Source organism: Streptomyces sp. NPDC001100 (assembly GCF_053598575.1).
The window spans coordinates 1-56640 of record NZ_JBSFKO010000027.1 but is presented as its reverse complement, the minus strand read 5'-3'; the positions used below and the strand labels follow the sequence as shown (position 1 = coordinate 56640).

Annotated in this window: 51 protein-coding genes (1 of these 51 only partly in view); 27 read left to right on the top strand and 24 right to left on the bottom strand. The window is 70.1% G+C overall.

Annotated elements, in window-relative coordinates:
* On the top strand, positions 1-724 hold the 3' portion of the coding sequence (locus ACWDEW_RS32450; protein ID WP_246090762.1) for an SMP-30/gluconolactonase/LRE family protein. The gene continues 311 nt to the left of window position 1, outside the view; the window shows 724 of its 1035 coding nt (coding positions 312-1035); the start codon falls outside the window, past its left edge; its stop codon occupies positions 722-724.
* A gap of 316 nt (positions 725-1040) precedes the next feature.
* On the opposite strand, the gene ACWDEW_RS32445 is transcribed toward ACWDEW_RS32450, so the two are convergent.
* Genes ACWDEW_RS32445 through ACWDEW_RS32425 form a run of 5 tightly spaced genes read right to left on the bottom strand, consistent with a single transcriptional unit; the run spans position 1041 to position 5658 of the window.
* Positions 1041-2051 carry an alpha/beta hydrolase fold domain-containing protein gene (locus ACWDEW_RS32445; RefSeq protein WP_427168745.1) on the bottom strand — a complete coding sequence of 337 codons (1011 nt, stop codon included), beginning with the start codon at positions 2049-2051 and terminating at the stop codon, positions 1041-1043.
* Positions 2041-2439: a metal-sulfur cluster assembly factor gene (locus ACWDEW_RS32440; protein ID WP_427168744.1), complete on the bottom strand. Its 399-nt coding sequence runs from the start codon at positions 2437-2439 to the stop codon at positions 2041-2043. Before ACWDEW_RS32440 ends, ACWDEW_RS32445 begins: the two co-directional genes overlap by 11 nt.
* Positions 2436-3512, bottom strand: coding sequence for an amidohydrolase family protein (locus ACWDEW_RS32435; protein WP_427168743.1), 1077 nt, complete (start codon positions 3510-3512; stop codon positions 2436-2438). Before ACWDEW_RS32435 ends, ACWDEW_RS32440 begins: the two co-directional genes overlap by 4 nt.
* Positions 3509-4000 carry a GlcG/HbpS family heme-binding protein gene (locus tag ACWDEW_RS32430; RefSeq protein ID WP_427168742.1) on the bottom strand — a complete coding sequence of 164 codons (492 nt, stop codon included), beginning with the start codon at positions 3998-4000 and terminating at the stop codon, positions 3509-3511. The genes ACWDEW_RS32435 and ACWDEW_RS32430 overlap by 4 nt, the downstream gene beginning before the upstream one ends.
* Positions 3997-5658 (bottom strand): GMC family oxidoreductase, encoded by a 1662-nt coding sequence (locus ACWDEW_RS32425; protein ID WP_450517487.1) that lies wholly within the window; start codon positions 5656-5658, stop codon positions 3997-3999. The genes ACWDEW_RS32430 and ACWDEW_RS32425 overlap by 4 nt, the downstream gene beginning before the upstream one ends.
* A gap of 459 nt (positions 5659-6117) precedes the next feature.
* Here ACWDEW_RS32425 and ACWDEW_RS32420 point away from each other — a divergent pair, with 459 nt between their 5' ends.
* From ACWDEW_RS32420 to ACWDEW_RS32410, 3 genes are read left to right on the top strand one after another with little or no spacing between them, the layout of a single operon-like run.
* Positions 6118-7416: a Rieske 2Fe-2S domain-containing protein gene (locus ACWDEW_RS32420; protein WP_450517485.1), complete on the top strand. Its 1299-nt coding sequence runs from the start codon at positions 6118-6120 to the stop codon at positions 7414-7416.
* Between the two features lie 7 nt (positions 7417-7423).
* Positions 7424-8392, top strand: a complete 969-nt coding sequence (locus ACWDEW_RS32415) for a PDR/VanB family oxidoreductase (RefSeq protein ID WP_450517484.1) — start codon at positions 7424-7426, stop codon at positions 8390-8392.
* Positions 8389-8817, top strand: a complete 429-nt coding sequence (locus tag ACWDEW_RS32410; protein ID WP_120049487.1) for a nuclear transport factor 2 family protein — start codon at positions 8389-8391, stop codon at positions 8815-8817. Before ACWDEW_RS32415 ends, ACWDEW_RS32410 begins: the two co-directional genes overlap by 4 nt.
* Before the next feature lie 29 nt (positions 8818-8846).
* On the opposite strand, the gene ACWDEW_RS32405 is transcribed toward ACWDEW_RS32410, so the two are convergent.
* A complete protein-coding gene (locus ACWDEW_RS32405; protein WP_246090756.1) occupies positions 8847-9542 on the bottom strand; it encodes a TetR/AcrR family transcriptional regulator in 696 nt (231 codons plus the stop codon).
* 127 nt (positions 9543-9669) lie between these two features.
* Positions 9670-10416, bottom strand: a complete 747-nt coding sequence (locus tag ACWDEW_RS32400; RefSeq protein WP_450517481.1) for an SDR family NAD(P)-dependent oxidoreductase — start codon at positions 10414-10416, stop codon at positions 9670-9672.
* 360 nt (positions 10417-10776) lie between these two features.
* On the opposite strand from ACWDEW_RS32400, the gene ACWDEW_RS32395 reads away from it, so the two are divergent.
* Positions 10777-12486: an MFS transporter gene (locus tag ACWDEW_RS32395; protein ID WP_450517479.1), complete on the top strand. Its 1710-nt coding sequence runs from the start codon at positions 10777-10779 to the stop codon at positions 12484-12486.
* A gap of 160 nt (positions 12487-12646) precedes the next feature.
* Complete coding sequence (locus ACWDEW_RS32390; RefSeq protein WP_430379344.1) at positions 12647-13066, top strand: nuclear transport factor 2 family protein; 420 nt, start codon at positions 12647-12649, stop codon at positions 13064-13066.
* 28 nt (positions 13067-13094) lie between these two features.
* Here ACWDEW_RS32390 and ACWDEW_RS32385 read toward each other — a convergent pair whose 3' ends face one another.
* Complete coding sequence (locus ACWDEW_RS32385) at positions 13095-13907, bottom strand: IclR family transcriptional regulator (RefSeq protein WP_450517477.1); 813 nt, start codon at positions 13905-13907, stop codon at positions 13095-13097.
* Between the two features lie 115 nt (positions 13908-14022).
* Between ACWDEW_RS32385 and ACWDEW_RS32380 the strand changes: the two genes are divergently transcribed.
* Both ACWDEW_RS32380 and ACWDEW_RS32375 read left to right on the top strand, forming a co-directional pair.
* Positions 14023-15243, top strand: coding sequence for an FAD-dependent monooxygenase (locus ACWDEW_RS32380; RefSeq protein ID WP_450517475.1), 1221 nt, complete (start codon positions 14023-14025; stop codon positions 15241-15243).
* A 212-nt stretch (positions 15244-15455) separates the two neighbouring features.
* The gene (locus ACWDEW_RS32375) at positions 15456-17150 is read left to right on the top strand and encodes a thiamine pyrophosphate-binding protein (RefSeq protein ID WP_430379341.1); all 1695 of its coding nucleotides are present in this window, start codon (positions 15456-15458) and stop codon (positions 17148-17150) included.
* Positions 17151-17283: 133 nt separating this feature from the next.
* Here the strand turns inward: ACWDEW_RS32375 and ACWDEW_RS32370 are convergent, their stop codons facing one another.
* The gene (locus ACWDEW_RS32370; RefSeq protein WP_450517473.1) at positions 17284-18534 is read right to left on the bottom strand and encodes an acyl-CoA dehydrogenase family protein; all 1251 of its coding nucleotides are present in this window, start codon (positions 18532-18534) and stop codon (positions 17284-17286) included.
* A 232-nt stretch (positions 18535-18766) separates the two neighbouring features.
* Here ACWDEW_RS32370 and ACWDEW_RS32365 point away from each other — a divergent pair, with 232 nt between their 5' ends.
* The gene (locus ACWDEW_RS32365; RefSeq protein ID WP_162951926.1) at positions 18767-19249 is read left to right on the top strand and encodes a VOC family protein; all 483 of its coding nucleotides are present in this window, start codon (positions 18767-18769) and stop codon (positions 19247-19249) included.
* Positions 19250-19389: 140 nt separating this feature from the next.
* Positions 19390-20682: a PucR family transcriptional regulator gene (locus ACWDEW_RS32360; RefSeq protein WP_162951925.1), complete on the top strand. Its 1293-nt coding sequence runs from the start codon at positions 19390-19392 to the stop codon at positions 20680-20682.
* A 106-nt stretch (positions 20683-20788) separates the two neighbouring features.
* On the opposite strand, the gene ACWDEW_RS32355 is transcribed toward ACWDEW_RS32360, so the two are convergent.
* Positions 20789-21820 carry an AraC family transcriptional regulator gene (locus ACWDEW_RS32355; RefSeq protein WP_120049476.1) on the bottom strand — a complete coding sequence of 344 codons (1032 nt, stop codon included), beginning with the start codon at positions 21818-21820 and terminating at the stop codon, positions 20789-20791.
* 270 nt (positions 21821-22090) lie between these two features.
* Here ACWDEW_RS32355 and ACWDEW_RS32350 point away from each other — a divergent pair, with 270 nt between their 5' ends.
* The 4 genes from ACWDEW_RS32350 (at position 22091) to ACWDEW_RS32335 (ending at position 25623) form a co-directional block, all read left to right on the top strand.
* The gene (locus ACWDEW_RS32350) at positions 22091-22972 is read left to right on the top strand and encodes a dioxygenase family protein (protein WP_381066822.1); all 882 of its coding nucleotides are present in this window, start codon (positions 22091-22093) and stop codon (positions 22970-22972) included.
* On the top strand, positions 22969-24042 hold the full coding sequence (locus ACWDEW_RS32345) for a maleylacetate reductase (RefSeq protein ID WP_450517470.1): 1074 nt from the start codon (positions 22969-22971) through the stop codon (positions 24040-24042). The genes ACWDEW_RS32350 and ACWDEW_RS32345 overlap by 4 nt, the downstream gene beginning before the upstream one ends.
* 286 nt (positions 24043-24328) lie before the next feature.
* Positions 24329-24928, top strand: coding sequence for a flavin reductase family protein (locus ACWDEW_RS32340; RefSeq protein WP_120049473.1), 600 nt, complete (start codon positions 24329-24331; stop codon positions 24926-24928).
* Between the two features lie 116 nt (positions 24929-25044).
* Positions 25045-25623, top strand: a complete 579-nt coding sequence (locus tag ACWDEW_RS32335; protein ID WP_120049472.1) for an NADPH-dependent FMN reductase — start codon at positions 25045-25047, stop codon at positions 25621-25623.
* 174 nt (positions 25624-25797) lie between these two features.
* On the opposite strand, the gene ACWDEW_RS32330 is transcribed toward ACWDEW_RS32335, so the two are convergent.
* Complete coding sequence (locus tag ACWDEW_RS32330; RefSeq protein ID WP_450517468.1) at positions 25798-26364, bottom strand: TetR family transcriptional regulator; 567 nt, start codon at positions 26362-26364, stop codon at positions 25798-25800.
* Between the two features lie 96 nt (positions 26365-26460).
* Between ACWDEW_RS32330 and ACWDEW_RS32325 the strand changes: the two genes are divergently transcribed.
* The 5 genes from ACWDEW_RS32325 to uidA all read left to right on the top strand — a co-directional run bounded on the left by ACWDEW_RS32325 (position 26461) and on the right by uidA (position 32128).
* Complete coding sequence (locus tag ACWDEW_RS32325) at positions 26461-27711, top strand: MFS transporter (protein ID WP_450517466.1); 1251 nt, start codon at positions 26461-26463, stop codon at positions 27709-27711.
* A gap of 14 nt (positions 27712-27725) precedes the next feature.
* Positions 27726-28049 (top strand): hypothetical protein, encoded by a 324-nt coding sequence (locus tag ACWDEW_RS32320; RefSeq protein WP_450517465.1) that lies wholly within the window; start codon positions 27726-27728, stop codon positions 28047-28049.
* 491 nt (positions 28050-28540) lie between these two features.
* A complete protein-coding gene (locus tag ACWDEW_RS32315; protein WP_450517463.1) occupies positions 28541-29743 on the top strand; it encodes a glycoside hydrolase family 1 protein in 1203 nt (400 codons plus the stop codon).
* Positions 29744-29769: 26 nt separating this feature from the next.
* Positions 29770-30591 carry an SDR family NAD(P)-dependent oxidoreductase gene (locus ACWDEW_RS32310; protein WP_430379333.1) on the top strand — a complete coding sequence of 274 codons (822 nt, stop codon included), beginning with the start codon at positions 29770-29772 and terminating at the stop codon, positions 30589-30591.
* 58 nt (positions 30592-30649) lie between these two features.
* Entirely contained in the window at positions 30650-32128 is a 1479-nt protein-coding gene (gene uidA / locus ACWDEW_RS32305) for a beta-glucuronidase (RefSeq protein ID WP_450517461.1), read from the top strand.
* Between the two features lie 11 nt (positions 32129-32139).
* Here uidA and ACWDEW_RS32300 read toward each other — a convergent pair whose 3' ends face one another.
* The 7 genes from ACWDEW_RS32300 to ACWDEW_RS32270 all read right to left on the bottom strand — a co-directional run bounded on the left by ACWDEW_RS32300 (position 32140) and on the right by ACWDEW_RS32270 (position 39189).
* Positions 32140-33078, bottom strand: coding sequence for a dioxygenase family protein (locus ACWDEW_RS32300; RefSeq protein WP_359814658.1), 939 nt, complete (start codon positions 33076-33078; stop codon positions 32140-32142).
* 11 nt (positions 33079-33089) lie between these two features.
* Positions 33090-34157 (bottom strand): maleylacetate reductase, encoded by a 1068-nt coding sequence (locus ACWDEW_RS32295; RefSeq protein WP_359814660.1) that lies wholly within the window; start codon positions 34155-34157, stop codon positions 33090-33092.
* Positions 34157-34753, bottom strand: a complete 597-nt coding sequence (locus tag ACWDEW_RS32290) for a nuclear transport factor 2 family protein (protein ID WP_381066879.1) — start codon at positions 34751-34753, stop codon at positions 34157-34159. The genes ACWDEW_RS32295 and ACWDEW_RS32290 overlap by 1 nt, the downstream gene beginning before the upstream one ends.
* A gap of 124 nt (positions 34754-34877) precedes the next feature.
* Positions 34878-36368, bottom strand: coding sequence for an aldehyde dehydrogenase (locus ACWDEW_RS32285; RefSeq protein ID WP_381066882.1), 1491 nt, complete (start codon positions 36366-36368; stop codon positions 34878-34880).
* Between the two features lie 145 nt (positions 36369-36513).
* Positions 36514-36921 carry a YybH family protein gene (locus tag ACWDEW_RS32280; RefSeq protein ID WP_381066884.1) on the bottom strand — a complete coding sequence of 136 codons (408 nt, stop codon included), beginning with the start codon at positions 36919-36921 and terminating at the stop codon, positions 36514-36516.
* A complete protein-coding gene (locus tag ACWDEW_RS32275; protein ID WP_450517458.1) occupies positions 36918-37883 on the bottom strand; it encodes a PDR/VanB family oxidoreductase in 966 nt (321 codons plus the stop codon). The genes ACWDEW_RS32280 and ACWDEW_RS32275 overlap by 4 nt, the downstream gene beginning before the upstream one ends.
* A 10-nt stretch (positions 37884-37893) precedes the next feature.
* Positions 37894-39189 (bottom strand): Rieske 2Fe-2S domain-containing protein, encoded by a 1296-nt coding sequence (locus ACWDEW_RS32270; RefSeq protein ID WP_450517456.1) that lies wholly within the window; start codon positions 39187-39189, stop codon positions 37894-37896.
* Positions 39190-39502: 313 nt separating this feature from the next.
* Between ACWDEW_RS32270 and ACWDEW_RS32265 the strand changes: the two genes are divergently transcribed.
* Both ACWDEW_RS32265 and ACWDEW_RS32260 read left to right on the top strand, forming a co-directional pair.
* The gene (locus ACWDEW_RS32265; RefSeq protein ID WP_450517455.1) at positions 39503-40144 is read left to right on the top strand and encodes a TetR/AcrR family transcriptional regulator; all 642 of its coding nucleotides are present in this window, start codon (positions 39503-39505) and stop codon (positions 40142-40144) included.
* Between the two features lie 117 nt (positions 40145-40261).
* A complete protein-coding gene (locus ACWDEW_RS32260; protein WP_450517453.1) occupies positions 40262-40684 on the top strand; it encodes a GlcG/HbpS family heme-binding protein in 423 nt (140 codons plus the stop codon).
* Positions 40685-40915: 231 nt separating this feature from the next.
* Here the strand turns inward: ACWDEW_RS32260 and ACWDEW_RS32255 are convergent, their stop codons facing one another.
* Positions 40916-42100: a cytochrome P450 gene (locus ACWDEW_RS32255; RefSeq protein WP_450517451.1), complete on the bottom strand. Its 1185-nt coding sequence runs from the start codon at positions 42098-42100 to the stop codon at positions 40916-40918.
* 213 nt (positions 42101-42313) lie between these two features.
* Between ACWDEW_RS32255 and ACWDEW_RS32250 the strand changes: the two genes are divergently transcribed.
* Positions 42314-43726 carry an IS4 family transposase gene (locus tag ACWDEW_RS32250; protein ID WP_450517449.1) on the top strand — a complete coding sequence of 471 codons (1413 nt, stop codon included), beginning with the start codon at positions 42314-42316 and terminating at the stop codon, positions 43724-43726.
* Between the two features lie 118 nt (positions 43727-43844).
* Here the strand turns inward: ACWDEW_RS32250 and ACWDEW_RS32245 are convergent, their stop codons facing one another.
* Entirely contained in the window at positions 43845-44726 is an 882-nt protein-coding gene (locus ACWDEW_RS32245; RefSeq protein WP_450517447.1) for a LysR substrate-binding domain-containing protein, read from the bottom strand.
* A gap of 71 nt (positions 44727-44797) precedes the next feature.
* Between ACWDEW_RS32245 and ACWDEW_RS32240 the strand changes: the two genes are divergently transcribed.
* The 3 genes from ACWDEW_RS32240 to ACWDEW_RS32230 are packed head-to-tail and all read left to right on the top strand — an operon-like array spanning position 44798 to position 47384.
* Entirely contained in the window at positions 44798-46003 is a 1206-nt protein-coding gene (locus tag ACWDEW_RS32240) for a thiolase family protein (RefSeq protein WP_450517445.1), read from the top strand.
* A complete protein-coding gene (locus tag ACWDEW_RS32235; protein ID WP_430379321.1) occupies positions 46000-46695 on the top strand; it encodes a 3-oxoacid CoA-transferase subunit A in 696 nt (231 codons plus the stop codon). The genes ACWDEW_RS32240 and ACWDEW_RS32235 overlap by 4 nt, the downstream gene beginning before the upstream one ends.
* Positions 46692-47384: a 3-oxoacid CoA-transferase subunit B gene (locus ACWDEW_RS32230; protein WP_450517442.1), complete on the top strand. Its 693-nt coding sequence runs from the start codon at positions 46692-46694 to the stop codon at positions 47382-47384. The genes ACWDEW_RS32235 and ACWDEW_RS32230 overlap by 4 nt, the downstream gene beginning before the upstream one ends.
* Before the next feature lie 461 nt (positions 47385-47845).
* Here ACWDEW_RS32230 and ACWDEW_RS32225 read toward each other — a convergent pair whose 3' ends face one another.
* The 3 genes from ACWDEW_RS32225 to ACWDEW_RS32215 form a co-directional block, all read right to left on the bottom strand.
* Positions 47846-49537 carry an MFS transporter gene (locus tag ACWDEW_RS32225; protein ID WP_246090750.1) on the bottom strand — a complete coding sequence of 564 codons (1692 nt, stop codon included), beginning with the start codon at positions 49535-49537 and terminating at the stop codon, positions 47846-47848.
* Between the two features lie 169 nt (positions 49538-49706).
* Positions 49707-50186, bottom strand: coding sequence for a MarR family winged helix-turn-helix transcriptional regulator (locus ACWDEW_RS32220; protein WP_246090749.1), 480 nt, complete (start codon positions 50184-50186; stop codon positions 49707-49709).
* A gap of 127 nt (positions 50187-50313) precedes the next feature.
* Positions 50314-50928 carry a TetR/AcrR family transcriptional regulator gene (locus ACWDEW_RS32215; protein WP_359814684.1) on the bottom strand — a complete coding sequence of 205 codons (615 nt, stop codon included), beginning with the start codon at positions 50926-50928 and terminating at the stop codon, positions 50314-50316.
* A 273-nt stretch (positions 50929-51201) separates the two neighbouring features.
* Between ACWDEW_RS32215 and ACWDEW_RS32210 the strand changes: the two genes are divergently transcribed.
* Positions 51202-54894, top strand: coding sequence for a family 78 glycoside hydrolase catalytic domain (locus ACWDEW_RS32210; RefSeq protein ID WP_450517439.1), 3693 nt, complete (start codon positions 51202-51204; stop codon positions 54892-54894).
* Positions 54895-55589: 695 nt separating this feature from the next.
* On the opposite strand, the gene ACWDEW_RS32205 is transcribed toward ACWDEW_RS32210, so the two are convergent.
* Positions 55590-56264, bottom strand: a complete 675-nt coding sequence (locus ACWDEW_RS32205) for a GntR family transcriptional regulator (RefSeq protein WP_120049453.1) — start codon at positions 56262-56264, stop codon at positions 55590-55592.
* A gap of 208 nt (positions 56265-56472) precedes the next feature.
* Here ACWDEW_RS32205 and ACWDEW_RS32200 point away from each other — a divergent pair, with 208 nt between their 5' ends.
* Positions 56473-56610, top strand: a complete 138-nt coding sequence (locus ACWDEW_RS32200; RefSeq protein WP_450517437.1) for a hypothetical protein — start codon at positions 56473-56475, stop codon at positions 56608-56610.
* Positions 56611-56640: the final 30 nt, after the last annotated feature.

Genomic DNA, 56640 nt, shown 5'->3' with positions numbered 1-56640 from the left:
CAGCACGGTGCTCGTGGCCGGGCAACCGGGCGACGCGTTCAGCGGCATCACGCGCGGTCGCGACGGCACCACCTACTACAACGTCGCCTCTGACGACGACTCCCGGGCCGGTGTGTGGAAGCTGCCCCCGGGTGGCACCCCGCGCCGCATAGCCGCCCTGCCCACCGACGGACTCGCCAACGGCCTGGCCCTCGACCCCGCCGGGCGCACCCTGTACGTGGCCGACAGCAGCAAGGGCACCGTATGGGCCGTCCCGGCCTCCGGCGGGAAGGCGACCGCCTGGCTGACCGATCCCGCCCTTGCGCCCGACCCGTCCGTTCCGTTCGGCGCGAACGGGCTCCGCTTCCACCGGGGCGCCGTCTGGGTCTCCAACAGCGCGCACGGCACTCTGCTGCGGATCCCGGTCACCGCCGCCGGCGCCCCCGGCCGCATCCACACCGTGACCAGCGGCCTCACCAGCGTCGACGACTTCACCTTCCTCAACGACCGCTCCGACGTGGTGTTCGCCGCACAGAACGGCCTCAACCAGGTCGCGGTCGTCCATCCCGACGGGACCAAGGAAACCGTCCTGACCGCCTCGGACGGCCTCGCCTCACCCACCTCCATCGCGCTACGCGGAGACCGGATCTACATCACCGACGCCGGTTTCGCCGAGCCCCACGACGCGAAAGTGCAGCGCGGAACGATCAACCCCGCCGCCCTGAACTGCGGTCCGGCCGCCTGAACACGCCACCGCTGGCGGCGTGTTAGTGACGGCGTTCACTGTCAACTCGGTGGACGCCGTCACCGCTGTCATCCGCCGCCGAGGTGAGACCCTCCGAAGTCACCCGGCCGGCGGGCCTGTCGCGCGCCCTCTGGCCGGTCCGGAACGGGAAGGCTGCGATGAATCGGCCCGGCAGGGGCACCGCTTCACGAAGGTCTCCGCTGCTGCGCCGGACTTTCCGGGTACTCCCACACGTGACGGCCCCCGGAGATTCCGGCGGCGGTCGGCGCGAGCCGGGACAGGGCGCTGCCGATGCCGTAGTAGCGCAGCTGGTGTATCAGGCGTTCCAGGGATCGGTTCGCAGATGGCGGTCGAAGAAGCGCTCGATCAGCGCGGGGGTCAGCCGCACGGAGTGCTCGGTGTCCGCAGTGCGGGAGGAGAGCAGGGTGGCCGTCATGGGGTTCAGTTCCCAGCCGCCGGTGTTGAGCAGGCCGTGGTCGGCGCCGTGCACCAGCAGCAGGTGGGACTCGGCGCCCGCGGCGGCCAGGGCGTTGTGGAGGCGGCGGCTCTGTGCCGGGCCGATGAGGAGGTCGGCGTCGCCGTGCAGCAGGAGCACGGGTGGCACCCGCGCGTGGACCTGCCGGGCCGGGCTGGCCTCGACCGCGGCGGCGGCCCTGTCCGAGGGAGGGCCACCCAGCAGACCCCAGGCCGGATCGGAGGCGTCCACGCCCAGCATCCCGCCGGGTAGCGCGTCCTCATCGAGACGGAGCAGGTCGGTCGGGGGATAGCCCGCCACCACCGCGCCTACGCCGGACGCCGCGGGGGAGCCGTCGGCTTCGGTGGCGAAAGCCGCGAGCAGCGCGAGGTGGGCACCGGACGAACTGCCCCACAGACCGACCGACGCCGGGTCCAGGCCGTGCGTGTCCGAGAGGTCGCGCAGATGGCGCAACGCGGCCTGGACGTCGTGCAGTTGCGCAGGCCAGAGGGCGGCCTCGGAGGAGCGGTACTCGATGTCCGCCATGGCGTATCCGCGTTCGGCGAAGAGCCGGGACAAGCGGGGCCCGTAACCCCGGCGTTGGTGGCGCCAGCCGCCGCCCGCCAGCCACACGATCAGGGGAGTGGGGGCCGTCGTGGACGGCGGGAGATACAGATCCATCCGCAGGTCCGCGCCCGGTGCCGAGCCGTATGCGATGTCGCGCACCACCCGGACGGGAGTCGGGTCGACCCTCTCGGGCGGGAGCGGTGCCCGGCTGAGCCCTTCCATGAAGCGGCCCATGACAGCGGCGTTGTTCGCCGACACGGCCGTCAGGTCAAGGGCGAGCGACTGCTGCGGGGTCTCACTGGTCACCGGCTCGTCCTGTCCTGGTCACGGCGAGGAGGGGGAGGGTACGGCGCTTGTATTCACGGTGTTCGTCGAGCCGTTGCCGGTAGTGCGGTGCGAGCTTCTCCGGGGTCCAGTCGAAGTCGTCCGCAAGCCGCACGTCCACCGCGGACACACCGGTCAGAGCCGTGAGCCGGACCTGAGCCTCGGCCGCGAAGGAGCCGATGAGCACACAGCTCGGCTCGGTCACGCCGACGGTGACCGCGACGCGCTGACCGCCGGTGCCATCATCCTGCACGTGAATATCACCGACGAGTCCCATGTCGTCGAGGCCGGCGGGGACTCCCGCGGTGATGCTGCACGGATCGAGTATCTCGTTGAGTGCCGCGCGGACCTGGGCTTCCGTGACCGTCATCGGGCACCGGCCAGGGCGTCGTCGGCCGGGGCGACCCGTCCGCCCCAGGGCTCTTTGAGTTCGGTGGTGTCGAACTCGTCGCCGCGGATGCGCTCGCGGAGGTCGTTCTCGTCGATGCCGTGCATCCGCAGGAAGTTGCGGCCGAGGATGTCGGCCTTGATCTCGTTGGTGAGGTCGGGCAGCCCGTACTCCTCGATCAGGTCACGGGGCATCTCGAAGTTCCAGAACGCCTCGATCGCCGGCCGGGGGTGGACCGCGTCGCAGCCGGTCGCCCAGATGATCCGCTCGGCGGCACCGGCCTGCAGGAAGGCGCCCAACGCCTGGGCGAAGCGGCCAGGTGCGTAGACCGCCATGAAGGACGTGGCCTCCAGGTTGACCCATACGTTGCGGAAGGACTCCAGCTGAAGGGCCGTCTCCTCGACGAAGGCCATGCCGCCGTGGACGACCTCGAAGGTGAGGTCCGGGAAGGCCAGCGCGGCTGCCTCGACGTCACCCATCCCGAGAGCGGAGGTCGGCCCCGGCCCCACCGGGAGCGCCTTGTGGATGGCCACGACCTTCAGACCGTGCTGCCGGGCCCGCTCGAACAGCGGGAAACAGATCTCCGGGTCACCCATGTCCAGCGCGGTCACCCGGCCCTCGACGACATCGATCGGATAGAGCTTGAGCGCGTTGACCCGGTGCTTCTCCACCAGCTCGTCCACCCGGTCCAGGGCGCCGGGGCGCAGCGGGGACACCGCGCCGTAGATCAGCACGCGCTCGGGCCACTTCTCGCGCATCTCCAGCCCGACGCCCAGCGCCGAGCCCCCGTCCCGGAAGTGGCCGTAGATAGGCGTCTCGTGGTACGCGATCACATCGGTCTGGCTCTCCGCGAGCAGGGCCCGGCCGATGATGTCCGCGCCCGCCCCCCGCATGTAGGTGGAGCGCTCCAGGGTGTACGCGGGGCCGCTGACCCGCTTGTGCAGGCCGTAAAGGTGCTCCCCGATGGCCGCCCCGATGTGCGGGTTGACGCAGTTCTCGGGCCGGAAATTGTAGTTGTGGGCCACGCCCTCGACGACGAGGAAGTCATCGATCACGGTCGTTCTCCTTCACGTGCCGGGGACATCCCGGGAGTTGCGGGTGCAGCGGGGAGCACGGCCGCTCGGTCGAGCAGGTCCCCCAGGCCCTCCAGGGCGCGGGAGGCGAGTCGCTCGTCGGTCTCGGCGTCGGCACCGCCGACGCCGACGGCGCCGATGACCTCGCCGTCGTCCACGGTGATGGGCACACCGCCCGGCACCGGCAGGAGCTCGGCGTCGACCAGGTGCACGGGCGCGTGCGCCATCGCGGGGGACGCGGCGAGAGCGGCGAACTTCGAGGTCGGCAGGCCGGTGACGGCGGCGGTGTAGGCCTTGCGGCGCGCGGTCTCGATCCCGATGCGCCCCACTCCGTCGTCGCTGAGCAGCACCTTGATGACGCCGCTGCGGTTGACGACCGCCACGCAGACGCGCGCGCCCTCGGCCCGGGCCGCCTCCAGCGCGGCCTCGGCCGCCCCGTGAGCGACGGTGTACGACAGGGCTTCCCTCATCCCGCGCTCCTCTCCTGAAGCGCGGCGCCGGAGGCCGCCGGGATTCCCCGGATCAGGTCCGACGCCTTCTCGGCGACGGCGATGACAGTGGCGTTGATGTTCGCGCCGGGCACGCTCGGCAGCACCGACGCGTCGACGACGCGCAGTCCGTCGACGCCGCGCACCCGCAGCTCGGGGTCGACGACGGCCGCCTCGGAGGTGCCGATGGCGCACGTGCCGCAGGCGTGGTTGGCGGAGTAGCCGGTCTCCCGGAAGTAGCGCTCGAAGTCCTGGTCGGTGCGCACGTCGGGGCCCGGCGCGAGCTCCGCCCGGATCATCGGGGCGACCTCGGGGCTGCGCAGGACGGCCAGCGTGGTGCGCACGGTCTCCCGCAGCGCGGCGACGTCCTCCGGCTCGGTGAGCAGGTTGAACGTGATCCGCGGCGGGGCGGCCGGGTCGGCGGAGCCCAGCCGTACCTCGCCGCGGCTGCGGGGGGTCGCGACGGCGTTGAGGGCCACGCAGTGACGGTTCTTCAGCGGCCGTATGCCGGGGAACCAGGGCCGGGCGTCGAAGCCACCGCCCAGGATGCCGAGGAACCCGTCGGGACGGTCGAGGTCGGGACGGGTGCGGACGTAGGCGGACAGGAACTCGGGCATTCCGGCCAGCGGGCCGCTCCCGGCCAGCAGCCAGCGGACCGCGCCCAGGACCGCCCGGTCGGCACGCAGGTGCTCGTGGAAGGTCACCGGGTCCTTGACGTCGAACAGCACGGGCGCTGCCGGGTGGTCCTGCAGGTTGGCCCCGACCCCGGGAAGGTCCAGCGCCGTATCGACACCCAGCCCGCGCAGCTGGTCCGCCGGACCGATGCCCGAACGCATCAGCAGTTGCGGTGAGTTGTAGGTGCCGGCGCACAGCACCACCTCACGGGCGGCGCGGATCACCCGACTGCGTCCGCCCTTGACGACGCGGACACCGCTCGCACGCCCTCGCTCCAGGAGGACCTTGTCCACCAGCACTCCGGTGAGCAGGGTGAGGTTCGGCCGCTGCCGCAGGACGGGGCGCAGGTAGGCGGCGGCGGTGCTGTGGCGGCGGCCGCGGCGGATGGCGGTCTCGTTCTGCCCGGCTCCGGTGGGATCCCCGCTCTGGGTGTCGTCGGGGAACTCGATGCCGAGCGAGCGGGCGGCGCTGTCCAGACGCCGGCCGAAAGGACCGCGCCGGACAGTGGTCGACACGGTGACGGGCCCGTACCCGCCGTGGTGCTCGGTCTCCCCGCGCCAGCTGCTCTCCGAGCGGCGGAAGTACGGCAGCAGGTCGTCCCAGCCCCAGCCGGTCGCACCGGACTTGACCCAGTCGTCGTAGTCGAGGCGGTGTGCGCGGACATGGGTCGAGCCGTTGATCGATCCGGTGCCGCCGACCAGCCGGCCGCGCGGGACGGGGATCCGCCGGCCGTTCAGGCCCGGCTCGGGCTCCGACTCGTAACCCCAGCTGATGTCCTTGCGTTTCGACAGCAGTCCGACCCCGAGGGGCAGCCGCACCAGCAGGCCGCGATCCGCGGACGGGCCGGCCTCGATCAGCAGTACCCGTGTCCCGGGGTCCGCGGACAGGCGCGCGGCGAGGACGCACCCGGCCGTCCCCGCGCCGACGACGACGTAGTCGTATTCGGTGCCGCGCCCGGCGCTCATGCGGAGGCTCCGGTGGGGGGTCGGGACATCTCGCTCTCCTTCGGCTCTGGACGAACGCACGCTTAAGGAGCTGCGGAAAATCGCGGGGGAGGCGGTCGCCGGCTCGGCACGTTCTCAGGTGTGGGCCCGAGGTGCTGGCTCGGTCCGCGAGCGGCTCGTCACCTCGGTGCCGCACCACCGTAACAAGGCGTCCGGCGATCCGACAGAGGTCTGCAAGTAATTCATCAAACGAGGTCAGAGCCATTGACAGTTTTTCATCAGACCCGTACAACGGCATGAACGCCCTGTGGGCGCCAACCGCTCGCCGCGCCCGTCCGAGCGTGCCGCAAGAGCCGCCGCACGCACCTGGGACGACGCCTCGCGACCGTACGAAACGGCCTCGACCGCGGGTTGTCCGAGCCTTCGAACGGCCCTCATACAAGCGTCCCCGCTGCCTCAACGCCGAGGAGATGGATCCACATGACCGACACGACCGTGCCCGACACGGGAACCGGCTACGGGCGCAAGCCCTCCTCGCACGACGCCCGTCTGACCGAGGTCGGCCCCGGCACGCCGATGGGCGAGGCGCTGCGCCGTCACTGGCAGCCGATCGCCAGCTCCACCGCCCTGACCAGCGACGTTCCCCACCGTGTCCGCATGCTGGGTGAGAACCTGATCGTCTTCAGGGACGGCCAGGGCCGCCCCGGTGTCGTCTTCGAGCGGTGCGCACACCGCGGCAGCAGCCTTTTCTACGGCCGCATCGAGGAGGACGGCATCCGCTGCTGCTACCACGGCTGGAAGTTCGACGTGCAGGGCCACTGCCTGGAACAGGCCTGCGAACTCGACGGCGGCCGCCGCCGCGACCTCGCCCGCCAGCCCTGGTACCCGGTGGAGGAGGCCTACGGCCTGGTCTTCGTCTACATGGGCCCGCCCGAGCTCAAGCCCCCGCTGCCGCGCTATGACAGCCTTGAACCCCTGGGCGAGGGCGAGAGCTACCACACCAGCTGGATGGTGCCCGGCGCCGAGGTGATCGGTCTGGAGCAGGACTACAACTGGCTCCAGCTGTTCGAGAACGCCGTCGACCCCGTGCACGCGGCGTGGCTGCACTCCAACCACAGCGGGTTCCAGTTCCAGGGCACCGGCACGACCGGCTTCCCCGAGCACTACTACGACCCCTCCACGGCCGCCGAGCGCACCACCTACCACCGCACCGGCAACGGCGTGAAGTACATCTGGCGCTACCAGGACGACCTGGGCGCCGACGGCGCGAGCGTGGACCTGGAGTGGTCCGTGGAGTGCATGCTGCCCAACATCATCGCCCTGCCCGACTTCATCCGCTCGACCCCCGACGTGCGCTGCGACATGCTGATCTGGGTGGTCCCGGCCGACGACACCCACCACCGGCTGGTCTTCTCCGTCCGCTCCGCCGATCCCGAGCGGGCCACGTCCTTCATGTTCGGCATCAAGCAGAACGGCAAGGACGGCTGGCTGCTGAGCGAGGAGGAGAAGCAGCGCTTCCCCGGCGACTACGAGGCCCAGTGGTCGCAGGGCCCCATCACCCAGCACTCCGAGGAGACCCTGGCTCCGTCCGACAAGGGCGTCGTCATGCTCCGGCGCCTGCTGCGCACGATGATCGACGACGTCGAGGCCGGACGCACCCCGCTCGGCGTCGCCACCCCCGGCGAGCCGGTCCGCCACGTGGAGGCCGGCCTCGTCACCCGGCCCCAGGCACCCGCGGAGACCGACCGGGTGGCCGCGCCCACGGCAGCGGGGGCGTGACCGAAGCGTGAGCACCACCTCCTGGACGGACGTGGTCGTCGTCGCCCGCTACGACGCCACGCCCAGAATCGCGGTCTTCGACCTCGCCCGCGCCGACGGCGCCGACCTGTGGGAGTACGAACCCGGCGCCCACATCGACGTAGAGGTCGGTGAAGCGGCACTGGTCAGGCAGTACTCCCTGTGCGGGCCTCCCGGCCTCCACAAGCAGTACCGGATCGCGGTCCTCGACGAGGCCGCCTCGCGCGGCGGATCACGCGCCATGCACGCCCTCACCGAAGGCGACACGCTGCGCATCGCCGCACCGCGCAACCGCTTCGGTCTGACGTCCGCACGCCAGCACCTGCTCCTCGCGGGCGGCATCGGCATCACCCCGCTGCTGTCGATGGCCCAGATGCTCGACACCACCGGGGGCGACTACCACCTGCACTACTGTGCCCGCAGCCGGAGCGAGGCCGCCTTCCTCGCCGAGCTGGAGGACCATCCGCGGGTCACCCTCCACTTCGATGACCAGGCACCCGAGCAACTCCTGGATCTGCGGCGCGACGTGGGGGCACCCGCCCCCGACACCGCGGTCTACGTCTGCGGTCCCGGCGGGTTCATGGACTACGCGCTGGGGCGGGCAGCCGAGCTGGGATGGCCCGCGTCCGCCCTGCACAAGGAGCGTTTCAGCGCCGCGCCCCCACCCGCCACCGAACCCGACGGGACAGAGGTGGGCGGGTTCACCGTGCGCCTGTCCTCGACGGGAGCGGAGTATGCCGTCCCCGAGGACCAGAGCGTCCTGGACGTCCTGCTGGCGAACGGGGTCGAGGCGCCCTACTCCTGCGGGCAGGGCATCTGCGGCGAGTGCATCGTACGGGTGCGGGCCGGTGAGCCCGATCACCGAGACGACATCCTGACCGACGAGGAGCGCGCGGAGGGCCTGTTCACCCCCTGCTCGTCCCGGTCGAGATCCCCGATCCTGGAGCTCGAACTGTGATCGACTCACCGACACACGCGACAGTGGAGACCGCGCGCTCTGTCCCGGCCACTGTTGAGGACGCCGAGGCCGCCTGGCTCGCCGCGCAGACGCTCCCGGACCCGGAGCCGGCGATCCGTGCCCTGCTGCGTCCCGACTGCGTGATCGTGCACTCGGCCGTCGGCCACATCCACGGCGCGGACGACTGGCTGGCGTACGCCAGGCGCATGGGCCGCACCAGCCAGGTGGACACCTTCGACGTGACCGTGCAGAGGTTCGGCACCACGGCCGTGGTCAGCTGCCTGCAGGAGATGCGGGTCGCCTACGTCCCCGACCTGCCCCCGTTCGTCGTACAGGCCGCCGTCACACGCGTCTGGGTGCGGTCCCCGGAGGGCGGGTGGCAGCTGGCGCATTTGCAACTGGCCCGGCGGCTGCCGCCGGGCTGAGCATCCCGGCCCCGTGAAGACGGTGGCCGTCAGTCCTGGGGCTCGCCGTTCACCGGCGGGCCTTCGTCCTGTGGCGCTTCGGCGAGTGCGGAGATGATCTGACCCACCTGGTTCGCGTAGTGGTCGATGAACTCCGGTGAGGCAGGGTCCTGCTGGACGAGTTCACGAGCGATCCACGGGATGGCCACCGGAGCGATCGAGGCGGCGAAGAAGACGAGGGCCACGGCCCCCACGTCGAGGTCACTGCGGAACTCACCGCGCGCCTGCCGTTCGCGGAGTTCCTCGACGTGCTTGAACAACTCGGCGGCTCGCTCGTCCTCGGCGGGCGGGCGTGTGCCGGGGTCTTCGCGGGTGACCATGTGCACCCACCCCGGGTCCTCGTGTGCCCAGTGGACGTAGCGCCGCACGGCCTCCGCGAAGGTGTGGGTCTGGCTGACCCGCATGGACTCCTCGAGCCACTGCTCGCTCAGTGCCTCGTACAGCCCGCGTTTGCCCCCGAAGTAGTAGGTGATCAGCTGATGGCTGACGCCGGCCGCCTCGGCGATCCGTACGACCCGGGCCCCGTCGAAACCATGGGTGCCGAACTCCGTCGCGGCGGCGGACAGGATGGCCCGCCGGGTGCCCACCGGGTCCCGCTGGCGGTCGGGATTCTTGGGGGCCCTGCGGCGCTGCTGTCGGCCCGACGGTGCTTCCGGCTTTCCCGACGTCGTTTCCTCCGCTGTCACACGGCCGACCTTACCGGCGCTCTCGTTGGACGGGCCAACTACCTGCGGCCCCGTGGTGCTCGCGGCCGGAGCCCCCGTCGCCGGTGGTCACCGGTGCTTCGCGTCCGGTCCCGGGGCAGGAGATGTCTCAGCGGCGCGTGCTGCCGCCGTCCGCGACGATGATCTGCCCGGTGACGAACGCGGCGTCGTCGCAGGCGAGGAAGGCCACGACTCCCGAGACATCGGCCGGTATCTGTACACGTTTGATGTTCTGGATCTGGACGGTCTGCTCGAAGAAGAGCTCGCTCGTCTTCTCCGCGGCCGCGGCCGTCCGCACCAGACTCGCCGCGACGCCGTTGACGGTGATGTCATGAGCGGCGAGGTTGGCGGCCAGCACCGAGGTGAGGCCGTTCAGCGCGCCCTTGGCGGAGACATAGGAGACGAAGAGCGGCGGGGGAGTCCAGTAGCTCGAGGACGTGATGTTGATGATTCGTCCCGACCCGGACTTCTTCAGGTCCGCCAGGAACGCCCTGGAGGTCAGGAAGGGGCCGTCCACGTTGACGGCGAAGGTGCGGCGCCAGTCGTCGTAGGTGACGTGGTCGATGTCGGCCAGCAGGATGACGGCGGCGTTGTTCACCAGGATGTCGGTGGCGCCGAGCTCACTTCTCACCCGAGCGGCAAACTCGTTGATCGCGTCCTCGTCGGAGATGTCGACCTCGTCACTGAGGAACCGCTGACCGGTTGCCGCAACGAGTTCCCGCGTCTCGTCGGCCGGATCGACGTCCGCGACCGCGATGTCCGCGCCCTCCGACGCGAGTCTGCGAGCGATCTCCTGCCCGATTCCGGCACTGCCCCCGGTCACGACGGCGGTCTTGCCCGCCAGTCTTCCAGTCATGGCTCATTTCTCCTTGGCCGGCGCTCGAACGGAAGCGGAGCGACACACAGCGTCCTGGGGATTGTGCGCGTCGAGGCTGCGGCCAAGGTCGGCCTGTTCGTCCAATGAACATGTCCATTGAGTGCGACGGGGGTCGTTCCTACCTTGTCGCTGCTCGGCTGGTTGGCCACCGGGACGAGCGTCCTGAATCAGAGCCGTTCGAATTCAGTTTTGGTCGATGAGCCACGCGGAGGCGCTCCGCAAGGCCTCAGGGCGGTTCGGCAGCGTGTTGCCGGGATGACCGCGACAAGAACACCCACAGCGAGATCCGGCAGCGGACGCCGGTTCCGACAGTTGCGCCCTGCGCGCGAGGAGTCATCCATGGTTCAGACCGACACACCCAGTGCGGCACAGGAAGAGGGTGGCAGATACACCCTGAGAGCAGGCACTCTGGCGGCGGTGGTGCTCGCCGTGTGCCTCGCGCAGATAGCCCTCTCCGTCCCCTCGCTCATCAACGGGCTGGTCCAGCAGGATCTCGCACCGTCCTCGGCCCAACTGACGTGGGTCACCGAAGCCTTCATGCTTCCGGTCGCCGCCATGGGACTGGGCTTCGGCGTGTTCGGTGACCTGTTCGGCCGCAAGCGCCTGCTCGTCGGGGGCGCCGCGCTCATCGCCGTGGGCGCGACTCTCGCGATCCTGACACCGGGCGCGGGATCCTCTCCCGACACCCGGGTGACGTTGCTGATCCTTGCCCAGGTCCTCAGCGGCATCGGGGCCGCGGCCATCTTCCCGACGAGCCTCGCCATGGTGGCGGCCGGCACGCACACCACCGCCGCCCGCGCGCGCGGCGTCGCGGTCTGGGCCACCGCGCTCTCGGTCGGCGGCTTCCTCGGCCCGCTGCTGGCCGGCATCGCCGCCAAGATCGATCTCGGCTGGGCCGGGAACGCGAACTGGCGCTGGGCCTTCGTCGGCGTCCTCGTCATCGCCGTGACGAGTGTGGTCCTGTCGCTGGCCCTCGCCCAGAACTCCTCCGCGCCCGAGGGCCGGTCCATCGACTGGCCGGGTCAGATCACCGCCACGCTCGGTCTGTTCGCTCTGATGTACGCCGTGATCCAGGGCTCCGAGAGCGGCTGGGGCAGCCCGCAGATCGTCGTCGCGTTCATCGTCGCGGCCGTCCTCCTCGTACTGTTCGTCCTTGCCGAGAGCCGTGCGGCCGAGCCGCTCCTTCTCCTGAGCGTGTTCAGGAACCGGGTGTTCGCCGTGAACTCGGTGGTCACGCTGATCGGTATGTTCGCGTTCCTCGTGATCATGTACGGCACCAGCATCCGCCTCACCATCATCCAGGGATTCAGCCCCCTGCAGAGCTCCGTCGCCTACCTCTTCTTCGGAGGCATCGGCTTCGTCCTGCTGCCCCTCACCTCCAAGCTGCTCGAGCGCTTCAACCCCCGGTGGGTTCTCTGCGGGGCCCTGACCCTCATCGGCGCCAGCGGGCTGTGGTTCGCCGGCATTTCGACGAGCAACCGGGCGCTGAGCGCCATCTTCGGGCCGCTGATTCTCGCCGGCGTCGGCTCGGCACTCGCCTTCGCTTCCATCAGCGCGGTCGCGGTCAACACACTTCCCAACCACCTCGCCGGTATGGCGAGCGGGGTCACCAGCACGTTCCGGGATCTCGGGTTCGCTCTCGGCCCCGCGATCGCCGGCGCCATCGCGCTGAGCCGGGCCGCCGACGAGATCGCCCGCAAGCTGTCCGGCGATCCTCAACTGAGGAACGCCTACGAGGCCTTCCAGGCTTCGGCGGCCCATGCTCCCGCCGCGCAGAGACCGCAGCTGGAGGCGGCGGTGCACGCCGTGCAGTCGGGCCCGCTCGGAGCCAACTCGGTGCCGTCCAGCATCACCACGCCGGATGGCCACGTCGTGCCCTTCAACCCCCTCAAGCACGTCGCTTTCGACGCCCTCAGCAGCAGTTACTCCCTCGCGTACGTTCTCGGTGGCGTGGCCGCCCTCGTGGCGGCGGCACTCACTCTCGTCGGCGCGCGCGGTGGCGCGGTCCAGGCTCATCTCGAGGACGACCCGCACACCCTCGACGGCTGACCTTCTGAGGAACGGGCCGGCGCCGGAACACAGGCAGCCGGCCGACCAGGACAACAGAACAACCACAGCGCCCGCCGCGATCTCCCTCGGGAGCAGTCGCGGCGGGCCACGGCGTACCGGGCACCACGACCAGCAGACGCACTCGGACAGGAGTCGAACAATGACCACCGCGCACCCAGGTCCGGCCAGTGTGAACGGCATCCGCATGCCGGACACGGTCGATCAGGCGGAGGCGGCATGGCTCGTCGCGATCACGGCCGGCGACGAGGAGCAGCGCCGGCTCATGCTTCCGGACTGCGTGATCGTGCACGCGCCGGTCGGGAACGTCCATGACCGCGAGCGCTTCCTCAGCTACAACGCGTCCATGGGACCCACCCTCGAGGCGGAGACCAGCGAAGTGACGTGTCGGGAGCGAGGGGGGCGGGCGATCGTCACGTGCCATCAGAAGATGCGCATCCGGCGCCTGCCCGACCTGCCGCCGTTCCTGGTGCAGGCCGTGGCCACCCGGGTGTGGTTCTCGACCGACGAGGGATGGCGCCTGGGCCACATGCAGCTCTCCCGGCGGCAGCCGCCGGTATGACACGCCGGTTCCCTCGCGCTGCGAGGGGTCATGCAGCGCGAACGGGAATACCCGGCCTCCAGCCCAGGCTCCTGGACAGTCCCAGTCCGCTCGCGACCAGTGTGGGAACGGCCGCCTGCAGTTTGATCGATCCGGCGGCCACCACCACGGACATGGCCGCGACGACGTTGCCGCTGCCGTCGACGATGCGCGTCGCAACCGACTCGGCCCCTTCGCTCAGCTCTTCCTTGACGACCACCGTTCCGGTCGCGCGACAGGACGCCAGTTCGCGACGGAGTTCGGCGGGGTCCACGATCGTCCTGGGGGTGAAACGCTGCAGCCTTCCCGCCAGCACCTCATCGATGAAGGCCGGGCTGCTGTGGCTCAGCAGCACTTTGCCGACACCCGAGCAGTGCAAGGGCAGAAGGCCGCCGACCTGCGAGGTCAGACCGACGGCGTTGACCGCCGACAGCCGCTCGATGATCACGGCCTGGTCGCCCTGGAGGACGGCCAGCTGCACATGCTGGCGAAGGGCGGTGTACAGGTCCTCCACGAACGGCTGCGCGGCGCTGCGCAGCGTCTCGGCGCGCGGCGCGAGAGTCCCGAGGCGCCACAGCGGCAGACCGATCGCGAACCTGTTGCCGCTGGTGCGCTCCAGCGCGCCGGCCTCCAGAAGGTCGAGCGTGAGGCGTCTGGCGGTGGCGTGCGGCATGCCGGTACGCCGGACCAGGTCGGCCAGGCTCAGCTCGGTGTGGTCGGTGTCGAAGGAGTACAGCAGATCCCACAGGCGAGAGCTGACCGATCGTCCTGGCTCTTGCGCGCGGGGCATGGCCTCTCCTCCATCGTCAGTGGCTTCGGCCACCCTACCTCGCATGTTCGTTGGATGAACCACTCTGTTCTAACAATGCGCGATGTGCCGAAGTCTTGCGCAGAGCCAGTCACCTACCTCGGCTCAAGGCCCATGGGAGGGAAAGAGAATGACGAGTACGGAAGCCGGCCCGAAGATCGCGATCCTGGGCGGCGGCATCGGGGGCCTCGCCGCCGCGGCTTTCCTTCGCGAGAAGGGCTTCGACAGTGACGTCTACGAACAGGCGGCCGCCCTGACCGAAGTCGGTGCCGGCCTCGTGATCGCGCCCAACGCCGCCCGCCTGCTGCGACGTCTCGGTGTGCTGGAGCGGTTCATCAAGCGCGCGGTGCGGATGGAGACCGGCTGGGAGTTCCGGCGCTGGGAGAACGGCCAGGTCCTGTCCGCGGAGAACCTTCAGGAGGGGTGCGTACGCCTGTACGGCGAGCACACCTATGCCGCCCACCGCGCCGACCTGCTGGACGCCCTGAGGTCGGCCGTCCCCGAGCACTCGATCCACCTCGGCAAGCGCTGCGTCGCGGTCGAGTTCGAAGGCGACCAGGCGGTTCTCCGGTTCGAGGACGGTGAGACGGTCCGCCCGGACATCCTCATCGGCGCGGACGGAGTCCACTCACGCGTGCGCGGCGCCATCGTCGGACCGACCGAGGCCAGGGAGTCGGGCATCTGCGCCTTCCGGGCCCTCGTACCTGCTCAGAAGGCACCCGACTTCGCCAGGCGGCGCGCCCAGACCCTCTGGATCGGCCCCGACCACCACCTCGTGCACTACCCGGTCTCCGGCGAGGAGTACGTCAACCTCGTCGCCTTCGCACCTGCCGGAGCCAACAGTGTCGAGTCATGGACGGCCACCGCGACACTCGAAGAACTGCTCGACGAGTTCGCCGGCTGGGACCCGCGTCTGGTGGACCTGATCACGGCGGCCGACACGCCGGGACGCTGGGCATTGCTCGACCGCGAGCCCCTCGACAACTGGAACCGCGCAAACGCGACCCTGCTGGGCGACGCGGCCCACCCGATGTTCCCGTTCTTCGCCCAGGGCGCCGCCCAGGCGATCGAGGACGGCGCCGTCCTGGCCCTGTGTCTCGCGGAGGATCCGGAGAATCCGGTCGCGGCACTGGGACGCTACGAAGAGCTCCGTCGCCCCCGCACGACACGCCTGCAGGAGGTGTCGCACGGAAGGTCCCACATCAACCACCTTCCGGACGGCCCCGAGCAGCAGGCGCGCGACCTGGCGTACGCGCAGGCCGACCCCCTCAGGGCGAACGGCTGGATCTACGCCTACGACCCCGAGGTCGCCGCCGGGCGTGTGATCAAGGCCGAGCCGAGGACGCCGTAAGCCTGACACCGCATCCGCTCATCCGCGCACGGTCCGGTCGGCGCGGTCGCGAACCGCGCAGGTCGGACAAGGCGTTGACCATCCAACGAACACAGGCATTGTCGCTCCCCAGACCTCACCCGAGACTGCGGAACGGGCGGCCCGGGACGCGGCCCGGTCCCCAGCGCATCGTGTCGAAAATCCTGAGCACGTCCAGAAGGGCGGATCATCGAATGGCAACCACAACCGGTAGTGGGCTCGTCGTGCGAACCCTGCAGCGAGCCGGCGTCAACGTGGCCTTCGGCCTGCCCGGAGCACACATCGACGGCATCCTCCAGGAGGCCCTGGACGCCAAGCTGCGGATCGTCGACGTGCGCCATGAGGTGAACGCCGGCCACGCCGCCGAGGGCTACGCACGGGTCACCGGGGGCCTGGGGGTTGCCGTCGTGACAGCGGGCGGTGGCTTCACCAACGTCCTGACCTCGATCGCCAACGCCCATCTGGACCGGACCCCCGTCCTCTACATCGCGGGCTCCGGCCCGCTGGAGACGGACCAGGTCAACGACCAGCAGGCCGGGTTCGACCAGGTAGCCATGGCCACTCCGGTGACCAAGTTCGCGCACCGCGTGACCCGTACCGAGCTGATTCCCCGTCTGGTCGCCCAGGCCGTCCGCATCGCGCAGTCGGAGCCCAAAGGCCCGGTGCTCCTGGACATCCCATGGGACGTCCTGCGTCAGCAAATCGAGGGCGACGAGGTCGAGGACTACCGCGTCGAGATCGACGGCACCGGCATCGCCCCGGCCGGCGGCGTCGACCGGATCATCGAGGCACTGGGCGCCGCCCGTCGGCCCATCGCACTGGTCGGCAAGTCCTTCGTCACCGCCGAAGCGCGCGCCCAGTTGCACGAGTTCGCCGCCCGTACCGGGACGCCCCTCTTCTCCGACTGGGAGGGACTCGGTGCCATTGTCGGGTCCGAGCAGCACGTCGGTCTCCTGCAGACCCTGGCCACCGTCCCCGAGGACGAGCGACCCGACCTGGTCCTGATGCTGGGGCTGCGCTTCGGCTTGGCCACCCAGTTCGGCACGGGCCGCCTGCTCCCGAAGAGCGCACGGATCTTCCAGATCGACCCCGACGGCCGTGAACTCGGCCGTCTGCAGACGGTCGAACTCGGCGTCCAGGCAGACCCGATCGCCACGATCGGCCTGCTGAACGAGCGTCTGGGCGACGGGCCCGCGCCCGCGGGGCGCGACGACTGGCTGGCAACACTGCGGGACATCTCGGCCACCCGGCGGTCCGCGCTCGCCGCCGAGACCGAGGAGCACGAGGGCGCGATCCACCCCTACCTCGCGGTCCGCACGATCGCCGAGAGCGTCCCCGACCAGGCCACCGTGGTCGTCGACGGCGCCCTGACCGAGCTGTGGCTCTCCGAGACCATCGCGCTCGCACCGCTGGCCCACTACCTCGGCCACGGATACCTCAGCTCCATGGGCAGCAACTTCGGCGTGGCGCTGGGAGCCCAGTACGCCGCCCCCGACAAGGCGACCATCCTCGTCACCGGCGACGGCGCCGTCGGCTACAGCCTCGCCGAGTTCGACTCCCTCGTCAGGGCGGGACTCCCGGTCGTCGTGATCGTCCTCAACAACCAGGCCTGGGGCGCCACCCTGCACACCCAGCAGTTCTTCTTCGGACAGGACCGCGTCACCAACAACCGCCTGGAGAACGGCTCCTACAGCGGCGTGGCACGCGCTCTCGGCGCCGACGGCGTCGACGTCACGGAACTGGACCAGCTCGCCCCGGCGATCGAGGCAGCCCTCGCGGCCGGCCGACCGACCTGCATCGACGTGCGCGTCAGCCTCGCGCCCATTCCTCCGGAGGAGCGGGTCCTGAACGGCGGAGCACCGTTCGGCGGCATCGAGATCGACGCATGAGGCGCTTCCGGTAGTACAGGGGGCGCCCCCGGCTGGGCCGTCGCGCCGCACGGTCTCCAGCAGATGAGCCCTGTCCCACAGGCCCCGCGGGCTTGGTGGGACAGGGCTCACCGGCACCGGCTCTGAGCGCGCCCTAAGCGGAGTGCAGGTCCAGCCCGAAGTGCGCCCTCGCCGTCGTCACCGTGATGACGGGCACGTGCTCCGCGATCTGCGCCTTCGACATCTGCGTCACCAGGAAGTAGTCCTGAAGCGGCAGCCCCTTGCGCGCCACCGAGGAGCCCACCGAGCGGAACAGCAGTTCGGCGGCCTCGTGCGACAGCCGGCACGACGTGTACAGCACATTGCCGAGGGCGACCCAGTCCTCGAAGGAGGGGATGTCACCGCTCGCCCAACGCTCGCCGAGGCGCTCGTAGTCGTGGGCCGCGGTGAGAAGGACCGCCTGCGCGGCGTCGATCGTCGCCCGCGCCTGGCCCCAGATCCGCTGGCCCTCCTCGTGCTTGTACCGCTCGACCAGCGGCGGGTACAGGCGCTTCTTGGTCAGGATGGTCTCTTCGTAGGCGTCGAGTGCCGCCCACGCCGTACCGACCTGGACCGCCGCGAGCGAGGCCGGATACAGCGGCTGGATCTGACCCAGATACAGGGGGTTACCGGTGGAGCGGGTGCCGTGCGTGCCTTCGGGGAGGTTCGAGTAGCCCCATTCGAACAGCGGGGACACGTTCTCGGCGGGGACGAAGACGTCTTCCGCGACCACCGTGTTGGACCCGCTCGCGCCGAGGGCCATCGTGGCGTGTGCCCCCCAGTCGTCCCGCACGGAGTAGTCGTCGCGGGGGAGGAGAGCCACCACCGGGACGGGATCGGTGCCCTCGGCCAGGATGACCGTGCTCACCATCGCGTGGGTCGAGTACGGGACACCGGACGAGTACGGCCATGCACCGGTGAGGCGGTATCCGCCCTCCGTGGGGACCAGCGAGCCTCGGGGGTTGGCGGAGTGCGGCGCGATGAAGACACCGTCCTCGCCGAAGGCATCCCGCACGACCTCCTCCGGGAAGTGCGCGACCAGGGGGATCGTGTGACCGGTCCCCAGGGTCAGACACCAGCCGATACCGGGGTCCCCGCGCGAGATCTCGATCATCGTCCGGTAGTACGTCTCCAGGCCGAACTCGTACCCCCCGTACTTCCGCGGCTGCACGAGGCGGTAGAAGCCGGCATCCTCGAACGCCTTGTGGATCTCGGGGGAGTACGTGCCCTCATCCGCCGCTTTCACGCGGTTCTCCCGGAGGGTCGGGCGCATCGCCGCGGCACGGGCGATGACCTCCTCCGCGGTGAGGTCCGGCTCCGGTATCCGAAGATCGCCGAACACGGCGGTCGTGTCGTGCGACGACATCGTCGCTCCCTTCGTCCGCTCCGTCTCATCCGGCCTCAATGCCGTGAGACGAGGAGTGGATCGAGTCAACGCCCGGCTCCCCGCGCGCCGCTTGCCCCGATCCGCCAAATCCGGCACAGCGCATTGACCCGCGGAGGCAAGCGAAATGAACGCGTGCCGAACGAGCATGAGAGCCACCTGTTCGATGAACGCGCAGTGGCACGACGAAAGAAGCAACGAAGGGGTTGTTGAAATGGCGAGTGTTCAGCACCTGGCTGTACGCGTCTCGGACCTCGAGCGCTCCACGAGGTTCTACGTCGAGACCTTCGGCGGCAAGGAAGTCCTCAACCCCTACCACACCGGCAAGCAGATGACGGAGATCATCTTCGGTCTGAAGGACACCGACTACCGCATCGGATTCGTCGAACTGCCCGACGGCTTCGGCCTCGAACTGTTCCAGTTCCTCCCCGATCGCAACCCCACGATCGGGGTGCCGCAGCCGGAAGCGTCGTTCATGCACTTCGCCATCGCCGTCGACGACGTCGAGGCCACGCTGGCGCGTGCGGTGGCGAACGGCGGGGAGAGCTTCGGCGATCCGGCCGGGTGGGCTCCGGGCGACCCTGCGAAGTACACCTACATCAAGGACCCGGACGGGAACATCCTCGAAGTGAACGACACGACCTGGGAGCGCATCCTGCACTCCGCGATCGAGCTGTACCCCGAGGCCAAGCGGTAACGACGGCCGGATCGAAGGGAGGGCCGGAGCGCCCCGGCTCTCCCTCCAGCGTGCTGCCCTTCAACGGGTGCACCCGTATATCGTGATGCCATCAAGCCCGGCCCCATCGGGCGCTCGCGACGATGCGAGAGGGGACGCGGATGCCCGCCACCAGATCCTGGGTGTGTCAGCTGCGCCCCACCGCCCTCCCCGACGACCTCGAGCCGGCCTGCCTTCCGCAGACCTGGAACCGGACCGTCGCCGACATCGGTATCGGGGCGTCCGCGTGGGCCGTCGAGTTCTGTCACGAACTCGCGGGGCTCGCGGTCGACCCCGACATCCTCGCAGTCCGTCGCACGGAAGCCGCTGAGGAGCTGCGCCCCACCGCCGAGGCGGTCGTCATGGAGGCCCTGGCAGCTCTGTGTCACGGCCGACCGGTCCCCACGACCGTCCCCCCGGAGACGGCCCGGCAGATCGCCCGCGCGGTCCGACAACGGATTCCGATCGAGCGTGTGCTCGCGTTTCAGCGGGCCTCCCATGCCCGCTTCAGCGACGCTCTCGTCTGCGAGTTCCGGCGCCTCGTGCCGGCCGATCAGCAGTCGGAAGGCCTCTTCGACCTGTCTCGGTTTCTGGTCGACCTCGTGAGTACCTTCTCGCTCGCGTGCAGTGCCGCCTACGCGGCCGAGGAGCAGGCGTGGCTTGCGAGCACTGACGGCTCGCGAGGGGAACTGGTCAGGGCTCTGCTGCGGGGCGACCACATGGATGTGAACCCCGCGAAGGCGCTGCGGTACGAGCTGGCGAACCGGACCCATGTCGGCCTGATACTGCGACGCGACGCACACGACGACGCGGCGTCAAGCAGCCTCGATCGAGTGGCCGCAACGCTCCTGACACAGATCGGCGCGATCGGGCACCTGGTGATCCCGTCGGACGAACGCGAGGTGTGGGCATGGGGCGCATTCGCCGACCCGCGCAGCGCGGCGGTGCGCTCGCTCCCCGTGGTGCCGGGCGCCCTGGTCGCGGTCGGGCGCCCGGCGCGCGGCCTCGACGGCTTCCGAGCCACCCACGAAGAGGCGACCGCGGCGGCCCGCGTCACGCTGTACTCGGCCGCCCGCTCACACGATCGCACGGTCTTCTTCGACGACGTCCGACTCGCGGCGCTGCTCACCTCGGACCCGGAGGGGGCGCGAAGCTTCGTCCGGGACGAGCTCGGGGCTCTGGGGCATCCGCGAGAGGCGGTGCTCCAGAAGACCGTGCGCGTCTACCTCGAATGCAACTGCAGCCCCGCGACCACCGCGGCGCGGCTCGGCGTGGTGAAGAACACCGTCGTATACCGCATTCGACGTGCCGAGGAAATTCTGGGACGGAGCGTCAAGGAACAGCAGGGGATCCTGTGGGCGGCGCTCCATCTCGTCGATGTCGTCGACCCCGTGGAGTCGCAGTATTCGGCCTGATGACGGAACGCCGGACGGGGCGAGGGGGCTCGGGGCCGGGTTGTATGCCCGTGTGTCCTCGCGCGGTCGAAGGACCGATTCGCGCCGAACACCACCGCTGTACCGGCTATCCCCGTACAGGCCCGCCGTCGTACCCGAGTTCGTTCCGCTCACCGCGGTGCCGGCCGCCGGACCTGGCCAGTATCTCGGAGGGCGCGGTGCCGAAGCGTCGGCGGTAGGCGGCGGAGAACCGGCTCAGGTGGGTGAAGCCCCAACGCCCGGCCGCTTCGGTGACTCCCGTGGCGCCCGTCAGCAGTTCGGCATGGACACGGTCCAGACGGACGTTGCGCAGGTACGTCATCGGGGTCACACCGAGGTACTCCCTGAACCCCTCCTGGAGGCGTCGGGCACTCACGCCCGCCGCCCGGGCCAGGTCCCCGACGGTGAAGGGGGTCTCGGGGCGGGCGTCGATCAGCTCGACGGCCTTGCGTACCGTCCGCGGGTAGGCCGGCGGCTGCGGACGCAGCAGCGCTTCGGTGTAGGTGTGCGGCTGGGCCAGCAACAGGCCGCTCACGAGGAGGCGCTCGAAGTGCTGCTGGATCGGCCGCTCACGGATGAGTCCGCCAGTGCTGTCGGACTCGGCCACCAGTAGGTCGAGAGTGTTGCGCCAACTGCGGCCGGGCGCGGACGTCAGGTCGAAGTCGAACGCGAATTCCAGCGGAGCCTGCAGCGGACGGCCCAGGAGGGCCTGCAGTTCGGTCTCGACAAGCCCCCGGTCGATCTTGATCCCCAGATGCTGCTCGCCGTTGTCGCAGCTCAGCAGCCGGTGCTGCTGTGTCGGTGTGAAGACCATGGCGTCGCCGGCGGTCGCCGTCATCTCCTGCCGCCCGGTGGCTGCCTCGAGGGAGCCGCGCAGGACGACATTGATGTGGTAGTGCGACGGTGTCCGCCCGGGATCGACGCGTGTGCGCTGGCCGAAGGTCATCAGGCCGACGGTGACGTGCTCGGTGCGCGTGCCACGGAGTTCCCCGCCGGGGCCGTCGGTGCCCGACAGCGGGGTGACGTCCGCCGGATAGAACAGATCGTTGAGGCGCTCGCGGAAGTCCTCGAAGCCCGATTCGCGGCACAGCACGTGGCTCGCCAGTAGTGAGCGGACCATGCGTCATTGTTATCCGCTCCATGTCCGCACAACAAGGAGCGAGCCACCGGCTTTTGCGCATACTGCCAGGTCATCGGCTTGGTGAGAGGAGTGTCACATAGCAGGTGGATGACCCGAGCCCGGTAGGCCCGAGCCGTCTGAGAATCAGTCGCGGGATTCGGCTGCCGATCGCGCTTCGCGGATGTCGCTCCCCGCCGCGCCTTCATAGCGTTTTTCAGTCTGTTCGTCCGGCCCCTTCCGGCGAATGTCCGCCACGACTGGAGGTCCGTCATGACCGGCACCGACCAAGCGGCGAAGGCCGTCACCGCCGCGGCCGTCGAGAGTTTCCGCGACACCCCGGACCCGCGGCTGCGTGAACTGCTCCAAGGTCTCGTCCGTCATCTGCACAGTTACGTCCGTGAGTTGCGCCCCACGATTCAGGAGTGGGAGTACGCCGTGGAATACCTCACCGCCGTCGGGCAGAAATGTGACCCCACTCGCCAGGAGTTCATCCTGCTCTCCGACGTGCTGGGCGTCTCCATGCTGGTCGAGACGGTGAACGAGCAGGGCGGCGGAACCGAGAGCACGGTCCTGGGCCCCTTCCACGTAGTGGAGTCCCCGAAGCGCGAAAGCGGGGACGGCATCGACCTGATGAGCGTGGGAGAGCCCTGTGTCGTGTCGCTCCGTGTCACGTCGGCGGACGGCAGTCCGCTGGCCGGCGCGAGCGTGGACGTCTGGCAGTGCAGCGCGGACGGCTTCTACGACGTGCAGCAGCCCGACATCCAGCCGCTGGGCAACGGACGCGGTCTCTTCCGTACCGACCACGAGGGCCGCGTGTGGTTTCGCACCGTCGTCCCGAGCCACTACCCCATTCCGACCGACGGCCCGGTGGGAGTGCTGCTCGACGCCACCGAGCGGCACCCCTACCGCCCGGCCCACATCCACTTCATCGTCGAGGCCGACGGCCACCGACCGCTGACGACGCACATCTTCGTCGCCGACGGCCCCTACCTGGACTCCGACGCCGTCTTCGCAGTCAAGGAGAGTCTGGTCGCCGACTTCGCGCAGGTCGACGAAGCGGAGAGGGCCTGCGCGTACCAGGTCACCGCGCCGTTCCGGCTGGCCGAGTTCGATATCGCCGTCGAGCCCGAGACGGACAAGGACGCCGGATGAACGTCCCGCTCGCCTTCGCCTACCAGGCTCTCCCCATGCGGGTGGTGCTGGGTGCCGGAGCCCTCGACCGGCTGGCCGACGAGATCTGCCACGCCGGCCTCCAGCGGGTGATGGTGCTGTGCGCGCCCGGCCGGCGAGACCTGGCCGAGACCGTTGCCGAGCGCATCGGCCCGCACGCAGTGGACATCCATCCGCACGCCCGGATGCACGTGCCCGCCGAGTCGGCGGCCGAGGCCCAACGACGGGCGGAAGAGGTGAACGCAGATGGCTGCGTCGCCGTCGGCGGCGGCTCGGCGATCGGGCTCGGGAAGATCATCGCCCTGCAGTACCGTCTGCCGGTCATCGCCGTACCCACGACGTACGCCGGGTCCGAGATGACACCGGTGTGGGGCCTGACGGAGAACGGCGTCAAGCGCACCGGCAAGGACCCCCGCGTGCTGCCGGTCTCGGTGCTGTACGACCCCGCGCTCACCGTGACCCTGCCCGTGGCTGTCTCCGTGACCAGCGGCATGAACGCGATCGCGCACGCGGTCGAGGCGCTCTACGCGCCGGACGCCTCCCCGGTCATCGATCTGATGGCCGAGGAGGGCGTGCGCGCGCTGGCCACCGCGCTCCCGGGCGTCGTGGCCGACGGCGCCGACCTCGATGCACGCGCCCGTGCCCAGTACGGCGCCTGGCTGTGCGGAGCCTGCCTCGGGGCCACCAGCATGTCCCTGCACCACAAGCTCTGCCACGCCCTCGGCGGCACCCTCGACCTGCCGCACGCTCCCACGCACACCGTGGTGCTTCCGCACGTCCTCGCCTACAACCAGGGCGCGGCGCCCAAGGCGGTCGCCGCCCTCGGTCGTGCCCTCGGCACCCCCACCGACCCGGCCACCCATCTGTGGGACCTCGCGGGCCAGCTCGGCGCTCCGAGGTCCCTGCGGGAACTCGGCATGGCCAAGGGCGACATCGACCGCATCGTCGATGTCGCGCTGACCAACCCCTACGCCAACCCCCGCGAGGTGACCGCGGAAGCCCTTGGCCGACTCCTGCGCTCCGCCTGGTCCGGACAACCCCCGGCTCCCTGAGAGTCCCCTGAGAACGCATTGGGTCCAGTCGGACTTCGACGGTCGGCCGAATGGAACTCCGAGCATGGGCAGCTGTCACAAGCCCAGATGCTTTCGACGTATCGCCCGTCCCGGTGCAGGGCGCGGGACGCCAATCCGCGATCAGGAGCGGGCCGTCGCCCTACGAGGCGTTGGTTGTTCGGCGCAACCGGCGATGAATGGTTTGGTGAAACCGGGCAAGAGGGCAGGCCGACAGGTCGGGTTCCATGAGCACATCGTTTCGTCGATGTGAACTGGAGGCGCGCCGATGTCCAAAACCGCTGATCGAAATCAGACGCGGCAGCACGTGACCTTGATCGACGACGGCTCGCTGGAGCCCGGGCTGTCGGCCGACGGCTTCCGTGAGGCGTTTCGCAACCATCCGGGCGGGGTCGCGGTCGTGACCGCTGATGCCGGCCGAGGCCCGGTCGCCCTGACCGCGACGTCGGTGATATCGGTGAGCGCCACGCCACCGCTCCTGGTTTTCTCGGTGGCGGCCCTCTCGTCGGCGACGCCGACGATCCTGGAGTCGTCGTCCGTGGTGGTGCACCTGCTGGGAGCCGGTCAGATCGATCTCGCGCGTCTGTGCGCGACGAGCGGAGCGGATCGCTTCGCTGACACGGAGGCATGGGCCCGGCTGGCGACCGGTGAGCCGTACTTCGTCGCGGCTCCGGTGTGCATCCGAGGCACCATCGCCGCCACCTTCGCAGCGGGCGCCTCGACGCTCGTCGTCGTCAACGCCACACACGCGCACTACGGGCCGACGGGCGCCGCCGCCCGGAGCGACGCGTCGCGTCCGCTGGTCTACCACGACCGGACCTGGCATCAGCTCAACGAGCAGTCCCAGCTTGTGTCGAGCGCGCAGTAGTGCGATCGCGGTGCCTTCCCCGAAAAGGCAAAGACCTGAGGACTGCTGTCTCTGACCGGTACTTCACCAGCTGACCCATGCCTCACACCCCGTACCAAAGGAGCGGAGAACCTCCCATGGCCAAGCTTGAGATCATCATCGCGAGCACGCGACCGGGCCGGATCGGCCTGGCCGTGGGCGAGTGGTTCGAGACCCGGGCGAAGGAGCACGCAGGCTTCGACGACATCGAGTTGGTGGACCTGGCGGAGGTGAACCTGCCGTTCATGAACGAGCCGCACCACCCGCGCCTGGGCAAGTACACCCACCGGCACACCCGTGACTGGAGCGCCAAGGTCGCGGAGGCGGACGCCTTCGTATTCGTGATGCCGGAGTACAACTTCGGCTACAACGCCGAGTTGAAGAACGCCATCGACTACCTGCACCGAGAGTGGCAGTACAAACCGGTGGGCCTGGTCAGCTACGGCGGTGTCTCCGCGGGTACCCGGGCCGCGCAGATGATCAAGCAGGTGGTGACCACTCTGAAGATGACGCCGGTCGTCGAGTCGGTGTCCATTCCGTTCGTCCACCAACTTCTCGACGAGGAGGACGGCCTGGTGGCGAACGACATCATGATCGGCTCCGCGACGGGGATGCTCGACGAACTCGCCCGGGTTGCTGACGCCCTGCGTCCACTACGCGGGGCCGCGGCGGAGTGAACCCGGATGGCACACACCGTTGCCACGCCCGCAGTCGAGGCGCGTGCAGTGCAAGCCCAGGGCTGCTCCTGCCCGGTCACCGGTTCTGGTGCTGAGCTGGTCGCTGCGCACCAAACCCCGTCAAGGTCCGCAGCCCTGGGAGGACGCCGACTCCGCGCCGGCCCCGGACAGGAGTCAGGTCTGGCTGCCGTCCGCTGCTGAGAGGGCCCGTACCGCCTGGGCGACATCCGCGCGGAGGTCGTCGAGGCTGTGGCCGGGGCCGAGGACCATGCGCCGCAGCTGGGGCATGGCGATGCTCCAGCCGCTCAGGGCGAGGGTGAAGAACACGCGGGCGCGGGCGTCGTCGCCCTGGCCGCCTGACGCCGCCGCGTCGATCTTGTCCTGATAGTGGGCGGTACGGGCCTCTTCCGCCGGGACCGGCTTCTCGCCGAGCTCGAGGGCCTCCCACATGGCCAGCCGCAGTGCCTCGGGGTGGGCGCGGTGGTAGTCGAAGAGGCGCTCGGCGTAGGCGGGGAGGTCTGCGCTGGGCGGTACGGCGTCGGCGAGTTCGGCCAGGGCGCGTTCCAGGACGACGGCGAAGAGGGTGTTCTTGTCGCCGAAGTAGTCGTAGATGGCCCGCTTGTTGGCCTTGGCCTCGGCGGCGATACGGTCCACCCGCGCACCGGCGACGCCGTGCGCGGCGAACTCCGCGGTCGCCGCCGCGAGGATGCGTTCCTTGGTCGCCGTGGAGTCGTATGCCATGCATTCGACTGTAACGAACTGGTTCGTTTGACGAAGGGAAGACGGCCGTGCCAGCCTGATTTCGAACCATCCAGTTCGTTCGGTTGGAGTCAGGTGATGTCGCGAAAGGATCCCAAGGCCACCCCCGCGTCAACGGGCGCAGGTCGCAGGCTGCCGCTGCTCATGGCGCTGGCCTGCGGCGTCAGCGTCGCGAACGTCTACTTCCCGCAGGCCCTCACGCCGCTCGTCGCCCGTGGCTTCGGCATCGCTCCGGCCACGGCGGCGGTCGTGGCGACGGTGACCCAGCTCGGCTACGCGGCCGGGCTCTTCCTGCTGGTCCCGCTCGGCGACCGGCTGCCGCGCCGTCCGCTGATCACCGGGCTGCTCACATTGACCGGCCTCGCGCTCCTGGTCGCCGGTCTCGCCCCGGCGTCCGGTCTGCTGCTCGCGGCCGGCGGTGTGGTGGGCGCGGCGACCGTCGTCCCGCAGCTCCTGCTGCCCATGGCCGCCGGACTGGTCGAGCCGGACCGTCGCGGCAGTGTCATCGGCACGCTGCAGGCCGGACTGATCGGCGGCATTCTGCTCGCCCGCACCTTCGGTGGCGTCCTGGGCGAGCACCTGGGCTGGCGCGCACCGTATCTGATCGCTGCCGCCCTGACCGTCCTGCTCGCCGTGGTCCTCGGTCGCGCCCTGCCCGGGACCGCCCCGGCCGCACAGGGCCGCTACCCGAGCCTGCTGGCCGACACGCTGCGCCTGCTCCGCGACGAACGGCAGCTGCGGCGTTCGGTGTTCTTCCAGGTCACCCTCTTCGGCGGATTCAGCGCGGCCTGGACGGCACTGGCCCTGCTGATCACCGGCCCCCGGTACGACCTGGGCACCCAGACCGTTGGCCTGCTGGCCCTGATCGGCGCGGGCAGTATGTTCTGCGCGCCCGCTGCCGGGCGCTGGGTCGACCGGCTCGGCGCCGACCGGGTGAACCTGTGGTGCCTTCTGGCCGCCCTCGCGGCGGCGGCCGTGCTCACCGCGGGCCTGCTGGGCGGAGCGACGGGGCTCGTGGGACTGGCCGTCGGGCTGCTGCTGCTCGACGTGGCGGTCCAGTGCGGACAGGTGGCCAACCAGGCCCGAATCTTCGCCCTGAGGCCCGAGGCGCGTAGTCGTCTCAACACCGGCTACATGACGTGTGCGTTCCTCGGCGGCAGCGCCGGGTCGTGGCTCGGCGCCCGCGCCTACGCCACACTGGGCTGGGGTGCCGTGTGCGCACTGGTCGGGCTGGCCGGACTCGTCGCGCTCGCCACGTACGCGGTCGGCGGGCGGGGGCGGTACGGCGCCCGGAGCGACCGGTCCCAGCCGGTTACCGCTGCCCGCTGAGTACCGCCCCGCCGGTGCTCTTCGGCAGCCGAGCCAGCGCACTCACCGGCCCAAGCCTCGCGCACCTCATAGCGCACCCACGTGGTCATGCCGACGCACGCCCTCGGCGGGATCATCATGAGGGAGAGCGCCAGTTCATCGACGGATTCCCCGACGAGACGGCCCGCGGCAGGCTTCGCGAGGGCGTCAGCCCCGAGAGCGCCGCCGCTCTTTTCCAGGCCGTGCTCAACGGCCTCCAGCTGCAGTGGGTCCTTGATCAGGACCTCGACATCGTGGGGCCGGTCACCGACTTCGTACGACTGCTGTTCGGCCCGGACGACACCGCGGACGCCGGCTGAACAGCGACGGCGCCTGGCCCGACCCCGCCCCACGGCGATCACGCGGCCATGAACGATCCCGGCCACGGTCGGAGAGCCACCAACCCGTGCCGCCCACACTCATGCAGACGGTGTCGCCCAGCACCTCAGCCCGCTGAAGGGGCAGCCCCGGGCGCTGAACCACCCTGGACCTGTCGTGCGAGGGTCGTGCTCGAGCGCGGTGAGAATCTCCCGCGCGGAGCGTCCGCGTCGCCGGGCGCGCCAGTGGACGTGGCGACGCCCGGCCGCCGGCCACCCGACGGGACGAAGTCCGCCCGCGAATGTAACGCTCAGATTACGAATCCTCCCCACGGTCTTCCTCCCTTCGTGGTCCCGGTTTACCTTCCAGCAAAAACCAACCACTTGGTAAGTATTGGTGCTCGGTCGCAGTCACTGTCCGGGCCCGCAGACATGCCCCGGCTGCCCGAGCGCGCTGGGACCGTCACCCTCGGCACTCAGGAAGGCAGTCGACGATGACCGAACTTGCTCCCGGATTCCTCTGGGGCGCATCCACGGCCCCGCACCAGATCGAAGGCAACAACCTCAACAGCGACTTCTGGGCCAACGAGGGGCGCATCCCTGGCATGGAGCGCAGCGGCGACGCCTGTGACAGCTACCACCGCTACCGCGAGGACATGCGGCTGCTGGCGGACGCCGGCCTCAACGCCTACCGCTTCGGCATCGAATGGGCCCGCATCGAGCCCGTGCCCGGCATGGTCTCGCGTGCCGAACTCGCCCACTACCGGCGCATGATCGAGACGACCTTCGAGCTCGGCCTGACCCCGGTCGTGACCCTGCACCACTTCACCAGCCCCCTCTGGTTCGCCCAGGAGGGCGGCTGGCTCGGCGAGCGCGCCATCGACCGGTTCCGGACCTACGTCGAGACGGTCGCGCCGATCCTCGAAGGCGTCGAGTGGGTCGTCACCATGAATGAGCCCAACATGCTGGCCATCATGGTCGGCATGGCGCGGGCCTTCCAGAACCCGCAGGCCGACGGGGAGTGGCAGAGCCCCACCCTCGACAACGAGGGCCCGCGTCCGCAGCTGCCGGCCCCCGACCCGGCCATCGGTGAGCGGCTCGTCGAAGCGCACCACGCCGCGCGGGCGGTGCTGCGCGAGCGCACCGGCGCCAAGATCGGCTGGACGGTCGCCAACCGTGCCTTCGTGGCCCGTCCCGGCGCGGAGGAGAAGAAGCGGGAGCTGGAGCGCACCTGGGAGGACCTTTACCTGGACGGAGCGCGCGACGACGACTTCGTGGGTGTGCAGTCGTACTCCAGTCAGTGGGTCGGCCAGGACGGCATCGAGCCCTATCCTCCGCACCCGGACAACACTCTCGTAGGGACCGCCTACCGGCCCGACACCCTGGGCATCGCGGTGCGACACACCGCCGAGGTCACCGGCGGCCTGCCGATCCTGGTCACCGAGAACGGCATCGCCGCCGGCGACGACACCCGCCGTATCGCCTACACCGGCGATGCCCTGGAGCACCTCGGCAAGGCGATCGCCGACGGGGTTGACGTACGCGGCTATCTGCACTGGAGCCTGCTCGACAACTACGAGTGGGGTCACTGGGCGCCGACGTTCGGCCTGGTCGACGTCGACCGCGAGACGTTTGAGCGTCGCCCCAAGCCCTCTCTGGCGTGGCTGGGCGAGACCGCCCGTTGCGGCCGGATCTGACCGCCCCGCCCAAGGGAGGACACACCGTGCAGGTTTCCGTACCCGACGTCTCGTCGAAGTCCCTGGCCGAACTCGTCTCGCTGACCGGGCGGCGTGCCGTCGTGACCGGCGCGGGCCGGGGGCTGGGCCGGGCCGTCGTCGAACGGCTGGCCGAGGCGGGAGCGGACGTGCTCGTCGCGGACATCGAGGACGAACTCGCCACCTCCGTCGCCCAGGATCTCGACTGCCGGAGTCAGGGCCGAGCCCTGGCCGCCCACCTGGACGTCACCGAACCCGACAGCGTCGTGGCCGCCGCCGACCTCGCGGTCCGGGAGCTCGGCGGGATCGACATCTGGGTGAACAACGCCGGCATCTTCCCCAGCGTGTCCGCCCTGGAGATGTCCGACAAGGCCTTCGACGAGGTGTTCGCCGTCAACACCCGCGGGGTCTTTCTCGGCTCCCGGGAGGCCGCACGCCGGATGAGCGAGGCCGGACACGGGGGCGTCATCGTCAACGTGGTCTCCACGGCCGGGTTCCGCGGCACGGCCCCGGGCCTTGCCGCCTACGTCGGCTCCAAGCACGCGGCACGCGGACTCACCCGGCAACTCGCCCTGGAATTCGCCCCGTTCGGCATCCGTGTACTGGGCGTCGCACCGACATTCGTGCCGACCGAGGGGAACATGGCGGCGGCCGCCGCTGCCGGGGTGCCCCTGGACTCCGAGGCGATCCAGTCCGTGATGCGGCCGGGCCCCCTCGGCCGGCTCGGCGTGCCCGACGACATCGCCCGCGTGGTCCTGTTCTGCGCCAGCGACCTCTCGGCCTTCATGACGGGCAGCACGCTCCTCGCCGACGCCGGCGAGACGGCGTAACCGCACACCGCCACGACCCCGACCAACCCGACCGCACCGAGCACCCGGTAGGAACTCCATGCTCTCGCCCCGCACCACCCCCACCCGCGACGCCGTCGGCCTCGACGGCCTGTGGCGGTTCGCTCCCGGCACCCGGACCGGCACCGCCCCGTGGGCATCACGCCTGCCCCCGCCGCTCGAAGTCCCCGTGCCCGCCAGCTACAACGACCTGTTCGTGGACCCGGAGATCCGCGACCACGTCGGCGTCGTCTGGTACCAGCGCGACGTGCGCGTCCCGCACGGCTGGACCGGCGAACGCGTGGTCCTGCGCTTCGGCTCCGTCACCCACGCCGCGCAGGTCTACGTGGACGAACGGCTCGTGGCCGAACACACCGGCGGCTACACGCCGTTCGAGGCGGACCTGACCGGCGTCGTCGAGCCGGGCGCCGCGTTCCGGCTGACGGTCGGGGTCGACAACCGGCTGACGAACACGACCATCCCGCCCGGCACCGTCACGACCGGCCCCGACGGCCGCGAACGGCAGTCGTATCTGCACGACTTCTACAACTACGCGGGCATCGCCCGCCCGGTCCGCCTGTACAGCACGCCGACGACCTACGTCGAGGACGTCACCGTCGTCACCGGCCGGGACGGCGCGGCCGGCACCGTTGGTTACCTCGTTCAGAGCGCCGGTGAGGACGCCGAGGCGGCCGCCGTGCGGGTGCGCGCGGTGGACGAGGCCGGCCGGACCGTCGCGGAGGGAGCAGGCCCGGAAGGCGTCCTGCGCATCGAGGAGGTCACGCTCTGGCAGCCGGGCGCGGCCTACCTCTACGACCTCGTCGTGGAACTGGCAGTGGACGGCGAGACGGTCGACAGCTACACCCAGCCCTTCGGGGGCCGGACCGTCGAGGTGCGCGGCACCGAATTCCTCATCAACGGGGAGCCGTTCTACTTCACCGGCTTCGGCAAACACGAGGACACCCCCGTCCGCGGCAAGGGGCACGACGACGCCTACCTCGTCCACGACTTCCAGCTCATGCAGTGGACCGGCGCCAACTCCTTCCGCACCTCCCACTACCCCTACGCCGAGGAGGTCCTGGACTTCGCCGACCGGCACGGCATCGTCGTCATCGACGAGACCGCCGCCGTCGGCCTCAACCTGGGCGTCCAGGGCGGGCTGACCGGCGTGCCGCCGACCCCGACCTTCGCGCCGGAGAACTTCGGCGGTACCACCCGCGACGTCCACGCCCAGCACCTGCGGGAGCTGATCGTACGGGACAAGAACCACCCGAGCGTGGTGATGTGGTCCCTCGCCAACGAACCCGCCTCCAACGAGGACGGCGCCCGCGAGTACTTCGAGCCGCTGGTCGAACTGGCCCGCAAACTCGACCCGACCCGGCCCCTCACCTACTCCGCCGTCATGTTCGCGACCCCGCAGAACGACAAGATCGGCGACCTGTTCGACGTCCTGAGCATCAACCGCTACTACGGCGGGTGGAGCGACCCCGTCGCGACGCGGCCCACCGTCTCGACGGCGGGACCCTCCTGCTCGGTCTGAGCGGCAGGCAGTCACACGCCCTTGGGGGCGAGGATGATGTCGAAGCGCACCCGGCTCCACGTGCCGTCGATGACGCGGCCGTCGGGCGTCGGCGTGCCGGCGGGCTGCCGCTCGAACCGCTTGATCAGCGAGTCCTTGACGCCGAAGACGGTGTCCTTGCGGCCGATCGGGTCGCCCTCGGGGAAGATGTGGGTCACCAACGTGCGCGCCCCTTCGTGGGAGACCATGAAGTGCAGGTGGCTGGCGCGCAGCGGTGAGCGGCCGACCGCGTCGAGCATCTTGCCGACGGGTCCGTCGTTCGGGATGGGGTACGGCGTCGGCGTGAGACCCCAGAAGCGGTAGCCGCCGTCGGCCGCGGAGAACAGGTGTGCCCGGCCGGCGCGTTTGCCGGCGTCGTACTGCACGTCGTAGAGCCCGTCCTCGTCGGCCTCCCAGACCTCGATCCGCGCGCCCGCGAGCGGGGTGCCGTCAGTGTCGGTGACGGTGCCCTCGACCCAGCAGGGCTCGCCGGGGGCACCGAAGGCCAGGTCGTCGCCGAGTTCGATCGCGGGGGAGTCCTCGACGAAGAACGGCCCGAAGACGGTGGCCTCGGTGGCGCCCTTGTAGGCCTGGTTGTTGACGTTGATCGTCTGCATGCTCGCGCCGAGGGTGTCGGAGAGCAGGATGAACTCCTGCCGGACCTCGTCGGTGATGTGGCCGGCCCTGGTGAGGAAGTCGATCGCCGTGCCCCATTCCTCCTCGGTCAGCCGGACCTCGCGGATGAACGAGTGCAGGTGCCTGACCAGCGAGATCATGACTTCTTGCAGCCGCGGGTCCTGGCAGGCGTCGAAGGAGGCCACGACGTTGTCGACGAGCTGCTGCTCGACCGCCTGCTGCTCGGGCGACACCTCGCGGTCGACGGCGGCCTGGGCACCGGCCTGGGCCGAGCCGGGATTGACGTAGGTAGCCATGACGGCCTCCTTCAGCTGATCGGGTCGCCCGCCCACGCCGCGTGCAGCAGCGCCGTCAGGTTCGAGTAGGTGACAGGGGTGGGGTTGTTGGCCGGGATCGCCTTGATGATCGGCCCCAGCGCCTTGGCGATGCCGTCCTCGGGCATGCCGTAGTCGCGCAGCGCCCGCGGCGCGTCCAGCGCCTGGCGCAGGGCGGCCAGGCCGGCGCTCGCCGTCCGGGTGGAGAACACCGTGCCCAAGGCCTGGGCGATGCGCGCCTCCGCCTCGGGTGCGTGCGGGGCGTTGAAGGCCAGCACGTAGGGCAGCACGACCGCGTGGGTCTGGGCGTGCGGGAGGTTGAACATGCCGCCGAGGACGTGGCAGATCTTGTGGTGCATCCCGGAGCCGGCCGAGGCGAACGCGACGGCGGCGAGGTAGGCGCCGTACAGGGTCTGCTCGATGCCCTCCGTGCTCGTCGAGTCGTCGGCCACCGCCGGCAGGCCGGTCGCCAGTGCGCGGATGCCCTCCTGTGCCAGCGCCCGGTCGATGGGGTCGGCGCGCGGTCCCCACATCGAGTCCACACAGTGCGCCATCGCGTTCAGGCCGCTGGCCACGGTCATCTCGCCGGGCAGCGTGGTCAGCAGGCTCGCGTCGTAGACGACCGACGCGGGCAGCACCTTGTCGTCCACGCCGGTGGTCTTGGTCTCGCCCTCGGTCAGGCCCCACACATTGGTCGCCTCCGAGCCGGCGTAGGTGGTGGGGACCGCGACGATGGGCAGCCCGGTGGTCAGCGCCACCGCCTTGGCCAGGCCCGTGGTCGAGCCGCCGCCGACGCTGACCAGGATGTCCGCGCCCGCGTCGACCGCCGCCCGCAGGGCCCGCCCCACGACCTCGACCGGCACATGCATCACGACCTCCTCGTGGCGCAGCACGACCGGGAGCTCCTTGGCGATGGGGTCGGCCAGCTCCCGCTCGCGGTCCGACGCGATCAGCATGACCTTGGAACCGCCGAGCGCCTCGACCTCCGCCGCGACGGCGGCGGGTGACTCCCCGGCCGCGAACACCACGCGCTGGGGAAGGGTTTCGTGTGTGAACTTCATCAGGCCTCCGCCAGCCATTGCTTGCCTTCGCCGTAGAGCTGTTCGACTGCTGTGCCGGTGAGGCCGGGAAGCCCGTCCTTCACCGTGAAACCCGCCTTGGTCTGCAGGTAGGCCAAGTGCCGGTAGCCGGTCGGGAACCGGTTGAGAAGGTTGGGGTCCAAGGTCAGTGAGGCGGCGGGGTCGACGACGTCGAGCCGGTCCTTCTCGTAGATCGGCTGCCGGCGCACGAGGGTCCAGCGTCCCTCGTGGCGGGCGAGGAAGTCGTAGAAGCGGCCGGTGCACACGACGTCGACCTCGACGCCGTCGACGCTCGCGCGCTGGTTGATGGTCATCTTCGTCTGGGCGAGGGCCCGGTCGCCGGCGGTGTCCGCGGTGTGGCCGCCGAGGAAGTGCAGGATGCTGACGCCGTTCTCGAAGCCCTCACGGCTGGCCTTGATGAAGTCGGTGGCGCTTCCCTGGAACCAGGTGGCGCTCATCCGGCCGTCGCGCGGATGCCAGAGTGTGGCGAAGCGGTCCCAGTCCCCGGCGTCGCGCCACAGCGCCCAGTTCTCGACGAGCTGCCGGATCTCGTGGCGGTCGGTGTCGGTCTGCGACATGGTTCGATCTCCGCTCGGTCTGGTACGACGGGATGCAAGCCGCCTGCGAGGGACAGCTGCGGCGGGGAGTGCCGGGCCCGGCGCACGCTGTCTCACGTGCGCCGTACGACCTCGCTCGCGTCCCTCAGATGGGGTAGTGGCGGGATCCCGACTGGATGGTGATCCAGCGCAGCTCGGTGAACTCCTCCAATGCGGCGCGGGAGCCGAAGCGGCCCCAGCCGCTGGCGCCGACCCCGCCGAAGGGCATCTGGGGCTCGTCGTGCACGGTGGCGCCGTTGATGTGGCAGATGCCGGACTTGATCCGGCGGGCCACGTCGAGGGCGGCGGCGGCGTCCTTGCCGAAGACGGCGGCGGAGAGGCCGTACTCGGTGTCGTTGGCGACCGCGACGGCTTCGTCGGTGGAGTCCACCTCGATGATCGAGACCACCGGGCCGAAGGACTCCTCGCGGTAGATGCGCATGTCCGGTGTGACGCCGCGCAGCACGGTGGGCTGCACGAACAGGCCGTCGGCCGTGCCGCCGGTCAGGACCTGCGCGCCCTTGGCGCGGGCGTCCTCGATCAGCGCGACCACGTGGTCGCGGGCGGCTGCGTGGACCAGCGGACCGATCTGTGAGGCGGGGTCGCTCGGCGGGCCCACGACCAGCTTGGCGGCCCGGTCGGCCAGGCGGGAGCAGAGTTCGTCGGCGACACTCCGGTCCACGATGACGCGTTCGGTGGACATGCAGATCTCGCCCTGGTTCATGAAGGCGCCGAAGTTGGCCGCGGCGGCGGCCTCCTCCAGATCCGCGTCGGGAAGCACCAGGAAGGGCGCCTTGCCGCCGAGTTCCAGGACGACCCGGGTCAGGTGGCGGCCGCCGAGTTCGCCGATGATGCGGCCGACGCGGCTGGATCCGGTGAAGTTCACGCGCGTCACGGCGGGGTGGGCGATGAGGGCCTCGACGACGCTCGGGCCGTCCTCGGGCGCGTTGCTGATGAGGTTGACCGCTCCGGCGGGCACGCCGGCGTCGTGCAGTACCTCGACGATGGCGGCCTGGGTGAGTGGCGTCTGCTCGGAGGACTTCAGTACGACGGTGTTGCCCCACACCAGCGGCCACACGATGGAGCGCACGCCGAGGATCAGCGGGGCGTTCCACGGTGCGATGCCGACGACCACGCCGACCGGCTGGCGCACGCCGAGAGCGGTGAGGCCGGGCACGTCGGAGGGGATGACCTCGCCGACGGCCGCGTAGGCCTGGGCCGCCGCTTCGACGAACATGCCCTTCGCGACATGCACGTTGAAGCCGCACCAGGGGAGCGTGGCGCCCATCTCGCGGCTCATCGTGGCGACGATGTCGTCGGTGCGCTCACCGAGCAGGACAGCCGCGCGCTCCAGCACCGACCGCCGTGCGGCCGGCGGTAGGCCCGACCACTCCTCAAGAGCGGCCGCCGCCGCGTCCACCGCGAGGTTGACGTCCTCGGCGGAGGCCGCGGCGACCCGTGCGATCGGTTCACCGGTCAGGGCCTCGACCGTCTCGAAGTAGCGGCCGTCCCTGGCCGCGACGTGCTCGCCCGCGATGAGGAGGTCGCTGGTCCGTACCGCGCCGGACGCGGGCGCCTCGATCTCTGTAGCTGACATGTGTTGTCCCACTTCCACAACAGCGGCGATCGCCGCACGAACCGTCTGGGCCGAACTCTGCGTGGTCGGCGTCCCGCCCTGAACCCTCATGTCCGTTCATCGAACAGCGGCGGCTTGAGGGCAGGACGGCCGGCCTTCCCGGGGCTCAGACCGGGGGCATGCGCTTGGCCTGGTGCGAGTGGGCCAGGCGCCAGCCCTCCGGGGTCTCCTCCCAGACCCGCGTGACCGTCTCCTGGACCGGGAAGGGCGGGAGGTTCTCGTCGAAGATGATGTGCATCTCCTGGAGGCAGGTGGTGATCGCGGTGTTGCCCCGCACCGTGATGCTGAGTTCCTCGGCCCTCGTGAAGACCATGCGGCGGCGGGTCCAGGTGAAGTGGACGAAGTCCTTCCCGGCGTCGATCTTCCCGACCGGGCCGTGGACGGCCCGGCAGTCCTCGAGCATGAGGGCGTTCATCGCTTCCTCACCCTTGGTGAGAGCCACGAGCCAGGCGGCCTCCGCCTGCTCGATCGCCTGGACGGTGGAGGTGGCGGATGTTGTCGATGTGGTGGTCACAGGTCCAGCTCCAGAATCGGTGAGTGTGCTCGCGATGAGCAGGTGGTGAACATGCCGTCGGCGCGTTCACGGTCGGTCAGGATGTCGTCGCGGTGGTCGGGCTCTCCGGCGAGGACGCGCACGATGCACTCGCCGCAGATCCCCTGCTGGCAGGAGTAGGGGGCGTCGACGCCGCCTGCGAGCAGGACGTCGAGGACGCTCTCGCCCTCCTTGACCTCGTACTCGCCCCCGGATTTGGCGAGCCGCACGGTGAAGGTTCCGCCGGCCGTGTGCGCAGCGGCGTCCTCGACGGGAGCGAAGCGCTCCTTGTGGATCGCTTCGGCGGGCCATCCGGCTTCGCTTGCGGAGGAGATCACGAAGTCCATGAATCCGCCGGGACCACAGACGTAGAGCGCCGTCTCGGGCTCCGGCGGGCCGATGTCGGCGGCGATGCTGAACCGCTGGTCGTCCGGGCCGTCGTCGAAGTGGAGCCGCACGCGGGGGTTGTGCTCCAGCTCGTCGAGGAACGCCGCATCCTCCCGGCTCCGGGCGCAGTAGTGCAACGCGTACTCCGCGCCCCTGGCTTCGAGCGCGTGCGCCATGGCCAGCAGGGGAGTGACGCCGATACCGCCGGCCACCAGCAGATGGCGACGCGCCTGGTCCGAGACGCCGAACCTGTTGCGCGGGCGGGAGATCCGCAGCCGGTCGCCCTCGCGGAGCCGGTGCATCCCCAGCGAGCCGCCGCGCGACGCCGTCTCGGCCAGTACCGCCAGCCGGTATCGGGTGCGGTCGTGCGGGGGCCCGCACAGGGAGTACTGGCGGACCAGCCCGGCGGCGTCGTCCACCAGTACGTCGACATGGGCGCCGGCGGCGAACTCCGGCAGCTCGGCGTCGCCGGGACTGACCAGGTCGAGCGCCACGATCCGGGCGGTCGCGTCGCGCCGGGCCGCCACGATGGTGTCGAGCCAATCGTTGTTGCTCATTGCTTCCTGCTCAGATGCCGGCGGCGGCCGGGGCGTCGGCGCTGTCACCCGCCGGGCGTTTGCCGAGGGTGAAGAGGCCGGACTGGGTGCGGTGGACCACCGACGAGTCACGGACGATGTTGATCGGGTCCCGCCCGGCCTCGACGTCGTCGGCCATCGCGAGCAGCATCCGGCGGAGCATGACGACGCCGCGGTCCCCGGTGGCCAGGGTCTCCTCGGAGTCCAGAGTGATCGCTCCCTGCGAGCCCTGGGCCTCCGTGTCACCGGGGAACTGATGGCGCTCCTCGTCGGTCAGCTCGTGGTTCTGCTTGCCGTTCTGCGTGATGCCGATGACGAAGCGGACCATGCGCTCGGGGTCGTTGCTGCGGATGGAGAAGAAGAGCCGGTGGCTGGTGTCGTCGGAGGGCACGACCCACAGCAACTGGTCCGGGCGCGCGTCGGGGGTGACCTTCACGTAGTCCGGCAGGCCGAAGACGTTGGGCAGGTGCTGCTCGACCGCGAAGCCGTACTCGGTGACCTCGCCGTCCTCGCCCTCCATCTCGAAGCGCTGGGTGTACTTCACGCCGTGGTCGGTGCGCTCGTACGTCAGCCGCTCGGCGATGGTGGCCGGGTCGAAGAAGTTCTCGGGGTAGCCGAAGGTGCCGGTGCCCAGCATCTGGTAGCCGCTGTGCGTGGAGTGCAGCCAGGTGACGTGCGTCGGGTCGGCGGAGTTCTCGTAGATGTTGAGCCAGCTGAAGTCCGCCGGCATGCCGAGGACCGCCGCGTGCGGGACCGGCCAGCTCGCGAAGTACTTCTCGTCCTGCGCGGGGTCCTCCAGCGCGTCGTAGCGGGGGAGTTCGGGCTTGAGCTCGGGCGGGCCCATGTAGACGAAGACCAGGCCGTAGCGCTCGGCGGCGGGATACCACGGCTGACGGGCCGCGTCGCGCCTGCGCCCCAGGGCCGGCTCGCAGGCCTGCTCGACGCAGCGGCCCTCGACGTCGAACTTCCAGCCGTGGTAGCAGCAGCGGATGCCGTCGTCCTCGACCCGGCCGTAGAAGAGGCTGGCGCCGCGGTGGGCGCAGCGCTCGATCACGACACCGGGCCTGCCCTGCCCGTCCCGGAAGACGACCAGGTCCTCGCCGAGCACCCGCGTCTTCTGCGGCAGGGCGCCGGCGACGAGCGCCTCCGAGCTGGCGACCGGGTGCCAGTAGCGGCGCAGCGCCTCGCCCATGGGCGTACCGGGCCCGACCTCGCGCAGACGGGCGTTGTACGAGGGCTTCGGGCGGCCGTAGGCCGTGCCGGTGTCGACGTCTGAAGTGGTGGTCATCGTTGTCTCCCGTGCGGCTCGGGAGCACAGCCGGTGGCCCTGCAGGGCGGTGGGGATCACCTGCGAGGGCACCGTCGTGTGCAGCCCTCAAATAGGATTGTTAATTCACATTCGCATTTCTTCTCACGTGGCGTCAAGGGTCATGTCCGGGCCCTCGGGAGGGGGTCCGTCGAGGTGCTCCGGTCGGTCGAGTGGGCCGGCGACGCAGGGCCTGGCCGAGCGGGACACCGGCCGGACGCACCGCAGTTCGCGGCCCGGCGGCCCGTGTGCGCGAGCTGCCGGGATGCATGCCGACGGCGTATACGCTGAGGCGATGAGTACCGAACCGTCGCTCGATCTGCCGCCGGCGCAGCAGGCGCGCAGCAGGCTGACCCAGCAGCGGATCCTGGAGGCAGGCACCGCCCTCCTCGAAGAGGGCGGCACCGAAGCGCTCACCGTCGCGGCCGTGGCTGCCCGGGCGGGTGTATCCGTGGGCAGTGTCTACCGACGGTTCGGCGACAAGGACCGCCTGATCGCGGCTCTGCAGCACGACATGATCGACCAGTTCCGCGCCGACATCATCCGCCGCTTCGCTCCGCAATGCACGGAGCCGGCCGTGCTGGTCGCCTCGGCGGTCGCCGGCCTCGCGGAGACGTATCAAGCGCACGAGCGCCTGATGCGCGTCTTCCTGGCCGCGGGCGCCACCGATCCCGCGGTGGCTCGGGTCGGGTCCGAGGCCGCCATCGATGCCGGCCACGTCTTCCGGCGGTACCTGGAGCCGATCCTCCCGGTGATCGACGCACCTGAGCCGGACTTGCGTCTGGATGTCGTCTATCGCTTGATCTACGGGACCTGTCAGAACCGCGTGCTCTACGGCGAACTGTTCGAGTCCGACCGGCCGCTGACGTGGCGTCAGCTGACGGACGAGCTGGTGAACGTCGCCCGTCTGTACCTGCTCGGCGCGCCGGCGCGGTGACCTCCGGACCGGAAAATGTGAATGTGATTCCTCCTTCACATTCGCCTTGGTTGGCGACATACTGAGCGGACTCCACGGAAGACGGCCGGCGGAGTCGACCAGGGAAGGAACCGCTCCATGCGAGAGCCGCTCAGCTACGAGATCGCACACGGCGCCGCACTTGCCGCTCTGGAAGCGGGAAGGGCCGACGGGCACCAGGTGTGCGCTGTCGTGGTCAACCGAAGTGGCGTCACCAAGGTCCTTCTCAGCGACGACGGCGTCGGCCTCCTCGGCGTGGAGACCGCGCGACGCAAGGCCTACACCTCGGCCGTGAGCGGTGTCCCGACGGCCAAGTTCGCGGCCTTCGCGGCGTCCCCCCAGATGCAGGTGGCGCCTCCCCACCTGGTCGATGCCAACCTTCTGCCGGTCGCCGGCGGCGTGCCGATCGTGACGGCCGACGGGGAGGTCATCGGGGCGATCGGCGTGGGCGGGGCGGACGACGTCACGGACGACCGCATCGCGCAGCAGGCTCGCGATTCCGTCGCGAAGATCGTCGCGTAGGCCTGTCGCCTGATCGGCACGGTGGCCGTCCTGAGCGTCGTCGCGTCCCCTGGGCAGGGCTGATCTCCGTGTGCCGGTCAGCATGCCGGACCCCGCCTCGCGCCACCGGCTCGCCCCGGAACATCGCTCCGGGGCGATAGGACGAGGACGGTGCCCATGCCGGGGGGTGAGCCGGAGGCCGCGGCCGAACCGCGTGTGCGTCTCAGTCACGCCGAGTCTCCGCACAGTCCCTCAGGACCAGTACAGACGAACCGGCAGGGACTGCAGATGCCTTACGGTCAGGCCGGGCTGGTAGTCGAGTTGCTCCGGTGCAACCGCCAGCTCGAAGCGTCGCACCGTGTGCAGCAGCACCTCCAGAGCGGTGCGCGCCTCGAGGCGGGCGAGGGCGTGACCCAGGCACGTGTGCTCTCCCCGGCCGAACGCGAGGTGTGCGTGGGGCGAGACACGGTCGAGGTTGATCTCTGCGGGCCGTTCGGTCAGCCTCGCGTCACGGTTGCCGGCTCCGAAACTCACCAGGAGGCGAGCGCCGGCCGGAATCGGGGTGCCGCCGAGCTCGGTGTCTCGGGTCGCGGTCCGGAACAGCCCCTGAACGGGCGACTCCAGGCGCAGCGACTCCTCGAGGAACGGGGCCAGCCGCGACGGGTCCTGCCGCAACTGCTCGGCCAGCCGCGGATCCTCGGCCAGCAGCCTGACGCTGCTGCTGATGGCATCGGCGGTCGTCACGTTGCCGGCGAACAGCAGCTCGAGGACGAACCGGGTGGCGTCCTCCGCGTCGAGCCCGGAGGCCGCGATCGTCTGCAGAATGGTGGTCTCCTGCCCGACACCGGCGGCCGCTTCCAGCGCCGGCGCCAAAAGCGCGCCGAACTCCTCGCAGGCCCGAATGAAGCCGCCCAGGTCCGGTGAAGAGGTGAGGGAGGCGAGCACCTTCTCCGAGAGCCGCCGCATCTCGACGGTGTCCGCTTCCGGGACACCCAGCACCGTGGCGATGACAGCGATGGGCAGCTTGATGGCGAAGTCGGCCACGAAGTCAACCTCATCGCGCCCACGCAGGCCCTCGATCAGCTCCGTGGACGTCGCCCGGATCTGCGGTTCGAAAGGAGCGATCCGGCGGGATGTGAACGCCCTGGCCGCCAAGCGGCGGCGCCGGGTGTGCTCCGGCGGATCACTGGTGATCAGATAGAACCCTGTCTTCGTCGCCCCACTCCTCGGCTCGATCGGCGGGAGTCCGAGCGCGTCGAGCGAGGAGAACGTCTCGACGTCACGCAGTACCGCGTCGATGTCGTCGGCCCGAGTAACCATGAAGGCGTTGGCCTCCTCGACGAAGGCCACCCCTTGCTGCCGCAGTCGGGCATAGAGCGGGTAGGGGCAGTACGAGGTCTCGGGCCCGGCCTGGGCAGTCATCTCAGGGTTGGACACGGCTTCCTCCCTGTCCGTTCGGCGGCTCGCCGACATTCAAAAGCCGGGGCGCGTGCACCCAGGGCCCGTGGAACATCGTCAGCGGGTCATGCTGTCAACGCCGCTGCGTTAGGAATCTTGATTCGTCCGCAACCCCCGCCTGAACAGGAGGAACGGGACTCCTGGTAGATCAGCTTGTGTCGAGCAAGGTGATCATCGAGTCCGGGAGTCCCGTTGCGGGAGAAGTCTGTCATCACGCGCGCGATCGAGGTAGCCGGGGGTGTGTTTGCTCCGGGGCATCTGGGCGAGTTGACGCAGATCGTGGATTTCGCGCTGGTGGACGCGGTGCTGGTCGAGACGCGCGCGGTGCAGCGGCGGATCCGTCTGCTGCCGGCGCGGGTGGTGGTGTACTTCGTCCTTGCGCTCGCCCTGTTCGAGGACTGCTCCTACCGGGCTGTGTGGGACAAGCTCACCGCGGGGCTGGCCGGACTGCCGTTGGTCCGGCCGCACACCTCCTCGTTCTCCCGGGCCCGTCGTCGGCTGGGCGCACGGCCGCTGCGGGCGCTGTTCGAAACACTGGCCGGGGCCGTGGCCGACAGAGGCACGCCCGGTGCCTGGTGGTGCGGGATGCGCACGGTCGCCTTCGACGGGACCAGCCTGCAGCTGCCCGACCGCGTCCCGGTCACCGACCGGTTCCCCAAGCGCAGCGGAGCGGAGCGCGAGTTCGGCTACCCGCTGCTGCGGCTGGTGACCTTGGTGGAGACCGGAACCCGGGCGGTGATGGCCGCCGCGTTCGGACCTGAGAACGAGGGCGAACTCCCCTACGCCAACCGCCTGTTGGCCCGGCTGGAGGCATCCATGCTGGTCCTCGCGGATGCCGGATTCGACGCGATCGGCTTCCTGCACGGCATCCGCGCCACCGGAGCCCACTTCCTGGTGCGTTCCTCGGCCACCCGTCGCCCGCTGGCGCAGGATCGTCTGCCCGACGGCTCCTACCTGACCCGCCTGACCGCGCAGTACCGGGCCGGGCGCGGCTACGACATGCTGACCGTCCGCGTGATCGAGGCCTGGATCACCGTGAGACTGGCGGACGGAACCATACGCCGTGAACAGTGGCGGCTTCTCACCAGTCTCACCGACCCCACCCGGTATCCCGCCCAGCGTCTGGTGACCCTGTATCACGAGAGGTGGCAGGCGGAGACCGCCTACGCGAATGTGAAAGCGACCCTGCTGGACGGCCGCGTCCTGCGCTCCGGACACCCCGCCGACCTCGACCAGGAGGTCTGGGGCATCCTCACCGTCTACCAGGCCCTGATCCGCATCGCCCTGGACGCCGCCGCCCAGCAGCCGGGCCTGGACATGGACCGGCTCAGCTTCACCGTCGCCCTGAACGCCGCCCGTGACCAGGTCGTCACCGCCTCCGGCATCCTTCCCGCCGACCCCATCCGCCTGATCGGCGCGATCGGCCGTGCACTGCTGGCCAGCCTGCTGCCGCCCCGCCGCCAGCGCATGAAAGCCCGCAGCCTCAAGAGTCACAGCAAGTACGCCCCGAACGTCGGCAAACATCCCGCCACCACCCAGAACTACACCCTCCACACCGAAATAGCGATCATGGAGAAGGGGCTTGCATCCCGCTCGAACCGGTAAACGCAGCGGCGTTGGTCATGCTGTACGGACTCGGCCGGTGAGGACATAGCAGTGGCCGTTGAATGAACAACGCCTGCCGAGCGGTCACGAACCGAGAGGGAACGGACTCGACGCCCTCTCAGAACATCGCCTGGAGGATTCCCACGGTGCGCGCCAGGTGTGGCTCGGAGCGGTCCGTGCGGTGGGCGACGGCCAGCTCCACACGTGCGTCGGGTCCGGCCAGCGGCCGGTAGGCGACGCCGTCGAGCGCCAGGGCGGTCACCGGCTCGGGTACGACAGCGACGCCGAGCCCGCCGGCCACGAGCGTGATGAGCGTCGAGGTCTCGCCGACCTCGTGGCGGATGTGCGGTTCGACGCCGGCGTCGCGCAGCAGGCCCAGGACGACGTCGTACATCACCGAGCGGCGGTCGGCGGAGTGCACGATCAGGTCGGCATCCGCCAGGTCCGCTGCCCGCAACCGCTTCCGGCGGGCAAGGGGGTGGTCGACCGGTACGGCCACGACCAGCCGGTCCCGCCGCACAGTACGGACGGTGAGGGAGAGGTCGGCCACGGGAGGTCGCAGCAGGGCCACGTCGATCGCGCCGCTGCGCAGTGCCTCTACCTGGTCGGGCGCGAGCATCTCGCCACGGAAGGAGAAGTCGACGCCGGGCAGCTCCTTGGTGAGCCGCCGCGAGAGCGCGGGCAGGAGGCTGTACGTCGCCGAGCCCACGCACCCGATCGCGAGGTGCCCGACCGAGCCCGCGGCGACGAGGCGTGCGTGCTGGGCGGCCTCGTCGACATCGGCCAGGATGCCGCGCGCCCGCTGGAGATAGGCCCGGCCCGCCTCGGTCAGGTCCACGCGTCGTGTCGTGCGGTGCAGCAGCTCGACGCCGAGCTCCGCCTCCAGCTGCCGGATCTGCTGGGACAGCGGGGGCTGGGCCATGTGGAGCCGCTCGGCCGCACGACCGAAGTGCCGCTCCTCGGCCACCGCCACGAAGTACCGGAGATGGCGGAGATCCATATGTCGTCCATATCAATCGGCTCGGATATGCGTACTTCAGAATATCGCCGCCCAAGGCTAGCGTCGTTCCCATGAGTGCCTTCCTCTACGCCGCGACCCGGACACCGTTCGGCCGCTTGGGCGGCGCGCTGGCCGGCGTCCGCCCGGACGACCTAGCCGCCGCCGCGATCACCTCGACGCTCGCCAGGGTGCCGGGCTTCGACCCGGCCGCGATCGACGACGTGGTGTGGGGCAACGCCAACGGCGCAGGCGAGGAGAACCGCAACGTCGGCCGCATGGCCGCGCTGCTCGCCGGCCTCCCGGTGAGCGTGCCCGGCACCACGGTCAACCGGCTGTGCGGTTCGAGCCTCGACGCGGCGATGACGGCCGGCCGGATGATCGAGACCGGCGATGCCGAGGTGGTGCTGACCGGCGGTGTGGAGTCGATGACGCGTGCGCCGTGGGTGCTGCCGAAGTCGGCGAAACCGTTCCCGGCCGGTGACGTCACCGCCGTCTCCACCACTCTCGGCTGGCGGCTGGTCAACCCGCGGATGCCGAAGGAGTGGACGGTCAGCCTCGGCGAGGCCAACGAGCAGCTCCGGGAGCGCTTCGGCATCTCCCGCGAACGGCAGGACGAGTTCGCCGCCCGCTCCCACCAACTCGCCCATGCCGCGTGGGAGTCGGGCTTCTACGATGACCTGGTGGTGCCGGTCGACGGCGTCGACCTGGCCCGTGACGAGGGCATCCGGCCCGGCTCCACACCGCAGGTGCTGGCGGGCCTCAAGCCGGTCTTCCGTACAGCGGAGCAGGGCGGCACCATCACCGCGGGCAACGCCAGCCCGCTCAACGACGGCGCCTCAGCGGTGCTGCTGGGCAGCGAGAAGGCCGCCGCCGCGATCGGCGCCGATCCCATCGCCCGCATCGCCGGCCGCGGTGTGATGGCGCTTGAGCCGCAGGCCTTCGGCTACGCCCCGGTCGAGGCCGCGAACCGTGCGTTGGCCCGGGCCGGGATCGGCTGGGACCAGGTGGGGGCGGTCGAGCTGAACGAGGCGTTCGCGGTGCAGTTGCTCGCCTGCCTGGACGCGTGGAAGATCGACCCGGCCATCGTCAACCAGAAGGGCGGCGCCATCGCGATCGGGCATCCGCTGGGCGCCTCGGGCGGCCGCATCCTCGCGACGCTGGCCAAGGTGCTGCGCGAGACGCGGCAACGCTACGGCGTCGCCGCGATCTGCATCGGAGTCGGCCAGGGCCTGGCCGTCGTACTGGAGAACTGCGACGTCACGGAGGCGACCCGATGAGCCGGGCGGAGATCGTCGAGAGCGCGGATGCGGCCGTCGCCGGGATCGAGGACGGGTCGACCGTCCTGGTCGGCGGGTTCGGCCTGGCCGGGATGCCGTTCGATCTGATCGACGCGCTCATCCGGCAGGGCGCGAAGGACCTCACGATCGTGTCCAACAACGCCGGGAACGGCGATGTCGGCCTGGCTGCGCTGCTGGCCGCCGGCCGGGTGCGCAAGGTGCTCTGCTCCTTTCCGCGCCAGGCCGACTCCTGGGTCTTCGACAGCCTCTACCGCGCCGGGAAGGTCGAGCTCGAAGTGGTGCCCCAGGGCAACCTCGCCGAGCGGATGCGCGCGGCCGGTGCCGGCATCGGCGCGTTCTACTGCCCGACCGCGGTCGGCACGCCGCTGGCCGAGGGCAAGGAGGAGCGGGAGATCGACGGCCGGAGGTACCTGCTGGAGTACCCGATCAAGGGCGACTACGCGCTGATCGGCGCGCACGTCGCGGACACGATGGGCAACCTCGTCTACCGCAAGACGGCCCGCAACTTCGGACCGGTCATGGCCACGGCCGCGACGACGACCATCGTCCAGGTCGACGAGGTTGTCGCATCAGGGATGCTCGACCCCGAGGCCGTCGTCACCCCGTCCATCTACGTCGACCGGGTCGTCCAGGTGAAGGCCCGCCACTACACCGTGCAGGGGGCCCGATGACCACGACATCAAGCGACCGGATGCACACCGACCATCCGCTCTCGATGGACGAACTGGCCGCCGTCATCGCACGCGACATCCCGGCCGGTGCCTTCGTCAACCTCGGCATCGGGCAGCCCACCAAGATCGCCGACCACCTGCCGGCCGGCTCCAAGGTGGTGCTGCACACCGAGAACGGCATGCTCAACATGGGGCCGAAGGCCGAGGGCGACGCGGTCGACCCCGACCTGACCAACGCGGGCAAGGTCCCGGTGACCGAGCTGCCGGGGGCGGCGTACTTCCACCATGCCGACTCCTTCGCGATGATGCGCGGCGGTCACCTCGACGTCTGCGTCCTGGGTGCCTACCAGGTCGCCTTCAACGGCGATCTCGCCAACTGGCACACCGGTAAGCCCGACGACATCCCCGCCGTCGGCGGCGCCATGGACCTGGCCATCGGCGCCAAGGACGTCTACGTGATGATGAGCCTCTTCACCCGCTCCGGGGAGCCCAAGCTCGTACCGCAGTGCACCTACCCGCTCACCGGCGTGGGCTGCGTCAGCCGCGTCTACACGGACCACGGCGTCTTCGACGTCGGCCCCGAGGGCGTACGGATCCGGGAGACATACGGCATCGAGGCCCACGAACTCGCGCAGCGACTGGGCATCCCGTCGGCTCAGGGCACCGGTGGGATTCACCAACAGCCTTAAGACGCAGCCGCCCGCTCCCGTCACCACTGGTCGCGTGGCCGCACAAGCGGTCCGCGCACCCTCTCTCCCCGGACGAGTCAGCGGAAGCGGCCGCACCGGCCCGGGGTTCCGGTCCGGGCCGGTGCGGTTTCGGGGGATCGCGTCCGCTGCGTCGGCCGGCGGCGTCGGGCCGCACATCATGGACGGGTGCTGGTGACTCACACGTGGACCGGGCTCCGCTCGGATCCGCGGCAGCTCGCACGGGGCGTCGCGTTGCGGCTCGCGGCCGTCTTCGGCACCGAATACGGGCTCTCCCACATCGGCCACTGGGCGACGGCCCGGCAAGGGCCGACGGCCATGTGCAGTGAATCCCGGACCGGTGGCGGCAGGCCGTTCCCTACCGCCACCGACCACCGGGTCCAGATTTCTTCACCGCCAGGCCGGCCACCCTTCCACCTCTGGCGCGTCCGGCCCGGTGTCTGTCACTCGCTCGGGTGGAAGGACCGGACGGCGGTAGCGGCACCCCCGGTCGCCGCCGGGACGGGCGAATCGTGTGCAGTCGGCGCGCCCGGGACAGCGGCCGGGCTCGGCACGTTCTCGTCATTCTCGTTCGTCCGGCCTCGGAGGCCGCACGCCGCGAGGGCGGCGCCCACGAGGGCGAGGATGCCGGTGACCAGCACGGCGGTGTGGACGCCGTTCATGAAGGCGGTGTGGCTGCCCTCCACCACGGCCGCCCTGAGCTGGGCGGGCATCGCATCGGAGACCGGGGCGACGCCCATCGCGACCGCGTCCTTCGCCTCCTCGAAGCGGGCGGCTGCCGAGTGGGGCACGCCGGCGTCGGTCAGTGAGTCGGTGAGCGTGGAGCCGACGCGGCTGCTGATGAGGGAGACGAGCACCGATGTGCCGAGCGCGCCGCCGACCTGGAGCGAGGTGGCCTGGAGACCACCCGCGATGCCGCCGTCCTTGACAGGGGCGTTGCCGACGATCGCGTCGGAGGACGCGGACATCACGATGCCGACGCCCAGGCCGAGCGCGACGAAGGGCGGCCACAGGACGGCGTACGACGAGTCGGCGCTCCACGCGAGCATCGTGAACGCGGCGCCGGCCTGCAGCACCATCCCCAGCGGCATGGTCAGACGCGGGCCGAACTTCTCGGTGAGCTTCGCGCCGAGCGGCGAGGCCAGCATGGAGGCGAGGCTGAGCGGCAGGGTGCGCACGCCGGACTCCACCGGCGTGAAGCCGCGTACGTTCTGCAGGTACAGCATGATGAAGAAGATCGCGCCGAGCAGGACGAAGAAGTTCAGCGCGGTGACGAACGTACCGATCGTCAGGGCCGGGTTGCGAAACAGCCGCATGGGCAGGAGGGGGTGCGCGACGCGGGTCTCGTACCAGCCGAAGAGGACCAGGACGACGACGCCTCCGACGATCGCGCCGAGCGTGCCGGCCGAAGTCCAGCCCCACGTCTCGCCCTTGACGACGCCGAAGACGACGGCGAGCAGTCCGAGCGCGAGCAGCACGACGCCGGGCACGTCGAACTTCTCACTCGCGGCGGCCTCGTTCCTGGACTGAGGCAGCACCAAGAGGCCGAAGACAAGGGCGATGACGCCGATGGGGGCGTTGATGTAGAAGACGGACTCCCAGTCGACGTGCTCGACGAGCAGTCCGCCGACGATTGGGCCGAGCGCGGTGGAGACGGACGAGATCATCGCCCAGATGCCGACCGCCATGCCGAACTTCTTCGGCGGGAACACGGCACGCAGCAACGCGAGGGTGTTGGGCATGAGCATCGCACCGAAGAGGCCCTGCACGGCCCGGAAGGCGATGACGCCCTCGACCGAGCCGGCGAGGCCGATCGCGACGGACGCGACGGTGAATCCGACGACGCCGACGAGGTAGACCGTACGGCGACCGAGGCGGTCGCCGAGCTTGCCGCCGAGGATGAGGGCGGCGGCGAGCGCGAGCAGGTAGGAGTTGGTGACCCACTGCAGTTCGGCGGTGGAGGCGTTCAGGTCGCGGGCGATCTCGGCGTTGGCGATCGAGACGACGGAGCCGTCGAGGCCGACCATGAACAGGCCGAGACCGACGGCGATCAGCGTCAGCCAGGGGTTGGCGCGGCGAGCGTGGCTGCGGGGGCCGGACATGGAGGGCGCTGTGGAGACAGCGGTGACAGGCATGTGTGAGCTGTCCTCTGGGACGTGAGGCGCGCGGCTGGGGCGCGGGGACATGTGCGGGGAAGCTGCGTAGGGGAGCAGCACACCCAGCCCCGCCGCATGAGCGGCAAGGGCAAAGGGCGGTAGGCGTACGCAGAGCCGGACCGGTAGGCGGACCCGTCAGCCGGACCGGTCAGGCGGCGTGGTCACGCAGGCGCCGGGTGAGAGCTTCGAGGGCGCCGAGCGCCGAGCCGAGAGCAGCGCGGTCGCCTTCGGTGAGGGTGCGCAGCGCGGACGCGAGATACGCCGCCGCGAAGTTCTCCACCTCGCCGATGCGCTGACGAGCCGTGGCGGTGACACGCAAGTGCGCCACGCGCTTGTCGGTGTCGTCCTGACGCCGCTCGAGCAGGCCCGCCTCGGTGAGGCGGGTGACCAGGGCACTGACGTTGTTCGGCACCATCCGCAGTGCCTCGGCGGCGTTGTGGACGGTGGCGCCGTCGTGCTCGGCGACGTACTGGAGCAGGGCCAACTGCCGCTCGGGCAGGTTCGGATAGGGCAACTGCCGGTCGATGCTCTGCTTGAGGTGCCGGTTCAGTGCAGGCAGACACGCCACGAGGCCTGCGGCCACCTGGTCGACGCCCTGGCTCCTGTGAGCCTCACTGATTCCGGTCACGTCACCAAGTTATCTATGAGGAGAAACCTATGTCAAAATACTTATTGGCTCCACGAGGTCCAGGTTCGTGACCCGAAGTGCGGCGGCGACCAGGTCCGCCGCCGCGTCGAACGTCTGCCGTCGCTGTTCAGCCGGCGTCCGCGGTGTCGTCCGGGCCGAACAGCAGTCGTACGAAGTCGGTGACCGGCCCCACGATGTCGAGGTCCTGATCAAGGACCCACTGCAGCTGGAGGCCGTTGAGCACGGCCTGGAAGAGGACGGCGGCACTCTCGGGGCTGACGCCCTCGCGAAGCCTGCCGCGGGCCGTCTCGTCGGGGAATCCGTCGATGAACTGGGCACGGCTGCGTTCGTAGCGCTCGACGAAGTAGGTGTGCGCGGGGTGATCGGGCCGGGAGGCCGCCGCCGCGAGCTCGATCCACAGCCGCATCAGCTCGGGGGTCTTCTGGTGGTGGCGGATGAGCCCGGCGAGGTAGGGGCCGAGTTGGTCGGGGCTGTCGACCTCCTTCAGTCCTTGCTGCCACTCCTCGGTGTCACGGTCGGCGAGCACCTCGGCGAGGAGTTCGTCCTTGTTGCGGAAGTGGTGCAGCAGCCCGGCGTGGGTGATGCCGGCGCGTTCGGCGATGTCGCGCAGGGACGCTTTGGCGTAACCGTGCTCGGCGAAGCTGTCGCGTGCCGCCCGTACGATCTCCGCCCTGCGGGCAGGGGTCTTGGCGTACGGTCCCCGCGCCTTTGCCTGATCCACGGTGCGCCCACCCTCCTCGACGAAACCGGTCGGGACCGGTTGTTCGCGTCAGCCGAGCTCCAAAACCTACCGCGAGGACAACGCCCTGATTATCGATCCGGGCCATTGTGCTGTGGCCGAATCTGTTCATAAACTTTCCACGCGGAAGGTATTGAAACGTTTCATCGCGCGTTTCATCACGCCTGGCCGTCGGCCGCTGCCCGCCTGCAGCCCACCACGTGTCCGGGGGCGGGGCGCCCCCGTTCCAGCACGGTTATGAAAGGAATCCCTGCCGTGGCCGAGGAGAACAGAAGTGCGTTGAGCCGCCGACACATGCTCGGCATCATCACGTCCGCGGCAGCCGGGGCCTCGCTGCCGCTCGCCACCGCGCCGAACGCCGTCGCGGCGGGCGCAAAGGCAGCGGTCCATCACGCTTCCGCACCGGTGGAGCTGCAGGTCAACTCACGGGTCGCGCCCCTGGGTACGCAGACCGCTCCGGCGTTCAGCTGGGTAGCGCCGGTGGGAAGACAGACCGCGTACGAGATCCAGGTCGGCTCCTCACCGGGCAGGGCCGACGTGTGGCGCAGCGGCAGGGTGGCGGGCTCGAACAGCACCGAGGCGGCCTACGGGGGCGGCGCGCTGCGGTCGGAGCAGGGGTACTTCTGGCGGGTGCGGACCTGGGACGAGACGGGCGCACCCGGCCCGTGGAGCGAGCCCGCTGTGTGGGAGACAGGCCTGCTGAAGGGCGAGAAGGACTGGTCGGGCGCGCGGTGGATCGGTGGCCGCGAGACGCAGGACCACGACTGGGAGGATCTGACCGCGACCGTCGTCTTCCGCGGCGGCCCCGACGCCGCAGCCGGTCTGTCCCTTCTGCTGCGCGCCGAACCCGTCGGCAAGACCTGGGGCGAGGGCCTGAACTGGACCGTCCGGCAGAGCGGCGACGACATGCGTCTGGTCATGACGACCAGTCACTACGCGGGCAACACCTGGGTCGACGACGGGACTTCCGAGCCCGACTGGGGGGTCGACCACTACGACCCGCAGAGCGAGACCAACCCCACCACCTCGGGCACCCGCAGCGTCCCGGTCGGCACGGTCACTCTCCCCGCCTCGACGGGCCTGACGAAGGACACCTGGGCCACCCGCGACCACACGGTCGTGGTCGCCGTCAGCGGTCTCACCGCCACCACCACCGTCAACGGTGTCGAGGTCGACAGCCGCACCCTCACCGGCGACCAGATCCGCCGCCACGGCAGCTTCGGCTTCGCCGGCGGCACCTCCGCCACCGTCCGCAGCGTCCATGTGACCGGCACCGGCGCACGGGACTTCTCCGCCGACCTGACCACGGGCGCCAACCCCTTCGAGAACGGCATCGCCACCCTCGCCGGTCTGACCTTCCCGCCGAAGAACCCCTTCATCCCGTCCAAGAACAGCGTGCTGCCGATCGCCAACCCGGCCCCGGCGCTGCGCCGCGCGTTCACCCTGCCCCGAGGCCGCCGCATAGCCAAGGCCCGTCTGCACCTGAGTGCGGCAGGAAACGTCACCTTCACCGTCAACGGCGAGCCGATCACCGTCGACGGCAAGCAGGCCAACCACGGTCGGACCAATGTGCCCCGCCTGCTCACCGACCAGAGCACCTACGACCGCACGGTCCTCTACGACACCTTCGACGTCACCGAACTGTTGGAGGCCGGCGGCCCCAACGTGCTCGCCGCCGAACTCGGACGCGGCTGGTACGGGGTGACCACACCCCAGGAGTGGTACTGGCAGCTCGCCCCTTACGCGGGCCAGCCCCGCCTGCGCGCGAAGCTCGTCGTGACGTACACCGACGGTTCCACCACCACGCTGATCACGGACAAGGACTGGCTCAGCGCGGACGGGCCCACCACGTTCGACTCCGTCTACTCGGGCGAGAAGTACGACGCCTGCCGCGCCGACGACCTGGGGGAGTGGCGCTCGGTCGACTACCGTGCCGGCCGCGACTGGCGCCCCGCCACCGTCCTGATCCCGCCGGGCAGTTGCTCCGGCCCCTCACCCAAGTACCACGGCAGGCTGCCCGCCACGACGATCCCCGACGGCTTCAAGCCCGCCATCCTGCGCGCCCATGAGGCGGAGCCGGTGCTGGTCAGTCAGACGCTGCGCCCCGTCTCGATCACCGAGACGGCGCCCGGCTCGAAGACCTGGGTCCTGGACTACGGCCAGATCCTGACCGGTCTCGTGCGCCTTCAGCTCACCGGCCTGCGCCCCGACAAGGAGGGCCTCACCCTGCGCGTCCGCGGCGGCAACCGGATCGTCGCCGGCGACGGCACGGCCGCCTCCCCGCTCTCCGTGGAAGAGGAGAACTTCCAGCACGACGCCAACCTCCAGACGCACTACTACACCCTCGGCAGACGGTCGACGCAGACCTGGGAGCAGCAGTTCAGCCACTTCGGCTTCCGCTACCTGGAGGTCATGAACCTGGAGGCGGTCCTCGGCCGAGCCCCGGACCTGGCGCAAGACGCGGACCTCCTGACCGTCGGTGTCGCCCGCACCGGTTTCGCCCGCACCGGCACCTTCACCACCGACAACGCCCTGCTCAACCGCCTTCAGCGCAACCTCGAGTGGGCCGAGCAGAACAATCTGGTCCAGAAGCCCACCGACACCCCCTCCCGGGAGAAGAACGGCTGGAGCGGCGACGCCATGGCCAGCTCCGAGTCGCAGTCCCTGACCTGGGACGTCAACGCCGTCCTCACCAACTACCTGCGCCACTTCCCCGACACCCAGATCTCCACCGGCCAGCTGCCCATGTTCGTCCCCGTCGCCAAGGGCGGCTACGGCTACGATCGCACCCCCGGCTGGAACGCCACGTGGAAGGCCGTGCCGGCCTGGGACTCGGCGTACTTCGTCATTCCGAGGGAGCTGTACACGTACTACGGCAACAGCAGCCTGTTCGCCGAGCTCTACGACCACCAGGACACGCTCCTGACGTACTACGAGACGCTGTTCACCGCCGAGAACGACTACAAGTTCGAGGCATCGCTCGGCGCCTACTCCGGAGCCGAGCCTCCCGGCAGCAACGCCGTCATCAGCCTCGCCTTCTACATTCACTTCTGCGACTACATGGAGAAGGTGGGCCACAGGATCGGCCGCACCGAACGAGCGGCCCACTACGCCCAGTTGGCGCGCACCCTGCGCAAGGCGTTCGTCGCCAACTACTGGGACGCGTCGAAGGGGTACTTCACCCAGGGCAGCATCTCCAGCGAGAACGCCATGGCCATCGCCTTCGACCTGGTCCCCGGCTCCGACCTGGGCCCCGGCGATCCCCGCCATCTGGCCGGCACCAAGACGCTGGAGGAGAACAAGAAGGCCCTCGCGAAGCTCCTCGCGGACCGGATCGTGGCGGCGGACCAGCACATCCAGAACGACATGTACGGCTCGCGCTACGAGTTCAACATCCTCAGCGAGTACGGCTACACGGACATCGCGTTGAAGGCCGTCACCCAGACCGGCGTCCCCGGCTACGTCCACCAGATCGCCAAGGGCGCCACCTCGCTGTGGGAGCAGTGGACCGACCGGCTCTCGGTCAACCACCACTACCGCTCCAACGTGGCCACCTGGTTCTACCAGAGCCTGGCCGGCATCAGGCCGACCTCAACCGCCTACGAGACGCTGCGGATCCGCCCGTACGTCCCCTCGGCCGCGGTCAACAGCCAAGTCCCGACGAGCGTCGACGACACCGACCTGTCTCCCGCGACCCTCGACCACGTCAGTGCCTCGATCGACACGGTGCGCGGTGTGGTGTCCTCGGAGTGGAGGCGCGGCTCGGACGGCCGGATCGACCTAGCGGTGACCGTGCCGTACAACACCGAGGCCGAGATCTGGGTGCCGACCCAGGGCAAGCCCGTCAGCGCGCCCCGGGGGGCCGCCTTCGTCCGTGACGACACCTCGGGCGGCGCGCCGTACAAGGTCTACCGGGCCCGGGCGGGCTCGTACCGCTTCAACGCGTGACCTGGCCGGCTCCCTTCTGCGTCAGTCGCCAGAGGGGAACCCGGCAGCCAGGGTGTTCACCCCGCTGTGCCGATCGGCTGGGGACGGGCGTCCCGGTTGTCCTGCCGACTGCGACGGCCGACCTGGTACGCCGCAGTTCATGGGCGAAGCGCTGCACAGCACCGGCGCGGGGGTCGACCGGCTTCTCGGGACGCCCCACCGACGCACTCACCGCAACGCTCTCCGACGCATTCGAACAATTTCTTCACCCACGACGTGCGCGGGCAACCATGGCGCGGCCCGCGGGCCGGTCTTGGGCGTCCTGCGGTCCGGGCTCTGTGCGGCCACCTGGTTCAGGCGGCCGGTTGCGACCGGTCCACTCGACGGCCGTGGTGCCCAGGCCGCAGGAGTCGGCCGCCGGTGAGGTCATGGAAGCGAGCGCGGCGGTGTGGGTGGCGACCCGCGAGGCGAAGTGGACGAGCCCCCCGGGCAGGACACGTGCGGCTTGAAGGGGCCGACCTTGGCGTCGGTGCAGCAGACGACGCGCACACCTCGCGCGTGCATGGCCGCCGAGCGTCAGGGACCTCGTGCGCGATGGTGTTGCTCGACTCTCCAGGTGTATGAGCCACTGCCGTCCGGGAGCCACGGGCACCTTGGCGTGCCAGGGCAGCTCAGAGAGCGTTTGCTCGCGCGCAGCGCGCCCGCCAAGTCGTTGGTCAGGCCGTCTCGTCGGTGGCTTCCGGCCCGATGCCCAGTTGTTCGACTGCCGAGGTCATGTGCCGGTGCAGGATCTCCTGGGCCGCTGCCGCGTCTCCGCGCGCGATCGCGTCGGCGATGGGGGAGTGGGAGGTCGCGGACATGGCCACGTCGCGGCGCTCGCCGGCGGCGCTCATGATGACCACGCGCATCGGCCCTTCCAGCTGTCGCCATGTTTTGAGAAGGATCGAGTTGCCGGAGAGTTCGCACAGCAGGAGGTGGAAGCCGAGGTCGGCCTCGACCTTCGCGGCCAGGTCCGCTCCTGACTCGAAGGCGTCGTGGAGCTTTTCCAGGGCCTCGCGCAGGGCTTCGGCCGCGTCCTGTCTGCGGGGTGAGGCGATGATCTGCGCCACCGCGAGGCCTTCGAGCGCTTCCCGGACCTGGAAGAGTTCCCGCACCTCGGTCGGGGTCAGCTGGGACACGCGCAGCATGCCGCGGGCGCCCGCGGTGACGAGCCCCTCCTGCTGGAGGTGGCGCAGAGCTTCGCGTACCGTGCCGCGGCTCACTGACAGGTGCTCGGCGATCTCCACCTCTCCGAGGTGGTCGCCTGGGCGGTACTGGCCTGTGGTGATGGCCGTCCGCAAGGCGACGAGCGCGCGCTCCCGGAGGGTCGTCGTGCGGGTGAGACTGGACAAAGCCTGACCGGACACGGTCGAAACCCCTTTCAATGCCGCGAGCGATCATTGTAGCCCAGCTGTCGTCTGTTGACAGTCGGCAGTTCGACCGTCCGGGAGGGTTGACAGGTCTCGCCGTCGGGCCCAGCATCATCTCTCGACTGTTAACAGTCGACAGCCAACAGCGAGTCCGGGACGGCTCGCTCGCCCACGATCAAGGAGGATCGGCATGGCTGAGTCCACGGCGTCGCAGCAGGCGGCGCAGGGGTCGCCCGAACGTCTGAGGGTTGCCGTCGGGTGCGGAGTCGGCGCGACCATCGAGACGTACGACTTCATCGGCTTTGACAAATCTGCTAACGATCACTAGGTGAATGGATGCGCTGACGTGTGTATCTAG

Coding starts and splice junctions, on each gene's coding strand:
- ACWDEW_RS32235 (WP_430379321.1), top strand. CDS start 46,000: ATGAGCCGGGCGGAGATCGTCGAGAGCGCGGATGCGGCCGTCGCCGGG.
- uidA (WP_450517461.1), top strand. CDS start 30,650: ATGCTCTCGCCCCGCACCACCCCCACCCGCGACGCCGTCGGCCTCGAC.
- ACWDEW_RS32245 (WP_450517447.1), bottom strand. CDS start 44,726: ATGGATCTCCGCCATCTCCGGTACTTCGTGGCGGTGGCCGAGGAGCGG.
- ACWDEW_RS32295 (WP_359814660.1), bottom strand. CDS start 34,157: ATGAAGTTCACACACGAAACCCTTCCCCAGCGCGTGGTGTTCGCGGCC.
- ACWDEW_RS32380 (WP_450517475.1), top strand. CDS start 14,023: ATGACGAGTACGGAAGCCGGCCCGAAGATCGCGATCCTGGGCGGCGGC.
- ACWDEW_RS32420 (WP_450517485.1), top strand. CDS start 6,118: ATGACCGACACGACCGTGCCCGACACGGGAACCGGCTACGGGCGCAAG.
- ACWDEW_RS32285 (WP_381066882.1), bottom strand. CDS start 36,368: ATGTCAGCTACAGAGATCGAGGCGCCCGCGTCCGGCGCGGTACGGACC.
- ACWDEW_RS32260 (WP_450517453.1), top strand. CDS start 40,262: ATGCGAGAGCCGCTCAGCTACGAGATCGCACACGGCGCCGCACTTGCC.
- ACWDEW_RS32300 (WP_359814658.1), bottom strand. CDS start 33,078: ATGGCTACCTACGTCAATCCCGGCTCGGCCCAGGCCGGTGCCCAGGCC.
- ACWDEW_RS32395 (WP_450517479.1), top strand. CDS start 10,777: ATGGTTCAGACCGACACACCCAGTGCGGCACAGGAAGAGGGTGGCAGA.
- ACWDEW_RS32350 (WP_381066822.1), top strand. CDS start 22,091: ATGACCGGCACCGACCAAGCGGCGAAGGCCGTCACCGCCGCGGCCGTC.
- ACWDEW_RS32340 (WP_120049473.1), top strand. CDS start 24,329: ATGTCCAAAACCGCTGATCGAAATCAGACGCGGCAGCACGTGACCTTG.
- ACWDEW_RS32425 (WP_450517487.1), bottom strand. CDS start 5,658: ATGAGCGCCGGGCGCGGCACCGAATACGACTACGTCGTCGTCGGCGCG.
- ACWDEW_RS32370 (WP_450517473.1), bottom strand. CDS start 18,534: ATGTCGTCGCACGACACGACCGCCGTGTTCGGCGATCTTCGGATACCG.
- ACWDEW_RS32365 (WP_162951926.1), top strand. CDS start 18,767: ATGGCGAGTGTTCAGCACCTGGCTGTACGCGTCTCGGACCTCGAGCGC.
- ACWDEW_RS32270 (WP_450517456.1), bottom strand. CDS start 39,189: ATGACCACCACTTCAGACGTCGACACCGGCACGGCCTACGGCCGCCCG.
- ACWDEW_RS32345 (WP_450517470.1), top strand. CDS start 22,969: ATGAACGTCCCGCTCGCCTTCGCCTACCAGGCTCTCCCCATGCGGGTG.
- ACWDEW_RS32375 (WP_430379341.1), top strand. CDS start 15,456: ATGGCAACCACAACCGGTAGTGGGCTCGTCGTGCGAACCCTGCAGCGA.
- ACWDEW_RS32230 (WP_450517442.1), top strand. CDS start 46,692: ATGACCACGACATCAAGCGACCGGATGCACACCGACCATCCGCTCTCG.
- ACWDEW_RS32200 (WP_450517437.1), top strand. CDS start 56,473: ATGGCTGAGTCCACGGCGTCGCAGCAGGCGGCGCAGGGGTCGCCCGAA.
- ACWDEW_RS32315 (WP_450517463.1), top strand. CDS start 28,541: ATGACCGAACTTGCTCCCGGATTCCTCTGGGGCGCATCCACGGCCCCG.
- ACWDEW_RS32440 (WP_427168744.1), bottom strand. CDS start 2,439: ATGACGGTCACGGAAGCCCAGGTCCGCGCGGCACTCAACGAGATACTC.
- ACWDEW_RS32275 (WP_450517458.1), bottom strand. CDS start 37,883: ATGAGCAACAACGATTGGCTCGACACCATCGTGGCGGCCCGGCGCGAC.
- ACWDEW_RS32390 (WP_430379344.1), top strand. CDS start 12,647: ATGACCACCGCGCACCCAGGTCCGGCCAGTGTGAACGGCATCCGCATG.
- ACWDEW_RS32430 (WP_427168742.1), bottom strand. CDS start 4,000: ATGAGGGAAGCCCTGTCGTACACCGTCGCTCACGGGGCGGCCGAGGCC.
- ACWDEW_RS32225 (WP_246090750.1), bottom strand. CDS start 49,537: ATGCCTGTCACCGCTGTCTCCACAGCGCCCTCCATGTCCGGCCCCCGC.
- ACWDEW_RS32400 (WP_450517481.1), bottom strand. CDS start 10,416: ATGACTGGAAGACTGGCGGGCAAGACCGCCGTCGTGACCGGGGGCAGT.
- ACWDEW_RS32330 (WP_450517468.1), bottom strand. CDS start 26,364: ATGGCATACGACTCCACGGCGACCAAGGAACGCATCCTCGCGGCGGCG.
- ACWDEW_RS32355 (WP_120049476.1), bottom strand. CDS start 21,820: ATGGTCCGCTCACTACTGGCGAGCCACGTGCTGTGCCGCGAATCGGGC.
- ACWDEW_RS32325 (WP_450517466.1), top strand. CDS start 26,461: ATGTCGCGAAAGGATCCCAAGGCCACCCCCGCGTCAACGGGCGCAGGT.
- ACWDEW_RS32335 (WP_120049472.1), top strand. CDS start 25,045: ATGGCCAAGCTTGAGATCATCATCGCGAGCACGCGACCGGGCCGGATC.
- ACWDEW_RS32240 (WP_450517445.1), top strand. CDS start 44,798: ATGAGTGCCTTCCTCTACGCCGCGACCCGGACACCGTTCGGCCGCTTG.
- ACWDEW_RS32290 (WP_381066879.1), bottom strand. CDS start 34,753: ATGTCGCAGACCGACACCGACCGCCACGAGATCCGGCAGCTCGTCGAG.
- ACWDEW_RS32265 (WP_450517455.1), top strand. CDS start 39,503: ATGAGTACCGAACCGTCGCTCGATCTGCCGCCGGCGCAGCAGGCGCGC.
- ACWDEW_RS32360 (WP_162951925.1), top strand. CDS start 19,390: ATGCCCGCCACCAGATCCTGGGTGTGTCAGCTGCGCCCCACCGCCCTC.